Source organism: Rathayibacter tritici (genome assembly GCF_001641005.1).
In the GTDB taxonomy this organism is placed as follows: domain Bacteria; phylum Actinomycetota; class Actinomycetes; order Actinomycetales; family Microbacteriaceae; genus Rathayibacter; species Rathayibacter tritici.
In genome coordinates this window covers 1,135,542-1,192,664 of record NZ_CP015515.1, presented here as the reverse complement: position 1 = coordinate 1,192,664, position 57,123 = coordinate 1,135,542, and the positions used below count along the sequence as shown (strand labels likewise).

Genomic DNA, 57,123 nt, shown 5'->3' with positions numbered 1-57,123 from the left:
TTGCGAGAAGCCGCCGGTCGATGCCCCGACATCGAGAGCATGCACGCCGCGTACCGTCACCGTGGAAAAGGTGTCGAGAGCAGCGATCAGCTTGTGCGCCGCTCGGCTGACGTAGTGGTCGAGCGCCGCGACCGCGACGTCCTGATCCCCGCGGACACGCGTCGACGCCTTAAGCGCTGGTGCGCCGTCCACCGTCACCAGGCCGTCGGCGATCAGGCGGGCCGCGTGAGTACGGGAGCGGGCGATTCCTCGTTCAGCCAGGGCGGAGTCGAGGCGGATGTCGTCGCTCATCGGTCGCGGTCCGCGTTTTCGAGGCGGAGGCGAAGCTGCTCCTGCAGCCGCGTGTATCCGGATGCCCGCTCCGGGAGCGGCGCCTGCTCGATGCGCAGTAGCTCGCGGGACGGTACGGCGTCGTACGTCGCGCCGTCGTCGGCTACTTCGTCGCTGCTCGTCGGCGTCGACTCCGATCGTGAAGGGGCGTTGAACTCGCTCATCGCTGCTCCTTTCTTTCGGAGTCGGGTGACGACGTCCTCGTCGCTTCGGCCGGCCACGGTCTTCTTTGACCATGTTGCGGATCGTTAAACAGCGATGGCCACCCATTTTTGGGTGGCCATCGTGAATGGTGTCCGGCGGTGTCCTACTCTCCCACAGGGTCCCCCCTGCAGTACCATCGGCGCTGAGAGTCTTAGCTTCCGGGTTCGGAATGTGACCGGGCGTTTCCCTCTCGCTATGGCCGCCGTAACCCTGGCGACACACACACCTCGCAGTGCATGGTCAAATCTGGGTTACACGCCGTGCGTGTCTTCAATTGTTCCGCAGCCGCCCCGAAGGACCGCGCGGGGTGCCCGTCTTCTGGGAACCACAAAGTGGACGCAAGCAATCTCTGACCACTCCTACCAGCCTTTACAACGGTATGAGTGTAGTGATTATCAAGTTATCGGCTTATTAGTACCGGTCAGCTCCGACAGTCTTTAGTCCTGTCTTCCACATCCGGCCTATCAACCCAGTCGTCTGGCTGGGAGCCTCTCCCCCGAAGGGATGGAAATCTCATCTCGAAGCCGGCTTCCCGCTTAGATGCTTTCAGCGGTTATCCGTTCCGAACGTAGCTAATCAGCGGTGCTCCTGGCGGAACAACTGACACACCAGAGGTTCGTCCATCCCGGTCCTCTCGTACTAGGGATAGATCTTCTCAAATTTCCTGCGCGCGCAGCGGATAGGGACCGAACTGTCTCACGACGTTCTAAACCCAGCTCGCGTACCGCTTTAATGGGCGAACAGCCCAACCCTTGGGACCTACTCCAGCCCCAGGATGCGACGAGCCGACATCGAGGTGCCAAACCATGCCGTCGATATGGACTCTTGGGCAAGATCAGCCTGTTATCCCCGAGGTACCTTTTATCCGTTGAGCGACAGCGCTTCCACAAGCCACTGCCGGATCACTAGTCCCGACTTTCGTCCCTGCTCGACTTGTCAGTCTCACAGTCAAGCTCCCTTGTGCACTTACACTCGCCACCTGATTGCCAACCAGGTTGAGGGAACCTTTGGGCGCCTCCGTTACTTTTTGGGAGGCAACCGCCCCAGTTAAACTACCCATCAGGCACTGTCCCTGAACCCGATTAGGGTCCGAAGTTAGATATCCAGAGTGACCAGAGTGGTATTTCAACAATGACTCCACGAACACTAGCGTGCCCGCTTCACAGTCTCCCACCTATCCTACACAAGCCACACCGAACACCAATACCAAACTATAGTAAAGGTCACGGGGTCTTTCCGTCCTGCTGCGCGTAACGAGCATCTTTACTCGTAATGCAATTTCGCCGAGTTCGCGGTTGAGACAGCTGGGAAGTCGTTACGCCATTCGTGCAGGTCGGAACTTACCCGACAAGGAATTTCGCTACCTTAGGATGGTTATAGTTACCACCGCCGTTTACTGGGGCTTAAATTCTCAGCTTCGCCGTGAGGCTAACCGTTCCTCTTAACCTTCCAGCACCGGGCAGGCGTCAGTCCGTATACATCGTCTTGCGACTTAGCACGGACCTGTGTTTTTAGTAAACAGTCGCTTCCCACTGGTCTCTGCGGCCATCGAACGCTCCCGGAGCAAGTCCGTTCACGCCTCAGGCCCCCCTTCTCCCGAAGTTACGGGGGCATTTTGCCGAGTTCCTTAACCACGATTCTCTCGATCTCCTTGGTATTCTCTACCTGACCACCTGAGTCGGTTTGGGGTACGGGCAGCTAGAACCTCGCGTCGATGCTTTTCTTGGCAGCATAGGATCACCGATTTCGACTTGCGTCTACCCATCAGATCTCAGGCTACATGAACGACGGATTTGCCTATCGTTCGCCCTACATCCTTAGACCGGGACAACCATCGCCCGGCTCGGCTACCTTCCTGCGTCACACCTGTTAATACGCTAAACGCACCAGCACGGGGTCGTACGCTAGGCCCAACGCTTCACCCCGAAGGGATCCATCACAGGGATTCAGATACTTAGCACTACTGGATTATCTTGGGCGGTTCTTCGCCGGTACGGGAATATCAACCCGTTGTCCATCGACTACGCCTGTCGGCCTCGCCTTAGGTCCCGACTTACCCAGGGAAGATTAGCTTGACCCTGGAACCCTTGGTCTTCCGGAGGACGGGTTTCTCACCCGTCTTTCGCTACTCATGCCTGCATTCTCACTCGTGTGGCGTCCACGGCTGGTTCACACCGCCGCTTCACTCGCCACACGACGCTCTCCTACCCATCAACACGGCTGGACCACGAAGGCCTACCACTAATGTCAATGCCACAACTTCGGTGGCGTGCTTGAGCCCCGTTACATTGTCGGCGCGGAATCACTTGACCAGTGAGCTATTACGCACTCTTTCAAGGGTGGCTGCTTCTAAGCCAACCTCCTGGTTGTCTGTGCAACTCCACATCCTTTCCCACTTAGCACGCGCTTAGGGACCTTAGTTGGTGGTCTGGGTTGTTTCCCTCTCGACTATGAAGCTTATCCCCCACAGTCTCACTGCTGCGCTCTCACTTACCGGCATTCGGAGTTTGGCTGACGTCAGTAAGCTTTTGGGCCCCATCGGCCATCCAGTAGCTCTACCTCCGGCAAGAAACACGCAACGCTGCACCTAAATGCATTTCGGAGAGAACCAGCTATCACGAAGTTTGATTGGCCTTTCACCCCTATCCACAGCTCATCCCCTCCATTTTCAACTGAAGTGGGTTCGGTCCTCCACGACGTCTTACCGTCGCTTCAACCTGGCCATGGATAGATCACTTCGCTTCGGGTCTAGACCCTGCGACTATAAACGCCCTATTCGGACTCGCTTTCGCTACGGCTGCCCCACACGGGTTAACCTCGCCACAGAGCACTAACTCGCAGGCTCATTCTTCAAAAGGCACGCCGTCACCCCAACAAGGAGGCTCCGACGGTTTGTAAGCAAACGGTTTCAGGTACTATTTCACTCCCCTCCCGGGGTACTTTTCACCTTTCCCTCACGGTACTTGTCCGCTATCGGTCATCTGGGAGTATTTAGGCTTATCAGGTGGTCCTGACAGATTCACACGGGATTTCTCGGGCCCCGTGCTACTTGGGATACTCTTCACGCCATAACACCATTTCGACTACGGGGCTCGCACCCACTCCGGCCAGGCATTCAAACCTGTTCGTCTATGATGCGCTGTAACGTTCCGTGCTCGGCAGAACACGACGAAAAGTCCCACAACCCCGACCATGCAACCCCTGCCGGGTATCACACATGACTCGGTTTAGCCTCTTCCGCGTTCGCTCGCCACTACTAACGGAATCACTGTTGTTTTCTCTTCCTGTGGGTACTGAGATGTTTCACTTCCCCACGTTCCCTCTACCCGCCCTATATATTCAGGCGGGAGTCACCAGGTCACCACAAGGGGCCTGGCGGGGTTTCCCCATTCGGAAATCCTCGGATCACAGCTCGTTTATCAGCTCCCCGAGGCTTATCGCAGATTACGACGTCCTTCTTCGGCTCCAGATGCCAAGGCATTCACCGTTTGCTCTTAAAAACTTGAAATCACATGAGTTTAAGAAACCACAAATCAACATGTCGCACACACAACCACCGCCAAGACCACCCGAAGGCACCCCAGCGAGCCCGCCCATCCAAGATTTGAAGTCCCGGATCAGAGCAGCCCGGGATTTGAAGTCCCGAACCTCTGCAGCCCAGGATTTGAAGTCCCGAACCTCTGCAGCCCAGGATTTGAAGTCCCGAACCTCTGCAGCCCAGGATTTGAAGTCCTGAACCTCTGCAGTCCAGGATTTGAAGTCCTGAACCCGAACAATCCAAGATTTGAAGTCCCGGATCAGAGCAGCCCGGGATTTGAAGTCCCGAACCCGTGCAGCCCGAGATTTGAAGTCCCGGACATGTGCGACCGACGATTTATCACCGTCTATTTGTGCGACCCAGGATTTGAAGTCCCGGGTCTGTTCGATCCAGGATTTGAAGTCCTGGATCTATTCGATTCAGGATTTGCAGTCCTGAATCTAAAGATGCTCGCGTCCACTGTGTAGTTCTCAAAATACGGGCGGTATCCCTCCCCCACACACCCAGGCGTGAGAAAAGGATCCAGAGAGTCGACCCCGCCACCCGAAGGCAACCGGCCCGGTCCCTCAGGACCCAACAGCGTGCATGTACCCGACTCCACCACCCCGACGCGTTCCCAACCCGAAGGCTGTACTGACGCGAGACGATCTCGACGAGCACCCAGTTCAATGTTCCACCCATGAGCTACCAGCAAAGACATTCGCTTTGATCTGGCGCCTGGAACACCCTGCGGTGTCCAGATGCTCCTTAGAAAGGAGGTGATCCAGCCGCACCTTCCGGTACGGCTACCTTGTTACGACTTAGTCCTAATCACCGATCCCACCTTCGACAGCTCCCTCCTTGCGGTTAGGCCACTGGCTTCGGGTGTTACCGACTTTCATGACTTGACGGGCGGTGTGTACAAGGCCCGGGAACGTATTCACCGCAGCGTTGCTGATCTGCGATTACTAGCGACTCCGACTTCATGAGGTCGAGTTGCAGACCTCAATCCGAACTGAGACCGGCTTTTTGGGATTCGCTCCACCTTACGGTATCGCAGCCCTTTGTACCGGCCATTGTAGCATGCGTGAAGCCCAAGACATAAGGGGCATGATGATTTGACGTCATCCCCACCTTCCTCCGAGTTGACCCCGGCAGTCTCCTATGAGTTCCCACCATAACGTGCTGGCAACATAGAACGAGGGTTGCGCTCGTTGCGGGACTTAACCCAACATCTCACGACACGAGCTGACGACAACCATGCACCACCTGTATACCGACCTTGCGGGGCGACCATTTCTGGACGTTTCCGGTATATGTCAAGCCTTGGTAAGGTTCTTCGCGTTGCATCGAATTAATCCGCATGCTCCGCCGCTTGTGCGGGCCCCCGTCAATTCCTTTGAGTTTTAGCCTTGCGGCCGTACTCCCCAGGCGGGGAACTTAATGCGTTAGCTGCGACACGGAGACCGTGGAAAGGTCCCCACATCTAGTTCCCAACGTTTACGGCGTGGACTACCAGGGTATCTAATCCTGTTCGCTCCCCACGCTTTCGCTCCTCAGCGTCAGTAACGGCCCAGAGAACTGCCTTCGCCATCGGTGTTCCTCCTGATATCTGCGCATTCCACCGCTACACCAGGAATTCCATTCTCCCCTACCGCACTCTAGTCTGCCCGTACCCACTGCAGGCCCGAGGTTGAGCCTCGGGTTTTCACAGCAGACGCGACAAACCGCCTACGAGCTCTTTACGCCCAATAATTCCGGACAACGCTTGCACCCTACGTATTACCGCGGCTGCTGGCACGTAGTTAGCCGGTGCTTTTTCTGCAGGTACCGTCAAGCCGAAGCCCTTCTTCCCTACTAAAAGAGGTTTACAACCCGAAGGCCGTCATCCCCCACGCGGCGTTGCTGCATCAGGCTTTCGCCCATTGTGCAATATTCCCCACTGCTGCCTCCCGTAGGAGTCTGGGCCGTGTCTCAGTCCCAGTGTGGCCGGTCACCCTCTCAGGCCGGCTACCCGTCGTCGCCTTGGTGAGCCATTACCTCACCAACAAGCTGATAGGCCGCGAGTCCATCCTTGACCGAAAAACTTTCCACCCGCACCCGATGCCGGGGCAGGTCGTATCCGGTATTAGACGCCGTTTCCAGCGCTTATCCCAGAGTCAAGGGCAGGTTACTCACGTGTTACTCACCCGTTCGCCACTAATCCACCCAGCAAGCTGGGCTTCATCGTTCGACTTGCATGTGTTAAGCACGCCGCCAGCGTTCGTCCTGAGCCAGGATCAAACTCTCCGTAAAAAAATTACGACCTCCAACCCCGAAGAGAAGAAGAGTCAAGTTTGACCTCCAGCAAATAAGACATCTCTCCGACCCTGAAGCCGGAAGCTGACATCAATTTCCAAAGGAATCCCAACCCGATCCGAAGACCGAGCCGAGGTATAAAATTGGCATTGAACATAGTGCACGCTGTTGAGTTCTCAAGAATCGGACACACCCCGCCTCCACACCGAAAACGATGCTTCACAACGAGAGTGATCGAAAGATAGTTACGCGACGGCCGGAACCGCTCGATATTTTGCTCGCGTTTGTTATATCTGCCGAGACCGGGTAGACTTATCGGAACGGTGGTTCCGATCGCCTCCGTGGCAACTCGACTAACCTAGCACATCCGCGGGCCGTGTCAAATCCGACTTCAGCGTGGTGTTGACCGTACGGTCAAAGACCGTACCGATGCACCGGCGCGGCCGCGAGGCCGTGCGTCGAAGCCGGGACCGTATCCCGTTGAGGTTCTCCATCTTACGCTCGCGATCCCGCAACCTTCAAGAGACGAATCTCTCACCGGCTGTGGTAGCGAGGGGATGGTCCCCGCTTGAGGTCGGCCAGCTGGTCGTGACGCTCTGCGCCTGACTCTCGCTCGCCGCTCCTTTGGGGTGACGAGGAGTTACATTACGTCGGCCCTCGCCCGTCCAGCAAATCAGCCACGGCCCGGGCGTGTCGCGATTCGGAGTCCGTCCGTCGCGTCCGCGCGGCCACCCGCATGCCGAGGCGGCGAGCCGATCAGCGGACGAAGGCTCCGGCGAAGCTCTTCTTGCCACGGCGGAGTACCGCGATCCCGTTGATCAGCGGCAGCTCACCGAGCGTGATCGACTCGGACGCAAGCGCGACATTGTTCACAGAGAGGCCGCCCTGAGCGAAAGCACGCCGGGCCTCCCCCATGCTGGCGACGAGCCCGGTTTCGATGAACGCCTGCAGAGCCGGTGTCTCCGAGACGGCGTCCATCGAGGGGACCGCCTCGAGCGCACCACGAAGGATGGTCGGATCGATCCCCTCCAGCGAGCCTTTACCGAAGAGCGCGGCGGACGCGTCGATCACCGAGTGCGTCACCTCCGCTCCGTGCACCAGTGACGTGACCTCCCAGGCGAGGGCGCGCTGCGCCTCCCGGCGGAACGGCTCCTCCGCACTCGCCCGCTCGAGCCGCTCGATCTGCGCGCGCGGCAGGAAGGTGAAGATCCGCAGGCGGTCGACGACGTCACGATCGTCGGTGTTGACCCAGAACTGATAGAACGCGTACGGACTGGTCAGCTCGGGGTCGAGCCACACGGCGTTGCCTTCGCTCTTGCCGAACTTGGTGCCGTCGGAGTTCATCACCAGCGGAGTCCCGATAGCGTGCACCGAGACCCCCTCCGTGCGGTGGATCAGATCGGTGCCGCTGGTGAGATTGCCCCACTGGTCGCTGCCACCGGTCTGCAGCACGCATCCGTACTGCCGATACAGCTCGAGGTAGTCGAGCCCCTGCAGGATCTGGTAGCTGAACTCGGTGTAGCTGATCCCCGCGTCCGAGTTCAGCCGCGCGCTGACGGCCTCCTTTTTGAGCATTGTGCCCACGCGGAAGTGCTTGCCGATCTCCCGGAGGAAGTCGATCGCGGAGAGCGGGGCGGTCCAGTCCAGATTGTTGACCAGTCGCATCCCGTTCTCTCCCTCGGCCGGGACGAAGCGGGACACCTGGGCCTGCAAGCGCTGCACCCACTCGATCACCGTCTCGCGGGAGTTCAGCGTCCGCTCCGCGGTCGGCCGCGGATCTCCGATCAGGCCGGTCGAGCCTCCGACGAGTCCGAGCGGACGGTGCCCGGCGAGCTGAAGCCTGCGCATCACGATCAGCTGCACCAGATTGCCGAGGTGGAGACTCGGGGCCGTCGGATCGAATCCGCAGTAGTAGGTGATCGGCTCCCCCGACAGCAGCTCGCGCAGCGCCGCGGGATCGGTCGAGACGTGCACCGATCCCCGCCAGACCAGCTCATCCCACACGGAGTCGAACGCGGGGTCGAGCTGCGGGCTCGTCGCGGAGCCGGGGAGATCCTGGTCGGTCACGATCCCAGGCTACCGCGGCGGAACGGAGCGAGAGGATCGATGATCAAGCGTTCGGGCTTGATCGGGCGGGATCAAGCCTGGATACTTGATTGCGGAGGTGCCATGTTCGTCATCACCGCGGATCAGCGCGACAGCAGACACGACGACGACCGCGTCGAGCAGGCCATCGTCAGCCTCCTCGAGAGAGGTGGAGACTCCTTCGTCCTGCCCCCGGAGCGTACCGCCGGCGACGAGTTCCAGTTCGTGCTCGACCGGGCCGATGTCGTCGTCGCGCTCGTGCTCGATCTGCACCGCAGCGGCCACTGGAGCATCGGCCTCGGGATCGGCCCCGTGACCCGGCCGCTCCCCGCGACCACGAGGGCGGCCCGTGGCGAAGCATACTTCGCGGCGCGCCGAGCGGTCGAGGCGGCGAAGGGCCGGCCGACGCGCTTCTCCCTCGACCCCGATGCGCCCGACGGGGCCGCCCCCGCATCCGCCGACGTGCTGGCGCTCATCGATCCGCTCCTCCTGCTGCGCGACGCGCGTACGGAGGCCGGCTGGCAGATCCTCGACCTGCTTGAGAGCGGCCTCTCGCAGAAGGACGCCGCCGAGCACCTCGCCGTCAGCCCGCAGGCGGTCAGCCTCCGGGTCCGCGCGGCGAGCGCCCGAGTGGACGCGCCGGCCCGCGACGCGCTCGCGCGTCTGCTGACGGTGGTCGACCGTACGCTCGACCCCACCGACGAGAGGACACCCCGATGACGGCCGCCCCCGGCTCCCCTGCGCTACTGCTCGCCTCGGCGCTCCAGTCCGCCTCGTGGACGGGAGTCGTGCTCGTGCTCCTCGCCGGGCTCGCCGGAGCGGTGCTGGCCGTGCGGCTGCGCCGACCCCAGCTGGCGTGGATCGCGCTCGTTGCGGCGGCCGCCGCGTTCCTCCTGACGGCGATCGCCGGACCCTCGGCACCGCCGATCCACTCCATGCTGGTGACGGTCTTCGCCTTCGCCCTGGCGATTGTCGGCGGCGGTCCGGTCGTGCTGCTCACCCTCGACCTGGCCACGGCCGATTCCCGCACCGGCAGCCACGGCGGAATCATGGTGGCCGGAAGCTCTCGTCCGGCGAACGGAGGGGCGCCCTCAGCGATCGGGCAGCCGATCGAGGTGCTCCGCGGCGGGACGACGATCGGCGTCCTCGAGCGGATCGCCGCCGCCGGCGCTGTGATGAGCGGTCTGCCCGAGGGGATCGCGGTCGTCGTGGCGATCAAGGGCGTCGGCCGGTTCAGCGAGCTCGCGTCTCCGGAGGCGCGCGAGCGGTTCATCATCGGCACCCTGGCGAGCCTGGCCTGGTCGGCGGCGCTCGGCGTGCTCTCTCGGCTCTACCTGACGGGCTGACCACGGGCTACCGCAGGTCGGGCCTACCCCGCGGGCCGACGGCGAGGTACCGCCGGGCGGTAAGGCGAGACGGTCGGATCGCCGGGGATGCTGAACCGCCACGGGAACTCCTCGCCACCACCGGACCCCGAGACACCGGTCCGCGGGCCGGTGATCACAGCGGTCGGCGGCTCGCCCGGCAGCAGCTCGAACGCCGTCTCGAGCGGATCGCCCGACTCCGAGAGCTGGACGCCGAGCGCCTTCGCGAGACGAGCGGGCCCTCGGGCGATGTCCCCATGCCGGACCGGGCCACGGCGGAGCAGGGCCAGCTCCTCCCCCAGCACGACCTCGCCCGCGCGGAGCAGCACGGCCGACGCGACCCCCGTCGGGGAACAGACGATGTTGACGCAGGTGTGCATCCCGTAGGTGAAGGAGGCGTAGACCGAGCCGGGCGCACCGAACATCGGCGCCGTCCGCGGAGTCGGGCCGCGATGGGCGTGCGAGCCCGGATCCTCGCCGGTGCCCAGGTATGCCTCCACCTCCGTCAGCCGCACACCGACCACCCCCTCCCGCGTGCGGTGCAGGAGGACCCGACCGAGCAGTTCCGGAGCGACCTCAAGAGCCGAACGCGAGAGATTCGGAAGAGACACGCCTAGAAGAAGCTCTGGCCCGACACCAGCGTAATCACGATCACGGCGACGATGACGACGGCGGCGACGATCACCAGGGTCCGCTGCTGCCAGGGAGGAAGCGGCGGACGGCCGTCATCGCCCGATGCGCCGCGGAGCGTCACGAGCGCTCCCCGCGGAGTGAGCCACGGACGACCCGCACGCGCTCGGTCAGCTGGGCGAGCTGCTCCGCAACCCGGTCGGGAGCCGTACCGCCGACTCCGTCGCGGCTCGCGACCGACCCCTCGATACTGAGCACCGAGCGGACATCGGGGGTGAGCAGCGGGGAGACCGAGGCGAGAGCGTCGTCGTCCAGGTCCTCAAGTCCGAGCCCGCGCGACTCCGCCAGCTTGACCAGCTCGCCGGTGATCTCGTGCGCATCGCGGAAGGGCACGTGCTTTTTCACCAGCCACTCGGCGACGTCGGTCGCGAGCGAGAAGCCCTGCGGCGCCAACTCCGCCATCCGATCGGTGTGGAAGGTGAGGGTCGCGATCATGCCGCTGAAGGCGGGCAGCAGGACCTCGAGGGTCGTCACCGAGTCGAAGACCGGCTCCTTGTCCTCCTGCAGGTCGCGGTTGTAGGCCAGCGGCAGTGCCTTGAGGGTTGCGAGCAGTCCGGTGAGGTTGCCGAGCAGCCGGCCGGATTTGCCGCGGGCGAGCTCAGCGATGTCGGGGTTCTTCTTCTGCGGCATGATCGAGGACCCGGTCGAGTAGCCGTCGTCGAGGGTGACGAACGCGAACTCGCGCGTGTTCCAGAGGATGATCTCCTCCGCGATCCGCGAGACGTCGATCCCGATCATCGCGCTCACGAACGCGAACTCGGCGACCAGGTCGCGGCTGGCGGTACCGTCGATCGAGTTGGGCACGCTCGCTGCGAAGCCGAGATCGCGGGCGACCGCCTCGGCGTCGAGGCCAAGCGTGGATCCGGCGAGTGCTCCCGATCCGTAGGGCGAAACATCGGCCCTGACTGCCCAGTCGCGCAGCCGCTCCAGATCGCGCAGTAGCGCCCAGCCGTGAGCGAGCAGATGATGCGCGAGCAGCACCGGCTGAGCGTGCTGGAGGTGCGTGCGCCCCGGCATGATCGCGGCCGGATGCGCCGAGGCCTGCGCAGCGAGCGCGTCGATGAGTTGCACCACCAACTCCGCGACGACTGCGGCGTGGTCGCGGAGGTACATCCGCACAAAGGTCGCGATCTGGTCGTTGCGCGAGCGGCCAGCGCGCAGCTTGCCACCGAGTTCGGCGCCGGCCTCGAGCATCAGCCCGCGCTCAAGGGCGCCGTGCACGTCCTCATCGGACTCGTCGGCCGTGAAGCTCCCCTCGGCGACGGCTGCATCGAGCCGGTCGAGGGCGCTCAGCATCGCGGGGAGTTCGGCGTCATCGAGGTAGCCCGCCGCGGCCAGGGCGCGGGCGTGGGCGCGGGAGCCGGCCAGGTCGTAGGGGGCGAGCTGCCAGTCGAAGTGCGTCGACTTCGAGAGCGCAGCAAGTTCGGGCGAGGGACCGCCGGCGAATCGGCCGCCCCAGAGCGCTCCGGCCTCGCCCGCGCGGGCGGAGGGTCGTTCCGTCATGGTTCTCCTCGGTTCGGCTGTCGAGTCTACTGAGCGGCGTCGGGGGCGCCCGCGCGCTCCAGGAGCCACACGAGCAAGGCCTTCTGCGCGTGCAGGCGGTTCTCCGCCTCGTCCCAGATCACACTCTGCGGGCCGTCGATCACGTCCGCGGTCACCTCGTAGCCACGATCCGCGGGCAGGCAGTGCAGGAACAGGGCGTCGGGAGCCGCGAGGGCCATCGTTCCCGCATCGACGCGGTAGGCACCGAAGGTGGCGACCCGCGCGGCCTTCTCGTCTTCCTTGCCCATCGAGACCCAGGTGTCGGTGATCACGATGTCGGAGCCCGAAGCGCCCTCGGCCGGGTCGGTCGTGGTGATCGCCGACCCGCCTGTGGTCGCGGCGATGCGCTGCGCATCGGCGAGGACCGTCGGGACGGGGGCGTAGGACTCCGGGGAGACGATGCGCACGTGCATCCCGGCCGTCGCTCCCGCGAGGAGGTAGGAGTGCGCCATGTTGCTCGCGCCGTCGCCGAAGAAAGTGAGGGTGAGACCCGCCAGGCGCCCGCGATGCTCGCGGATGGTCAGCAGATCGGCGAGCAGCTGGCACGGGTGGAACTCGTCCGAAAGCGCGTTGACCACGGGCACGCGGGTGCCACGCGCCATCTGCTCCAAACCGGACTGGGCGTAGGTGCGCCACACGATCGCGGCGACCTGGCGCTCCAGGACGCGCGCGGTGTCCGACGCGGTCTCCTTGCCGCCGAGCTGGCTGCTCGCGGTCGAGATGATCAGCGGGCTGCCACCGAGGTCGGCGATGCCAACGGCGAAGGAGACGCGGGTGCGCGTGGAGGACTTATCGAAGATCACCGCGACGGTCTGTGGTCCGGCGAGGGGCTTGTGGGCGAAGCGGTCGCGCTTGATGTCGAGGGCGAGATCGAGGATCTCGGCCTGCTCGGCGGGAGTGATGTCGTCGTCGCGGAGGAAGTGGCGGGTCACAGTGCTGGTCGCTTTCGGTGGAGGTACGGGGTCAGAGGGTCTGCAGGGCGCGGCCGAGGCGCTCGGTGAACTCAACGACGTCGGCGGCGGTCACCACGAGCGGCGGCGCGAGCCGGATGCTCGAGTCGTTCGCGGCGTTCACGATCAGGCCTGCGTCGAGGCAGGCGGCGGCGAGCTCGGCGGCGACCGGCCGGGTCAGCGCGATGCCGAGGAGCAGGCCGGCTCCGCGGACCCCCGCGATCAGCGGCGAGTCGAGCGCGGACAGCGACTCGACGATCTGCGCGCCGCGCTCCCGGGCGTTGCCGAGCAGGTCGGCGCGCTCGATCTCGGCGAGCACGGCGCCGGCCACCGCGGTCGCCAGCGGATTACCGCCGAAGGTGCTGCCGTGCTGGCCCTTCTGCAGGAGGGAGGACGCCTCGCCGAAGGTCACCAGGGCCCCGATGGGGAATCCGCCGCCGAGCCCCTTCGCCAGGGTGATCGCATCGGGGAGGATCCCCGCCTCCTGGTAGGCGAACCAGCGCCCGGTCCGCCCGACGCCGGTCTGGATCTCGTCGACGATGAGCAGGGCGCCGTGCTCGCGGGTGAGCTCGCGCGCACGCTGCAGGTAGCCGACCGGAAGCGGGATAACGCCTGCCTCCCCCTGGATCGGCTCGACGATCAGCGCGGCGACCGACTCATCGAGCGCGGCCTCCAGGGCCTCGATGCTCGCCTCGAGGTGCTCGACGCCGCCGGGCATCGGCTCGAACGGTGCCCGCATCGCGGCCTTCCCGGTGAGGGCGAGCGAGCCCATCGTCCGGCCGTGGAACGCGTTCTGCAGGGCGAGGATGCGGTGCCGCCCGCCGGCCGCGGTGAGCCGCGCCAGCTTGAAGGCCGCCTCGTTCGCCTCGGTGCCGGAGTTGACGAACGAGACGCGGCCCGCGTCTCCGGCCCCGGTCAGGCGGCGCAGGGTCTCGGCCAGCTCGATCTGCGGGGCGGTCGCGAAGTAGTTCGAGACGTGGGCGAGTGCACCCGCCTGACGGGACACGGCCTCGACGAAGACGGGGTGCGCGTGGCCGAGCGAGTTGACGGCGATGCCGCCGAGGAAATCGAGGTACTCGCGGCCGTCGACATCCCAGACCCGACACCCCTCCCCTCGCTCGAGCACGGCGAGCGGGGGCGCGAAGGTCTGCATCATCGCGCTCGAGTAGCGCTGACGGGCGGCCTCGGTGCGGGACGCGGTCGTGGAGATGGACATGGAAGCCTTTCGATCGGAGCGGTCCGGCCACGAGGGCCGACGGTGCGCCCGCCCGGGACGGGACGGACGCTCGGAGCCGGGGCCGCTGAGGATCAGCGGCCCGACCTTCGCTCCCGGTCGCGGGGATCGAGCGAAGCGACAACCTCGGTGCCGATGCCCTCCGAGGTGAACACCTCGAGCAGGATCGAGTGCGAGATGCGGCCGTCGATGATCGCAGCCTTGGGCACTCCGCCGCGCACGGCGTCGAGGCAGGCGGTCATCTTGGGGATCATGCCCGACTCGAGCGAGGGCAGCAGGGCCGCGAGGTCGTCCGAGCTGATGTGCGAGACGAGCGACTCGCGATCGGGCCAGTCGGCGTACAGACCGGCCACGTCGGTGAGGACGACGAGCTTCTCGGCGCCGAGTGCGACCGCCAACGCGGCGGCAGCGGCATCGGCATTGACGTTGAGGGACTGGGTCGGATCGTCGGAGTCGGGGGCGATCGAGGACACGACCGGAATCCGCCCGGCCTCCACCTGCGCGAGCACGGCGGCAGGGTCCACGGCGATCACGTCGCCGACCAGGCCGAGGTCGTGCTCCTCACCGTCGATGACAACCCCCCGGCGGCGCCCGACGAACAGGCCCGCGTCCTCGCCCGAGATGCCGGCCGCCAGCGGACCGTGCTCGTTGATTCGGCGGACGATGTCGCGGCTGATGCTGCCGGTGAGCACCATCCGCACCACCTCCATCGCCTCCGGGCTCGTGACGCGGTAGCCGCCGCGGAACTCGCTGGCGATGCCGAGCCGGTCCAGCATCCGCGAGATCTGCGGACCGCCGCCGTGCACAACGACGGGGCGGATCCCGGCGTAACGCAGGTAGACCATGTCCTGCGCGAAGGAGCGCTGCAGCTCCTCCGACACCATCGCATTGCCGCCGAACTTGATCACCATCGTGCGGCCATGGAAGCTCTGCAGCCAGGGCAGCGCCTCGATCAGCGTCGCGGCCTTGGCGGGTGCGGCGTCGCGCTCGGCGCGTCTCCTCGCCGTGGTGGGGGTGTCCTCGCTCACGGCCGCCTCAGCTCGAGTACGCGGAGTTCTCGTGCACGTAGTCGTGCGTGAGGTCGTTGGTCCAGATCGTGGCGGTCGCGTCTCCGGCGTGCAGGTCGATGTCGACCGAGACCTGCCGAGGGGCGAGGTCGACCAGGTCACGACTCTCGTGCGGCTCGCCCGCGCGGCAGACCGGCACACCGTTCATCGCGACGTCGATGCCGTACGGGTCGAACTGCGCATCGGTCGTGCCGACGGCGGCGAGGACCCGACCCCAGTTGGGGTCGTTGCCGAAGATCGCGGCCTTGAAGAGGTTGCTCCGCGAGACGGCACGGGCGACCACCAGGGCCTCGTCCTCGGTCGCGGCGTTCAGCACGCGGATCGCGACGTCGTGGGCGGCGCCCTCCGCGTCGGCCTGCAGTTGCAGGGTGAGGTCGCGACAGAGGTCGGTCAGCGCCGCGGTGAACTCGTCCGGATCGGCCGCTCTCCCGCTCGCTCCGCTCGCGAGCAGCGCCACCGTGTCGTTGGTCGACATGCAGCCATCGGAGTCGAGCCGGTCGAAGGTGACTCGGGTCGCGGCGCGCAGGGCGGAGTCGAGAGCGGCGGAGTCGAGCGCCACATCGGTCGTGATCACCACCAGCATCGTGGCCAGTCCCGGCGCGAGCATCCCCGCGCCCTTGGCCATCCCGCCGATGCTCCAGCCGTGCTCGGAGCGCACGACCGCCTGCTTCGGGACCGTGTCGGTGGTCATGATCGCCCGAGCGGCGGACTCCCCCGCGTCCGCGCCCTCGGCGAGCTCGGCCGAGGCGTCGGCCACCCCCGCGGTGAGCTTTCCGAGATCGAGCTGGTCGCCGATCAGCCCCGTGGAGCAGACGAGCACGTCGGCGGCAGAGACCTCGAGACTGTCGCCCACGAGCTCCGCCGTGCGGTGGGTGACCTGGAAGCCCTGCGCACCGGTGTAGCAGTTGGCCCCACCGGAGTTGAGGACGATCGCCGAGACGACGCCGTCGCGCATCACCTGCTCGCTCCAGAGGACCGGGTTCGCCTTGCAGCGGTTGCTCGTGAAGACGGCGGCCGCGCTCTGCAGCGGGCCGAGGTTCTGCACGAGGGCGACATCGCGCGCACCGGTCGATTTCAGCCCCGCGACGACGCCGGCCGCGCGGAACCCTGCTGCTGCGGTGACGCTCACGGCGCGACTCCGTTCACGCTCAGCCCGAGGGACTCGGGGAGCCCCAGGGCGATGTTGCTCGATTGGACGGCCGCGCCCGCGGTGCCCTTGACCAGGTTGTCGATGGCCGAGACCACCACGACGCGGCGCGCGCGCTCATCGACCGCGAGGCCGATCAGCGCCGTGTTCGCGCCGACCACGTCGGCGGTCCGCGGGAATGACCCCTCGGGAAGCAACTGCACGAAGGTCTCGTCGCCGTAGGCGGTCTCCCACGCGGCTCGGACATCCTGCGCGGAGACGCCGGGGGCGAGGCGCGCGGTCGAGGTCGCCAGGATGCCCCGGGACATCGGCACGAGGACCGGGGTGAACGAGATCGAGACCGGACCGGCTCCGGCGAGGAGGAGGTTCTGCCGGATCTCGGGGTTGTGGCGGTGCGCACCGCCGAGGCCGTAGGCGTGCGCGGAGCCGAGCAGCTCGCTGGCCAGGAGGTCCGTGCGCAGGCTCTTGCCCGCTCCGGAGGGGCCGACGGCCAGCACCGAGACAAGGTCGGACGGCTCGATCACGCCGGCATGCAGTCCTGGGGCCAGGCCGAGCGTGATCGCCGTGACGTTGCAGCCGGGGACGGCGATGCGCCGAACTCCGGCGAGCGCCTCGCGCTGCTTGCGCCCGCCACCGCCGATCAGCAGCTCGGGGAGGCCGTAGGGCCAGGCTCCGGCGAAGTCACCGCCGTAGTAGTCGGCCCAGTCCTGCGGGTCGGTCAGCCGGTGGTCGGCCCCGCAGTCCACGACGAGGACGCCCTCGGGAAGGGTCGCGGTGATCTCGCCGGACTTCCCGTGCGGGAGGGCGAGGAAGACGACGTCGTGACCGGCGAGGTTCTCGGTAGTCGTGTCGACGAGGACGAGGTCGCGGAGCGAGCGCAGATGCGGATGCACCGCGGACAGTGGCTGCCCCGCGTTGGCGTGCGCGGTGACGGTGCGCACCTCGAACTCGAGGTGATCGGCGAGCAGACGCAGCAGCTCGCCGCCCGCGTAGCCGCTCGCACCGGCCACCGCCACGGAGAAACTCATGCCCGAGAGCCTAGCCGGTGCGGGCGCGGGGCCCCGCCCGGTGACGCCGGTCGGGACTCCGCCATCACTCGCGCAGGCGAGCGCCGAAACGCTCCGCCGCTACCGCCACGCCACTCTCCTTCGCCACCGTCGCTTCGGCCGCGGTGAGCGTGCGATCCGGCGCGCGGAAGCGCAACGCGAAGGTCAGCGACTTCGTGCCCTCGGCGAGCCCGGTTCCGCGGTAGTCGTCGACCAACCGGATCGCCTCGAGCAGCTCCCCTGCGCCCTCGATGATGGCGGCGCGCACGTCGGCGGCAGCGGTGTCGATCGGCACGACGAGCGAGAGATCCTGGGTCGCGGCGGGAAGCGCCCCGACCGGTCGGGCCACGACGACCGTCCCGGCTCGAGCGATCAGCGGCTCGAGGTCCAGCTCGACCACGGCGACACGGCGCGGCAGGTCCAGCTCCTCGGCCAGCGCCGGCAGCAGCTCCCCCGCGTGGCCGATGACCGCCCCGTCGAGGACGACCTCGGCGGTGCGTCCGGGGTGCAGCGCCGCGTGAGCGCCCTGGCGAAGGACCAGCTCGGTTCCGGTCGCTGCCGCTACCTTGCGGACCACGTCGAGTGCATCCCGCCAGTCGACGTCACGGCCGACGACTCCGGGCTGACGCATGACGGCGGCGCCAGTGAGCAGCGCCGCGAGGTGGCGCGGCTGGGGTGGGATACCCGCGTTCAGTTCCGCCTCCACCTCGGCGGAGGGGCGGGCGCCGCCGACCGGCAACGCCGCCGAGCCGAACGGGCGTCCGGCCGCCGGGAGGAACACGGGGCCGAGCTCGTAGACGGCTAGGTCGACCAGGCCGCGTGAGCGATTGCGGGCCGCGACCTGCACGAGGCCCGGCAGGAGCGAGATCCGCAGCTGGGCGGCGGTCGCGTCGAGCGGATTCGCGAGGGTGATCTGCTCCTGCGGCTCTCCGCTGGCCGATCCGAATCGGTCGTTCATCGAGCGCGACAGGAAGGGAGAGGAGAGGACCTCGGTCAGCCCCGCTGCGGCGAGCGCCTGGGCGAGGGTGCGGCGCAGGCGCTGGCCCGGGGTGAGACCCCGTCCCGGAGGCGCGACCGGGAGGACTGCGGGGATCCGGTCGTACCCGGTGATGCGGGCGACCTCCTCCGCGAGCGTGGCGCGGTCGGTCAGGTCCGGGCGCCAGCTCGGCGGCGTGACCACGAATCCGGAGCCGCCGACCTCGACCGACGCGCCGATCTCGACGAGAGCGCCGCGGATCTCCTCCGGCGTGTACCGCACACCGATCAGCCCGGCGATATAGCCGTCGGGTAGCTCAACGGGCTCGGCCCTGCGCGGGTCGGCGAGGACCGAGCCGAGCTCGTCCACGGTACCCCCGGCGAGCTCCACCAGGAGCTGCACCGCGCGGGCGGCAGCGACGGACGCGACCTGCGGGTCGACGCCGCGCTCGAAGCGCCGCGACGCCTCGCTCGGCAGCTTGTGCCGACGGGCCGTTCGCGCCACCGACACCGGGTCGAAATTCGCGGCCTCGATCAGGACATCGGAGGTGGAGACCGAGATCTCGGTGCGCGCGCCCCCCATCACCCCGGCGAGGCCGATCGCGCCGCCCTCGTCAGCGATCACGAGGTCTTCCGCGTGCAGACGGCGCACCTGCCCGTCGAGCGTCTCGAGGGTCTCGCCGGATGCGGCGCGACGCACGACGATGCCGCCCTTGAGGGTCGCCAGGTCGTAGCCGTGCAGCGGCTGGCCCAGCTCGAACATCACGTAGTTGGTGATGTCGACCACGAGCGAGATCGAGCGCACTCCCGCAAGGCGCAGTCGCGCGAGCATCCACGGTGGGGTCGGACGCGAGGTGTCGATCCCGCGGACGACGCGCGTCACGAACACGCAGGCGCCCGTGCGTCCGCGGATCGGCGCCTCGTCGGCGACCGTCACCGGGAAGACGGGAGCGGCATCCGGGCGCTCCTGCGACGGGACCGCGTGCGCCGGGTCGCGGAAGACGGCTCCGGTGGCGTGCGCGTACTCGCGAGCGATGCCGCGAATGGAGAAGGCGTAGCCGCGGTCGGGCGTCACATTGACCTCGACCGCCGCGTCGTCGAGTCCGAGGAGCGCGATCGCATCGGCGCCCGGCTCCGGGTCGAGCCCGAGGGAGGCGAGCCGGAGGATGCCGTCGTGCTCCTCGCCGAGGCCGAGCTCGCGGCTCGAGGCGATCATCCCGTCGGACACGTGGCCGTAGGTCTTCCGAGCCGAGATCGGGAACGGACCGGGCAGGACCGCGCCCGGGAGCGAGACGACGACCTTGTCGCCGGCCGCGAAGTTGTGCGCGCCGCAGACGATACCGCGGACGTCCTCACCGCCGTCGGCCGCCCGCTGTCCCTCCGGCGCCACGCGCACGTGGCACCAGTTGATCGTCTTACCGTTCTTCTGGGGCTCGGGAGCGAGGTCGAGCACCTCGCCGACGACGACGGGACCGGTCACCTCGAAGCGGTGGACGTCCTCCTCCTCCAGACCGACCGATACCAGGGCCGCGTGCACGGACTCCGTCGTGACGTCGTGCTCGAGGTCGACGTACTCCCCCAGCCAGCTCAGCGGAACGCGCATCAGATCACCATCCCGTACTGCTCGCTGAAGCGGACGTCGCCCTCGACCATGTCGCGCATGTCTTTCACGTCATTGCGGAACATCAGGGTCCGCTCGATTCCCATTCCGAAGGCGAATCCGGAGTACTCCTCCGGGTCGATGCCGGCGGAGCGCAGCACGTTCGGATTGACCATGCCGCAGCCGCCCCACTCGATCCAGCGCGCACCGCCGACGAAGGTGGGGTGCCAGATGTCGAGCTCAGCGCTGGGCTCGGTGAAGGGGAAGTAGTTGGGGCGCAGGCGGATGCGGGCGTCGTCGCCGAAGAGGATGCGGGCGACGTGCTCAAGGGTGCCGCGCAGGTGCGCCATCGTCAGGCCGCGGTCGACGGCAAGGCCCTCGAACTGGGTGAAGACGGGAGTGTGCGTCGCATCCAGCTCATCGGTGCGGTAGACCCGGCCGGGAGCAATGATGTAGAGCGGCAGGGGGCGCTCGAGCATCGAGCGGATCTGCACCGGCGAGGTGTGCGTGCGCAGCACCAGGTGCGTGTCGACGGGATCGACGAAAAAGGTGTCCTGCATGGCGCGAGCCGGGTGATCCTCGTCGAAGTTCAGGGCGTCGAAGTTGAACCACTCGTTCTCGAGCTCCGGGCCCTCGGCGATCTCCCAGCCCATCCCGACGAAGACGTCGGCGATGGACTCCTGGAGCAACGAGAGCGGATGGCGGGCACCTCGGCGCGTGAAGCTCGCACCGGCGGTGACGTCGACGCGCTCGGCCTCGAGTGCGGCCGCGTTCTCGGCCTCGACCAGCTCCGCCTCGCGGGTGGTGTAGGCGTCTCCCACCTGCTTCCGGGCTCCGCCGACGAGCTTGCCGGAGGCGGCCTTGTGCTCGGGTGGGACGGAGCGCATCTGCGCGTTGAGGCGGGCAAGGGTCGAGCCCTCGCCGAGGTGGGCTGCTCGGGCGGACTTCAGCGCTGTGGAGTCGCTTGCCGCGCCGATGGCGGAGAGGGCGGCGGCGACCGCGGCGGAGACGGCCTCATCGGTGATCGGATTACTCTCTGACACGATCCCCCAGTGTAGGCGAGCCCCTCCGCCCCCTCCCGCCGCCGGCCCGCACCCCGCCTCGCCCCCAATGGCGTGCACCCCCCACCAGATACGCCGAGCGATCGCCGGACCCCCGAGGCGAACGGGGGAATCGCGTGCTAGCGATTCCCTCTCGCCGAACGCAGGACGCTCTACGGGACCCCGCCACCTGGAGAAGCCAACCGCGGTGAGGATCGCCCTACGGGCGATCCTCACCATTCACTCCTGCACAGCGATCAGCTGTGTATCCGTCTGGGCGCGGGCTGCCGGGTGTCCCCCGACCGTCCGGCTACCGCGCGCCCCGCGGCCTCCGCTCTTCGTGCGGATCTCTATCCACTTCGCGAGCCCCGAGAGAAGGAGACAGATGCTGATGTAGATGGCACCGATCACGATAGCGGCGGGGATGATCGGACTGTCCAGGCTCGACTGGTTGCCGAGGTAGCGGGCGTAGTAAAGCAGTTCGTTGTAGGTGATGATCGAGCCAAGTGCCGTGTCCTTGAGGGCGACGACGAGCTGCGCAATGATCACCGGCAGCATCGAGCGGATCGCCTGCGGGAACAGGATCAGCCGCATCACGCCGGCCTTGCGCAGGCCGATCGCGTAGCCCGCCTCCTTTTGTCCGCGCGGGAGGGCTTCGATGCCGGCGCGGAAGATCTCGGAGAAGACGGACCCGTTGTAGAGGGTCAGAGCGATGACGACGGCGAGGTAGGGGCTGAGCTTCAGGCCCGCGAACGGCAGGCCGTAGTACATCAGCATCATCAGGATCAGCACGGGGATCGCCCGGAACAGCTCGATGAAGAGTGTGACCGGGAGGCTGATCCACCGATGGTCCGAGAGGCGGCCGATCGCGAGGAGTAGCCCGAGCACGAGACTGGCGACGCCGGCGGTGGCGAAGGCGGCCAGGGTCTGGCCGAGCGCTGCTCCGATGCTCTGCCACACCAGCGGATAACCGAACGCCCGCCACTTCGAGGCACTGAACTGGCCGGACTCGGCGAAGCGCCAGATCACGAAGGCGAGGAGCGCCGCGATCACCAGGACGACGACGACGCCGATGACGCGATTGCGCAGGACGGCGCGGGGGCCGGGGTTGTCGAAGAGGACGGAGCTCATCGGGCGACCCTCCACGTCTTCTCGAGCTGACGTTGGACGAGCGAGAGCAGGGTGACCAGGACCACGAAGGTCAGGGCCACCCAGAGGACGACGATGAGGCTGTTCTCGCCGCGCTCGTTGAGCACGCGGACGATGGTGCCCGCCTCCGCGACCGAGAAGCCGGCGGCGACGGTGGTGTTCTTCAGCAGCGCGATCAGCACGCTCATCAGCGGTGGGATAACGGAGCGGAAGGCCTGCGGAAGGACGACCTGCGTCATCGTGAGGCCGAAGTCGAGACCGATCGCGCGGGCCGCCTCGGCCTGACCGATCGGCACGGTGTTGATGCCCGAGCGCAGAACCTCCGCGACGTAGGTCGCGGTGTACAGGCTGAGGGCGCAGATCGCGAGGTTCGTGTAGTCGACATTCGGCAGGTCGAGCTTGGGATAGCCGAATGCGAAGAAGAACATCACCAGCGTGAGCGGAGTGTTCCGGATGGTGTTCACGTAGACCGTGCCGACCGCGCGCGCGATCGGGATGGGCGAGACGCGCATCGCGCCGACCACCGTACCGATCAGCAGGGCGAATACGAGCGAGACGCTGAAGAGGATCAGGGTGTTGCCAAAAGCCGGGACGTAGACGTCTAGGTTGTTCAACAGGACATCCATGCGGCTGGCCCTTCTGTCGGAGCGGTGGGGTGGTCGAGGAGAGGGGGACCCCCGGGCGACGCTGACGCCGCCCGGGGCACCTCTTAGTAGTCGTTCACCGCCGGCTGGGTGACCGTCGTGCCGGACTGGCCGAGCGTCTCGTCGTAGATGGCGCTCCAGGTGTCGCCGCCGTCGGTGAGCATGCCGTTGACAAAGTGGCGCAGTGCATCGTCACTCTTGGGCAGGCCGATGCCGTACAGCTCGGTGCTGAACGGCTCGCCGACGACCTTGAGCTCGTCGGGCTTCTGCGCCGCGTAGCCGATCAGGATCGCGCCGTCCGTGGTGACCGCGTCGACGGTGCCGTCGGAGAGAGCGTCCACGCACTGCGAATAGGTGTCGAACTCCTCCGTTTTCACCTCGGGGTAGTTGGTGCGGATGTTCTGGATCGGGGTCGAGCCGGTCGCCGAGCACACCGTGGTGTCCGCGCTGAGGCTGTCCGGGCCGGTGATCGTGCTGTTGTCGGCGGCGACGAGCAGCTGCTGTCCGGTCTCGAAGTAGGGTCCGGCGAAGCCGACCTGCTCCTTGCGCTTATCGGTGATCGAGTAGGTACCGACGTAGAAGTCGATGTCGCCGTTCACAATCGACGCCTCCCGGTTGGCCGAGGGGATCGCCGTGAACTCGATCTTGTCGGCCGAGAAGCCGAGGGAGGCAGCGACCCACTTCGCGATCTCGATGTCGAATCCGGAGCGCTGTCCGGTCGCCGCGTCGAGGTAGCCCAGCCCGGGCTGGTCCTCCTTGACGCCGATGGTGACCTTGTCGGCCGCGGTCATCGCGTCGAAGGTCGGGCTGCCCTCGACGGCGACGTCGGAGGCGACCTCGTAGGCAGAGGTTCCTCCCTCCGCTCCGCCACCGGCGGTTCCGGAGTCGCCGGCGCAGCCGGTGAGGGCGAGGGTCGCTGCTGCGAGTCCCGCGGTCATGAACATGAGCTTCGTGCGCATGATCGTCCTTCCTGGGTTCGGCCCGTCGATGCGGGCGATGTCAGATCGGCTCCCGCTGTACAGGGGTCCGACGGGTCTGAATGGCTGCTGGTCGCGCCGCTAGTGCGTGATGAGCTTGGAGAGGAAGTCCTTGGCCCGGTCGCTACGCGGGGCAGTGAAGAACGACTCCGGATCGGTGTCCTCGAGGATCTCGCCGTCGGCCATGAAGACAACGCGGTCGGCGGCCTTGCGGGCAAAGCCCATCTCGTGCGTGACGACGATCATGGTCATCCCCTCCTTGGCGAGCCCGACCATCACGTCGAGCACCTCGTTGATCATCTCGGGGTCCAGCGCCGAAGTGGGCTCGTCGAACAGCATCACCTTGGGCTTCATTGCGAGCGCCCGCGCGATGGCGACGCGCTGCTGCTGCCCGCCCGAGAGCTGAGCAGGAGTCTTCGCGGCCTGGTGGCCGACTCCGACCCGGTCGAGCAACGCCGTGGCCTGCGCCTCCGCGTCCTTGCGGGAGAGCCCCCGCACCTTGATCGGGCCGAGCGTGACGTTCTCGAGGATCGTCTTGTGCGCGAAGAGGTTGAACGACTGGAAGACCATCCCGACGTCGGCGCGGAGGGCGGCGAGGCCCTTGCCCTCCTCCGGCAGCTTCTGACCGTCGATGGTGATGGTGCCGCCGGAAATCGTCTCGAGCCGGTTCACCGTGCGGCACAGCGTCGACTTGCCGGAGCCGGAGGGGCCGAGGACGACGACAACCTCGCCGCGGTGCACCGTCAGATCGATGTCCTTCAGGGCGTGGAAGTCGCCGTAGTGCTTCTGCACTCCGGCGATGACGACAAGGGGTTCACCAACGGGAGCGGCAGCGCGCTCGTCTTGCGGGGCTGTGACCATGCCGCCAGAGAAGCACACGGGGATGGGCCGGTCAAATCATGAGCAATGTTTTAACCCAAGGGTAACAACGCGCACCGTCCTCCACCTCTGTCCGGCCGGGGACCGATTCCCTCAGGAACGCAGGGCGAAAGCGCTCTCGTAGAGGCAGACGGAGGCCGCGGTCGCGAGGTTGAGCGATTCCGCCGCGCCGTAGATCGGTACCGAGATGACGCCGTCCACGAGCGCGAGCGACTCGTCCTCGAGGCCACGGGCCTCGTTGCCGAAGACCCAGACGGTGGGCTGAGCGAGGTCGCCGCGGGCCCGGACCTCAAGCAGGTCCTCGCCCTTCACGTCCGCCGCGACCGAGCGCAGGCCCACGCCGCGCAGGCGCCCGAGGACGTCGGGGAGGTCGGCGCCGACCGCGACCGGCAGGTGGAACAGCGAGCCTGTGGTCGAGCGGACGACCTTGGCGTTGTAGAGGTCGACGGAGCGGCCAGAGAGCACGACGGCGTCGGCTCCGGCGGCGTCGGCCGCGCGGATGATCGTGCCCAGGTTGCCGGGATCCCGGACCTCCTCGAGGACCGCGACCAGGCGCGGCTCCGAGGCGACGACGTCCTTGAGCGACGTGGGGAACTGGCGGCACACCGCGACGAAGCCCTGGGGGGTGACGGTGTCGGCCATCGTGTCCAGGACGTCCTCGGTCACGTACTCGATGTCGACCTCCGCCTCCGCTGCTGCGGCGACGATCTCGGGGTGACGCTCCAGAGCGGTCGGAGTCGCGAATGATTCAACGAGCAGCTCCGGGCGGTAGTGCAGCGCCTCGGACATGGCCTGCGGACCCTCGAGGAGGAAGAGTCCCGTCTCGAGCCGGGCCGGGCGGCGGGTGAGCTTCGCCACAGAGCGGACACGGGGAGAGCGGGGGTTGTCGAGCATGCGGCGAGCCTATCGGCGCGGTGTTCGCGGGCCCGGCAGACACGACGCGCGGCCACCCCCAAGGACGCAAGGGGGCCGCGACCTCTCGATCGCGACCCCCTCCGGAATGCTGTGCCGATTACGCGGCGGCCCTGGGCGCCGAGGTGTCGGCGGGCAGCGCGCTCTTCGCGGTCGCGACGAGCGAGGCGAAGGTGGCGGGCTCCGTGATCGCGAGATCCGCGAGGATGCGGCGGTCGACCTGGACACCGGCCAGGGCGAGGCCCTGGATGAAGCGGTTGTAGGTCAGGCCGTTCGCGCGGGATGCCGCGTTGATGCGCTGGATCCAGAGGCGACGGAACTCGCCCTTCCTGGCGCGGCGGTCGCGGTACGAGTAGACGAGGGAGTGGGTGACCTGCTCCTTCGCCTTGCGGTAAAGGCGCGAACGCTGACCGCGGTAGCCCGAGGCGCGCTCGAGGATAACGCGACGCTTTTTGTGGGCGTTGACGGCCCTCTTCACTCTTGCCATTGCTCTTTCTTCCTATCGATCCGGGCGGTTGAGTAGCAAACTCCGCGGCGCAACGACTGCGCCGGCAGTGAGCTACAGACCGAGAAGCTTCTTGGCGACCTTGGCGTCCTGCGGGGCGAGGACCTGGTCCTGGTTGAGGCGGCGGGTGCGAACGCTGGACTTGGACTCCAGGTTGTGACGCATACCGGCCTGCTGCTTCATGACCTTGCCGGAGCCGGTCACCTTGAAACGCTTCTTGGCACCCGAGTGGGTCTTCATCTTGGGCATGTTCTCTCCTTGTGAACGTCACACCGCGCACGGCGGGGCGAAACCGGTGCCCCATAAGCGGGGCGTCCACCGGCCCCGAGGCCGGGGCGGCGAAGTACTAGACGGACTCGGCCTCGGCCGTGTCCTCGGGGGTATTGGCCTCGCGACGAGCAGCGCGGACCGCATTGGCCTCTGCCTTCGCCTCGGACTTGTTCTTCAACGGGCCGATGACCATCACCATGTTGCGACCGTCGATGGTCGGTGTGGACTCGACCTGGCCGAACTCGGCGACGTCCTCCGCGAAACGCTGGAGCAGACGAACACCCATTTCGGGCCGCGACTGCTCGCGACCTCGGAAGAGGATCATCGCCTTGACCTTGTCGCCGGCCTTGAGGAAGCCTTCGGCGCGCTTGCGCTTGGTCTCGTAGTCGTGCTTGTCGATCTTCAGGCGGAAACGAACCTCCTTGAGGATCGTGTTCGCCTGGTTGCGACGGGCTTCCTTGAGCTTCTGAGCCTGCTCGTACTTGAACTTCCCGTAGTCCATGATCTTCGCTACGGGCGGCTTGGAGTTGGGGGCGACCTCGACCAGGTCCAGGTCTGCGTCCTGTGCGAGTCGCAGGGCGACCTCGATCTTGACGACGCCGACCTGTTCTCCGGCGGGACCCACGAGGCGAACCTCGGGGACGCGGATACGGTCGTTGGTACGGGGATCGCTGATTGCGCTTCTCCTCTGATCTCGGTGAGTGCAGCTGCGCTACCGGAGTCTTCTCCAGCGCACCCGAGAGAGGTGATCGTCCCGTCCACGTCGTGCGTGAGCACGGCGCTCGCACCCTGTGACGCGGTTCCCGAGGCGGACCTCGGGAGCCGCAGCCCTGCCCCCGCTGGTCTGGCGACCATCGGCGGCGGAGTGCTTCTGACCCGGTAACCTTGTGAAGCGGTCAAGCGCGGGTGGGAGAATCTCCACTTTCGAACCGAGGACATGCCTCGGAGCCCGGATAACCATAGCAGAACGACGGCCCACCCGACAGAGCGGATCCGGCCGCCCTCGATCCGGCGCCGCGCCCCGCCCCGCTCCCAGCCCCCGGACGACGAACGAAGGACGCATGGCCCAGGACGACGACGACACCTACAACGACGACTACACCCGACGCTTCGGCGAGGACGGCGGCGCCTCCGACGTGGAGGCCGCCCGCGACATCGCGGAGGTCCCTGCGGTCGAGATCATCACCACCGCGGCGGTGCACCTCATGAGCGCCGCCGCCGTCAAATGCGGGCTCGCCGACGAGCCGGACGGGCAGGTCGACCTCGACGAGGCGCGCAAGCTGATCAACGCGCTCGCGGGGCTCGTCACGGCCGGTGCGCCCGACATCAGCGACATGCACGCCCGGAGCCTGCGCGATGGACTCCGCACCCTTCAGCTCGCATTCCGCGAGGCCTCCCCAATCGCCGACCCGATCGGCAAGGGGCCGGGCGAGAAGTGGACGGGCCCGGTCACCTGATCCGGAGTCAGCGGGCCGCGGCGAGCTGAAGGGTCATCGAGTCGACGCGCCGCGCGACGGTGTCCTCCGCCGCCCACCGGTCGCCCAGACGCGCGATCAGGGCGCTCAGCGCCTCCTGATCGAGACCGGGATGCAGGCTCAGCACGACGACGAGTTCCGGTCCCGCGAGCCGTTGCGCCGGATCGCCCGCGCGAGCCGTCAGCGACGCCACGGCCGGCTCCCCCTCCGCACCCGCGCGCAGAGCGGCGAGGACGTCCGGGTCCGTGTCGGCCGGCCACCACTCGGCACCCTCGGCGATCGCCCACAGCGCCGGACGGCGGACCGCGAACTCCCCCTCGGAGGCGGGGTCGAGGACCATCACCTCGGTTCCCTCCGCCACCGCCGCCAGAGCCGCCCGTCGTCCGTCGACCGGGACGGGACGGGCCGCCGGATCCCAGCGGCGCATGCTGTCCACGCCGCTGAAGACGGGGAGCACCGTGCGGCCGCCGGGGCCGGCGACGGTGACGATCGCCAGCTCCTGCGTCTTATCCGCTCGAAGGCCTCCCACGCCCGCTGCGTCCTCGCCGAGGCGCGCGATCAGCGGGATGAGCAGGCGGGACGAACGAAGCGCGTCCACCACGACCTCCGGGCCGCGAGCGCCGGACGTGAACGACGCGAGCGCGGCGACCAGCGCCGGCGGGGCACTGCCGTCATCCTGCGGAGCGGCGCTCGGCTCGAAGTGCCGGCCGGCCCAGGGGGTGCCCGCGGAGTCGGTCAGATGCGCGGGGAGCGGGCCGGGGTCACTCGGATGCGACATCCAGGGCCTCCGCGAGCGTGAACGCGCCCGCGTACAGCGCCTTACCGACGATCGCGCCCTCGAGGCCCTGGGGCACGAGGTCCCGCAGAGCGGCGATGTCGTCGAGGTTCGAGATCCCGCCCGAGGCGATCACGGGGCGGTGCGTGCGGGCCATGACCTGCTCGAGCAGCTCGAGGTTCGGGCCCTTCAGCGTGCCGTCCTTGGTGACGTCGGTCACGACGTAGCGCGTGCAGCCCGCCTCCTCGAGCCGGTCGAGGACGTGCCAGAGATCGCCGCCCTCCCTGGTCCAGCCGCGGGCGGCGAGGGTCGTTCCGCGCACATCCAGCCCGACGGCGATCTGGTCGCCGTACTGGGCGATGACGCTCGCGGCCCACTCCGGATTTTCGAGCGCCGCGGTACCGAGGTTGATCCGCTTGGCGCCAGCGCTCAGAGCGGACTCGAGACTGCGATCGTCGCGGATCCCTCCGGAGAGCTCGACGTTGACGCTCTTCACCTGCCGAATGACCTTCTTCATGATGGCGTGGTTGTCGCCGCGGCCGAAGGCAGCGTCGAGGTCGACGAGGTGGATCCACGTCGCACCCTGGTCTGCCCAATCGCCGGCAGCGTCGAGGGGATCGCCGTAGTTGGTCTCCGTCCCGGCCTCGCCCTGCGTCAGCCGCACGGCCTTGCCGCCCGCCACGTCGATCGCGGGCAGGAGGACCAGGCCCGGAGCCTTGGTGAACTCGCTCATCGTCATCCTCAGTCTCGGTGCCGGCCCCTCGAGGCGCCGACCACCGGCCGATCCTAGTTCGTGCGGAGGCTGCCCAGCCAATTCGCCAGCAGGCGAAGCCCGGCGGCGCCCGACTTCTCGGGGTGGAACTGGGTCGCCGAGAGCGGACCGTTCTCGACCGCGGCGATGAAGGGACCCCCGTGCTCCGCCCAGGTCACCGCGGGTCGCGGGAACGGCGGCATCACGTCGAGCGACCACTCACGGGCGCCGTAGGAGTGCACGAAATAGAAGCGTTCCTCGGCGATCCCGTCGAAGAGCACCGAGCCCTGGGGAGCGGAGACGGTATTCCAGCCCATGTGCGGAACGACCTCGGCCGGGAGTCGGTCGACCGTGCCCGGCCACTCACCCAGCCCGGCACTCTCGACACCCCGCTCGACCCCGCGCTCGAACAGCACCTGCATCCCGACGCAGATGCCCAGGACGGGGCGACCGCCCGCGAGACGCTTCTCGATGATCTCGCCGCCCCGCGCCCGGCTGAGGGCCGCCATCACCGCGTCGAAGGCGCCGACTCCCGGAACGAGCAGGCCGTCGGCCTCGAGGGCGCGCTGCCGATCGCCGGTCAGCTCGACGTCGGCGCCGGCGAGTTCGAGCGCCTTGACGGCGGAGTGCACATTCCCCGAGCCGTAGTCGTAGACGACGACGGACGGGCGGCCCGACCTCACAGCGCGCCCTTGGTCGAGGGCACGCCCGAGACCAGCGGATCCAGTGCCTTCGCCTGCCGGAAAGCTCGGGCGAAGGCCTTGAATTCGGCTTCGGCGATGTGGTGCGGGTCGCGGCCGCCGAGCACGGTGACATGCACGGTGAGCCCGGCGTTGACGGCGATCGCCTCGAAGACGTGGCGAACCATCGATCCGGTGAAGTGGCCGCCGATCAGGTGCAGCGCGAAGCCTTCCGGCTCGCCGGTGTGCACGAGGTAGGGGCGGCCGGAGATGTCGACGACCGCCTGCACGAGCGCCTCGTCGAGGGGGACGAGCGCGTCACCGAAGCGAGAGATGCCGGCCTTGTCCCCGAGCGCCTGACGAATGGCGGAGCCGAGCACGATGCCGATGTCCTCGGCGGTGTGGTGGATGTCGATCTCGATGTCGCCGTGAGCTCGGACACGCAGGTCGGTCAGCGAGTGCTTGGCGAACGCCGTCAGCAGGTGATCGAAGAAGGGCACGCCGGTCTCGAGATCGGCCGCACCGGTGCCGTCGAGGTCGAGCGAGAGCTCGATACTCGACTCGGTGGTGGTACGGCTGAGGGAGGCGGTGCGCCCGGGTGCGGCGCTCGGGGAGATCATGGCTCCCAGTCTATTCGCGGACGATCACTGCCCCCAGGCGCGCTCTCACTCGCGCGCGAGCGCCACCGCGGGGTCGGCGGAGGGCGCGGAGAGGGAGGCGAGCGCTTCGAGGAACGCGGTCGTCTCCTCCTCGGTGCCGGCGCTCACGCGGAGGTGGCCGGGGATGCCGACATCACGGATGAGGACCCCGCGGGCGAGGAGGCCCTCGAACACGGCGGCCGGATCGTCGACTCCGCCGAAGAGGACGAAGTTGCTGCCCGTCGCCGAGGGACGGTAGCCGAGCGAGCGCAGACCCTCGATCATCCGATCGCGCTGCACGATGATCTCGCCGACCATCGCTAGCATCTCGTCGGCGTGGGCGAGGGCTGCGGTTGCCGCGGCCTGGGTGAGCGCCGAGAGGTGGTAGGGGAGGCGGACGAGGCGGAGCGCGTCGATCACGGCGGGGTCGGCGGCCAGGTAGCCGAGCCGGACGCCGGCGAAGGCGAAGGCCTTGCTCATCGTGCGAGAAACCAGCAGGCGCGGCCGCCCGGGAAGCAGGCTGAGGGCGGTGGGCGCGTCGCGGCCGGCGAATTCGGCGTAGGCCTCGTCGACCACGACTATCCCCTCCGTCGCGTCGTAGACGGCCTCGATCACGGTGAGGTCGAGTGGCGTGCCGGTGGGGTTGTTCGGCGCGCAGAGGACAACGATGTCCGGCTGGGCGCGGCGTACCTGCTCAGCGGCGAAGGCGGCTCCGACCTCGAACTCCGCCTCGCGCGGGGCCGGGATCCATGTGGTCCCGCTTCCCGAGGCGAGGATCGAGTACATCGAATAGGTGGGGGCGAAGCCCAGCAGAGAGCGTCCGGGGCCACCGAAGGCCTGGAGGACGTGCTGCAGCACCTCGTTGGAGCCATTCGCCGCCCAGACTCCGTCGGCGGTGAGGCCGTGCCCGAGATAGCCGGCAAGTGACTCGCGCAGTTCGCGGAACTCTCGATCGGGGTACCGATTGACGGTTTGCAGGGCCTCGGACACGCGGCCGACGATGTCGGCGATCACGTCGTCCGGGACCGGATGGGTGTTCTCGTTGACGTTGAGCGCCACGGGGACGACGTCCTGCGGCGCACCGTAGGGGTGCTTGCCTCGGAGATCGTCGCGGAGGGGGAGGTCGTCGAGAGTCGTCACCAGAGAATGGTAGCGAGGCGTCCGACCCGGCCTCAGTGCGCGGTGTCGTATTCGGCCGGGATCGCCAGGCGCTGGCCGGGCTCGACACCCGCGCTGGAGAGCTGGTTGAGCGAGAGGATGTCGTCGACCACATCGCGCGGGTCGGACCGGGGCGCGAGCTCCTCCGCGAGCGACCAGAGCGACTCCCCCGCGTGGACCGTGACGTACCGGAACTCGACGGCTGCCGTATCGCTCGACGCCGCCGCCCCACCGCCGTTGAGACCGAACGCGAAGGCACCGGCGACGATCGGCAGCGCACCGAGTGCGGCGACCACGGCGCGGCCCCGGCGGGTGAGGCGCAGGTGGGTGCGGATGATGCGCGCCCGGGCAGGAGCGCCCTGCTGCTCAGGAACGGACTCCAGGGCCGCGGACTGCGGCTCCGACACGGGCTGCGGCCCCGACACGGACTGAGCCGCGTGCGAGTGTGCCAGCGAGCGGGAGGTGAGCTGTGCGGTCATGAGATCGCTCCTTTCAACAGGGATTCGGGGAGGCCCTCGGCCGGGAGGGCCACCCCGAACGCCTGTACCGAACATATCTTCGAACATCCCGCGGGTCAAGCGACCCGGGCGGCCGACCCGCAGCGGAACGTGCACGCGACACACTCGAACGAATGTTCCGCACGCGGACTCCCGGCGGATACAGTTTCGAGAGCCTGGTCGTAGTACAGCAGCGACCACCGACATTCGACGGATGGTCGCGACCGGGCACGCGCGCACGCGGCGTGCGCGCCGGGATAGAGGGAGCATCGTGAGCGACGCGCGAACGGCCGGCACGTCGGCCGCCAAGACGAAGGCCGCCGCCGGTCGGCGCCGGAAGAGCCTGAGCGCGAAACAACTCGCGATCATGGACGCGATCCAGCGCTCGGTATCGAGTCGTGGTTACCCGCCGAGCATGCGCGAGATCGGCGACGCCGTCGGGCTCGCCTCACTCTCCAGCGTCACCCACCAGTTGAACCAGCTCGAGCTCAGCGGCTACCTGCGGCGCGACCCCAACCGCCCTCGCGCGCTCGAAATCCTCATCGACGTGCCCAGCTCCACGGAGGACGACGGCTCGTTCGAATCGAGTGCCACGGTCGGCGACGCGGCAATGGTCCCCCTGGTCGGCCGGATCGCGGCGGGCGTGCCGATCATGGCCGACCAGCAGATCGACGAAGTCTTCCCGCTGCCGCGACAGCTCGTCGGCAAGGGCGAGCTGTTCATGCTCAAGGTCGTCGGCGAGTCGATGATCGACGCCGCGATCTGCGACGGCGACTGGGTGGTCGTCCGCTCTCAGCGCACCGCCGAGAACGGCGAGATCGTGGCGGCGATGCTCGACGGCGAGGCCACCGTCAAGGTGCTTCGCCAGCGCGACGGTCACACCTGGCTGCTCCCGCGCAACTCCAACTTCGAGCCGATCCTGGGCGACGAGGCCGAGGTGCTCGGGAAGATCGTCGCGGTCCTCCGCTCGGTCTGAGGCGGCCGCGCAGGAGGGGCCCGGACCGGCGCGCAGCCGACCGGGCCCCTCCTGTGCGCAGAGCGCCTCCGTGTGCAGAGCGCCCGCGTGTGCCGATCGCTCAGACGGCGGCGAGCGTGGCGCGAGCCTTGGTCGCGGCCGCCACGAGCGCGCGGAGGGAGGCCAGCGTCTCGTCGTATCCGCGCGTCTTCAGCCCGCAGTCCGGGTTGATCCAGAGCTGGCGCACCGGGATCGAGTCGAGCGCGATCCGGACGAGTTCACCGAGTTCGTCGTCGCCCGGCACGCGCGGCGAGTGGATGTCCCAGACCCCGGGTCCAATCCCCCGCGCGAAACCCGAGCGCTCGATGTCGGCTACCACCTCCATCCGCGAACGCGCTGCCTCGATGCTGGTCACGTCCGCGTCGAGCAAGTCGATTGCGTCGATGACGACTCCGAACTCGGAATAACAGAGGTGCGTGTGGATCTGGGTCGCCGTCGCCGCTGCACCCGTCGCGAGCCGGAAGGCGCCGACCGACCACTCCAGATAGGCGGGTTGGGCCGCGGCCTCGAGCGGCAGGAGTTCCCGTAGCGCCGGCTCATCCACCTGCACGATGCGGATCCCGGCGCGCTCCAGGTCGGCGATCTCGTCGCGGAGTGCGAGTGCGACCTGATCGGCCGTCTCGGCGAGCGGCTGGTCGTCACGGACGAAGGACCAGGCGAGGATCGTCACCGGTCCGGTCAGCATCCCCTTCACCGGCCGGTCGGTGAGCGACTGGGTGAAGCCCGACCACTCGACCGTGATCGGCGCCGGACGCGACACATCACCCCACAGCAGCGAGGGCCGCGTGCAGCGGCTGCCGTAGGACTGCACCCAGCCGTTCTGCGTCACCGCGAAGCCGTCGAGGTGCTCGGCGAAGTACTGCACCATGTCGTTGCGCTCAGGTTCGCCGTGCACCAGCACGTCGAGGCCGAGATCCTCCTGGAGGCGCACCACCCGCTCGATCTCCTCCCGCATCCGCTCGCTGTACTGCTCGGCCGAGAGGTCGCCCCGACGAAGGGCAGCGCGAGCCGTGCGGATCTCGCGCGTCTGCGGGAACGAGCCGATCGTCGTCGTGGGCAGCAGCGGCAGGGCGAGCGCCTCGTGCTGGGCAGCGAGGCGCTCCGCGGCGGGCGCCCGGTGCCGGTCCTCGGGGCGGAGCGACGCGGCGCGGGTGCGCACGGCGCCGTCACGCACTCCCGGTGCCGTGCGGCGGTCCTCCCACGCGGTGGTCGCTGCCTCGAGCTCCGCGCTGACGGACGCCCGGCCCTCCCGCAGACCCCGCGCGAGTACGGCGACCTGCTCGACCTTCTGGTCGGCGAAGGCGAGCCACGACGCCAAACGCGGATCGAGATCCGGCTCGTCGGCGACATCGTGGGGCAGGTGGAAGAGCGAGGTGGAGCTGGAGACCGCGACGCTCGCGGCGAGCGGGCGCAGTGCCTCCGCCTTCTCCAGGGCGGCCGAGAGGTCACCGCGCCAGACGTTGTGCCCGTCGACGACGCCGGCCACGATCACGGTGCGCTCCAGTGCGGGCACCGCGGCCGGAGCGGCGCCCTTCACGAGGTCGACGCCGACGGCCTCGACGCCCGCCTGAACGAGGACCGGCAGGGCGTCGCCGAGGGTGCCGTACGGCGCTGCGACGAACAGCGCGGGCCGCTCCTGCGCGGCGACGAGCTGCTGGTAGGCCGCCGCAACGGCCGCGAGGACGCGGTCCCTCGGGACGCCCAGCGACTCCGACACCAGAGCCGGCTCGTCGAGTTGCACCCACTCGGCCCCGGCCTCGCGCAGGCGGGCCAGCAGCTCGGCGTAGACCGGGACGAGGTCGTCGAGGCGCGCAAGCGGCTCGAAGCCCTCCGGTGCCGTCGCGTCGGGCTTGGCGAGCAGGAGGTACGCCACCGGCCCGACCAGGACCGGCCGAGTGGTGAAGCCCGCTTCGCGCGCCTCCGCCACCTCGCGCACGCGACGGGTGTCGGCGAGCGAGAAGACGGTGTCCGGACCGATCTCGGGCACGAGATAGTGGTAGTTGGAGTCGAACCACTTGGTCATCTCCAACGGCGCCCGATCGCCGTCGCCGCGGGCCAGCGTGAAGGATCCTGCAAGGTCCACCGCTCCGTCGACAACGAGATCCGCGAAGCGCTCCGGGATCGCGCCGACCGCGAGCGTGGTGTCGAGCACCTGGTCGTAGAAGGAGTGCGCCTCGGGAATCGACGAGTCGTCGCGGCCGAGGCCGAGGGCGAGCAGGCGCTCACGGGTGGCGGTGCGCAGTGCGGCCCCCTCCTCTTCCACCTGATCGGCAGTGACGGCGCCGGACCAGAACGACTCGACGGCCTTCTTCAGCTCGCGGCGGCGCCCGATGCGGGGGTAGCCGAGGACGGTTCCAGTCGGGAAGGCGGGTGTAGTGCTCATGCGGTTGGCTCCTGAGGGGACGGGGTGGACAGGACGGCGGCGGTCGGGAGGGGCGGCACGGATCCGGGCGGCAGCAGCCCGGTCTCGGCCAGCACGGCCAGCACCGCCTCGTCGCGGTTGAAGGCGTAGAGATGGACGGCGGGGGCGCCCCCGTCGACGACGGTGCGAATCAGTCTCGCGGCGTACTCGACGCCGATCCGCAGCCGAGCCTCGTCGTCCGGCTCGACGTCGAGGGCGATCGCGAGATCGGCGGGCAGGTCCTCGCCGCTGAGTTCCAGCATCCGCCTCAGCCGCGCGGGGCTGGTGACGGGCATGACACCCGGGACGATCGGCATCCGCAGTCCTGCCGCGCGGGCGCGGTCGACGAAGCGCAGGTAGTCCTCGGCGTGGAAGAAGAGCTGGGTGAGGGCGAACGAGGCTCCCGCCGCCTCCTTCGCCAGCAGGACGTCGATGTCCTGCGTCCGCGAGCGCGAGCGGGGGTGCCCGTTCGGGAAGGCTGCGACGGCGACCTCCGCGTGCGGCCGCGCCGCCACGTCCACGCGCTGCGCGTTCGGCAGACCCGGCACCGGCACGGCTCCGTACGGCTCGCGCTCGGCCTGCACGCGGTGGATCAGCTGCACCAGTTCCGCGGCGCTGGCGAGCTCGCCGAGGCACGCCGCCTCCTCCGGTGTTCCGGTCGGCCGGTCACCACGCAGCGCGAGGAAGCGGGTGACCCCGGCCTCGAGGAACTCGCGGACGAGGCGGCTCGCTTCCTCGTGCGTCGACCCGATGCAGGTGAGGTGTGCGAGGGCCGGAGTCGCTGTCCGCTCGAGCAGGTAGCGCAGAATCCCGAGCGACGCGCTCCGCGAGGACCCTTGCGCCCCATAGGTCACCGAGACGAAGGAGGGACCCGCGGCCGTGAGCCGGTCGACCGTCCGCAGGAGCGCGAGCGAGCCGGCGGCGGTGCGCGGCGGGTAAACCTCGAAGGAGAACGGGACGCGCGGACAGGCGGGCTCCGACTCCGATCGCTGCTCCGACACCGCAGTGCCCTCCGTTCCTCGTTCGACCCCGGAAGGTCGGCTGGGTTCGGGCGGGTGCCGGGCTCGGCTGTCGCTCCACGCGCCGGTCGGCGCCTCGCGGATCAGGGTAGGAACGACGAACGCCGGAGTCCATTCGCGTGACGCTGGATGAACGGATGTGACGCTGTATGTCGTCGCCGCTACACGAAACGCCCACCTCCCAGGGAGGGAGGCGGGCGCTTCAGTGCCGAGATCAGGCCTGCACGGCCGCCCCGGGCACCTGGAACTCGGCGAGCGAGCCCGCGAGGTCAGCGTGGACCAGAGCGATCACGCGCGTGCCGCCCTCGACGTACTGCGTCGACAGGATCCGGCCGCTGCGGTGCAGGTGCGAGATCACATCGCCGCGGTCGTACGGTACGAGCAGGTCGATCTGAACGTCGGGCTCGGGCAGGATCTCGGCGATCCGCGCCTCCAGCTCATCGATGCCCTCACCGCTGCGCGCCGACACGAAAACAGCGTCGGGGGCGAGACCGCGCAGTACCAGCCGCGTTCCCTCATCGACCAGATCCGCCTTGTTGAACGCGATGATCTCGGGGATGCCGCGCGCACCCACCTCGCCGATCACGTCGCGCACCGTGGCGATCTGCCCGGCGGGATCGGGGTGGGAGGCATCGACGACGTGGACGATCACGTCGGAATCAGCCACCTCTTCCAGCGTGGACCGGAACGCCTCGACCAACTGGTGCGGAAGCGCTCGGACGAATCCCACCGTGTCGGCAAGCGTGTAGACGCGGCCATCGCTGGTCTGCGCCTTCCGGACGGTCGCGTCCAGGGTCGCGAACAGCGCGTTCTCGACCAGGACACCCGCATGAGTCATCCGGTTGAGCAGGCTCGACTTGCCGGCGTTGGTGTAGCCCGCGATCGCCACCGAGGGGACGGCGTTGCGCTTGCGGTTCGCGCGCTTGGCCTCACGAGCCGGCTTCATCGCGGTGATCTGCTTGCGCAGTCGTGCCATCCTCGTGTGGATCCGGCGACGGTCGAGTTCGATCTTGGTCTCACCCGGTCCGCGCGAGCCCATTCCGGCTCCCGCACCGACCTGGCCTCCGGCCTGCCGGGACATCGACTCGCCCCAACCGCGGAGTCTCGGCAGCAGGTACTCGAGCTGCGCGAGTTCGACCTGCGCCTTGCCCTCCCGGCTCGTGGCGTGCTGGCTGAAGATGTCAAGGATCACCGCGGTGCGGTCGATCACCTTCACCTTCACCACGTCCTCCAGCGCTCGGCGCTGGCTCGGTGCGAGTTCGGTGTCGGCGACGACCGTGTCGGCGCCGACGGCAGCGACGAGCCCCGCGAGCTCCTGAGCCTTGCCCTTGCCCAGGTAGGTGCTCGGGTCGGGGTGCGGGCGACGCTGCAGCAGGCCGTCGAGCACGGTCGCGCCCGCGGTCTCCGCAAGCGCAGCGAGCTCGTGCAGCGAATTCTCCGCGTCGTCCAGAGAATTCTGCGAGTAGACGCCGATCAGCACGACGTTCTCCAGGCGCACCTGGCGGTACTCGACCTCCGTGACGTCCTCGAGCTCGGTCGACAGCCCGGCGACGCGGCGCAGCGCCTGCCGGTCGTCGCGGTCGAACTGTTCGCCGTCACTGTTCTCGCCGTGGCTGTTCTCGCCCGCGTGGCCGGCGCTCTGCAACGCCTGGGCGCCACCCGCGACGAATCGCGAGTACCCTGTCGAGCGCGACTGCGCGTTCGCCAGGACCCTCGAGACCACGTCCACGGCCTCGGTCGTGTCGGTCTCGTTCAGGTCTTCCGTCATCCGGATAACACTAACTCCTCAGGTGTTGATAGGTTCACTTCTCATGGCCGCCGAGCACTACTTCTCGAGTACTCCCGACGGCACCCTCCGGCCCCGCAGGATCCCGGTCCGCCTGGCCGGGCGTGACCTCGAGGTCACCACGGCAGGAGGGGTGTTCAGCCCCGGCCACGTCGATCTCGGCACGCGCGTCCTGCTGGACGCTGTGCCGGACGCCCCCGCCTACGGAGACCTGCTGGACCTCGGCTGCGGCTGGGGTCCGATCGCCCTCGCGCTCGCCCTCGCCTCCCCCGACGCCCGAGTGTGGGCGGTCGACGTCAACCAGCGGGCGCTCGAGCTGGTCCGTCGCAATTGCGAGGAACTCGGCGTCCATAACGTCAACGCTGTGCTGCCCGAGGATGTTCCCGCTGACGTGCGCTTCCGCACCGTGTGGTCGAACCCGCCGATCCGGATCGGCAAGGAGGAGCTGCACCTGCTCCTGGAGCGTTGGCTACCCAGGCTCGAGGTGGGCGCGGACGCCTGGCTCGTCGTGCAGCGCAACCTCGGCTCCGACTCGCTGCAGAGCTGGCTCACCGACGCCTTCGCCGGTCGGCTCGGGGTCGAGCGGGTCAGCTCCGCCAAGGGTTTCCGGGTGCTGCGCACGACCCGCTCGGCCTGAACCGACAGGTCAGTCGAGCCGGATGGTGCCGGTGAAGACCAGATCGGCCGGGCCGGAGAGGCCGACGTGCTCGCCCTCCTCCGCGGCGAACATGGTGACGCCGAGCGTGCCCCCCGGGACCTCGACGCGCCACGACTGCGGGGCGCGGGGTCCCGCCCAGTGCCGGACCGCCAGTGCCGCCGCGGCCGCGCCGGTGCCGCAGCTGAGGGTCTCGCCGCTGCCACGCTCGTGCACGCGCATCCGGATCCGGCCGATACCGTCGTGAACGAGGGGCTCGCCGGGTACGACGAACTCGATGTTCGCTCCGGCGGCAGGCTCAGGGTCGAGGTGAGGGATGTAGGAGAGGTCGGCGGAGTCGAGCTCCTCGTCATTGCTGAGGGCAACGACGACGTGCGGATTGCCGAGGTCGAGTCCGAGTCCGGGCCGCGCGACGCTCAGCTCCTTCGCCCGCACCAGAGGCTCGCCGCCCGCCAGCTCCCAGCGGCCGAGGTCGACCTGGAAGCCTGCACCGCTGCGCGTCACGTCGCGCACTCCCGCGCGGGTGCCGATCGGGAGGGTGTCGCCCGGCTCGAGGGCGGCCAGTCCGGCAGCGAGCAGGAACGCCGCGTAGACGCGGACGCCGTTGCCGCACATCTCCGCGATCGAGCCGTCAGCATTGCGGTAGTCCATGAACCACTCCGCCTCGCTCTCTTCGGCGAGGGAGGCCGCACCCTCCGGGATCGCCCTGGAGCGGACCGCTCGGATGACACCGTCGGCACCGACGCCGAAGTGCCGGTCGCAGATCATCGCGACCTGCGCGGGCGAGAGGTCCACCTCACCGTCCGGGTCGCTGTAGAGCACGAAGTCGTTGCCCGTGCCCTGGCCCTTGGTGAAGTGCAGCTCGATCGTCATGGCGCACAGCCTATCGAGGCCCCGGCGCCGCGACCTGGGTGGCGGCGCGCGCACGAGCCACCAGATCGGGCGCGTCGTACGGGAGCCGGTGCGCCCCTGCGTAACGGCGAAACCAGCTGTTCTGCCGACGGGCGTAGCGGCGGGTGAGCGATTGGGTGGCCGCGATCGCCTCCCGCTGCGTCAGAGTGCCCGCGCGCTGGGCGAGAGCCTGGTCGTAACCGATGGCGCGTCGCGCGGTGACGCCCTGCTCGAGACCCAGAGGGATCAGGCGCTCGACCTCGTCGAGCATCCCGCCCGCCCACATGAGCTCGGTCCGCCGGTCGAGCCACTGCACCAGCTCCTCCCGCGGCGCCTCGAGGAAGAGGGTCGAGGCGGCACACCAGGCGACGGGCTCATCGGGCATCAGTGCGCTGTGCGTCCGCCCACCGGTGAGTTCGGCGATCTCGAGCGCGCGGATGATCCGCCGAGCGTTGTGCGGACCGATCCGCTCTGCGACAGCGTCGTCGATCGCGCGCAGCCGCTCGACGAGGACGCCGAGGCCATCGCGCGCAGCCGTCTCCTCGAGCCGGCGCCGCACCTCCGGGTCGGTCCCCGCGAAGGAGAACTCGAAGAGAACGCTCGACACGTAGAGACCGGACCCGCCCACGAGGATCGGTGTCGCGCCGCGGGCCTGAACCTCCTCGATCGCCCGCCGGGCCTCGGTCTGGTACCGCGCGACCGAGGCCTCCTCGGTCAGGTCGAGGACGTCGAAGAGGTGGTGCGGGATGCCGCGGCGCTCCTCGACGGAAAGCTTCGCGGTGCCGATGTCCATCCCACGGTAGAGCTGGGTCGCGTCCGAATTGATGATTTCGGCAGAACCTCCCTCGCTCCGGATCGTCTCGGCGAGATCGAGCGAGAGGGCGGTCTTGCCGGTGCCGGTCGCGCCGACGATCGCGATCAGTGCGGGCGCGGAGGCCCTGCGCTCAGCGCTCGCCATCGGCGGCGTGGTAGATCGGCGTGGTCAGGGTGCTGCTGCTCTGCGCTCGCAGGGAGGGCAGTCCGAGTGGCACCCGCGGCGCTCCTGTGCCACCGGGGGGTGAGGGCACGCCGCAGGACTCGGACTGGGCCCGGTCCCACGCGTCTCCGGCGCGGGTGCGGCGGATGCGCAGCGGCGCTCCGTCCGGCGAATCGGCGAGAAGGTAGAACGGGGCGGCCCGAGTGACCAGCACCGAGACCACGTCGCCGGGGCGCGGCTGCTCGGAGCCTGCGGGAACGTCAAAGTGCACCAGACGGCTGTCTTCCGCGCGGCCGCTCAGCCGGTGGGTCTCGGCGTCACGTCGGCCCTCTCCCGTCGCCACCAGCACCTCGACCTCGCGGCCGACGATCGTGCGGTTCTCCTGCTCGCTGATGGCATCCTGCAGGGCGCCGAGGCGCTCGTAGCGCTCTTGCACCACAGCCTTGGGGATCTGATCGGGCAACGTCGCCGCGGGGGTGCCTGGCCGGATGGAGTACTGGAAGGTGAAGGCGGACGCGAAGCGCGCTTGCTCGACAACCCGCAGGGTTTCCTGGAAATCGGCCTCGGTCTCGCCGGGGAATCCGACGATGATGTCGGTGGTGATCGCCGCGTGCGGGATGCGGTCGCGCACACGGTCGAGGATGCCGAGGAACTTCTCGGAGCGGTACGAGCGGCGCATCGCCTTGAGGATACGGTCCGACCCGGACTGCAACGGCATGTGCAGCTGCGGCATGACCGCCGGCGTTTCGGCCATCGAGTCGATCACGTCGTCGGTGAACGCGGCGGGGTGGGGGCTGGTGAAGCGGATGCGCTCGAGGCCCTCCAGTGTGCCGGCGGCGCGGAGGAGTTTCGAGAACGCTTGCCGATCGCCGAATTCGACCCCGTAGGAGTTGACGTTCTGCCCGAGCAACGTGACCTCGATCGCGCCATCGTCGACCAGCGCCTGGATCTCGGCGAGCACATCGCCGGGGCGGCGGTCCTTCTCCTTGCCGCGGAGCGAGGGCACGATGCAGAAGGTGCAGGTGTTGTTGCAGCCGACCGAGATCGAGACCCAGCCGCTCGAGGTCGACTCGCGCTTGGTAGGGAGAGTGGAGGGGAAGACCTCGAGCGACTCGAGAATCTCGAGTTGCGCTTCGTCGTTGTGGCGGGCGCGCTCGAGCAGGCTCGGGAGGGAGCCCATGTTGTGCGTGCCGAAGACCACATCGACCCAGGGGGCGCGATCGAGGATGACGCTCTTGTCCTTCTGGGCGAGACATCCGCCGACCGCGATCTGCATGCCCTCGTGGCGGCGCTTGACCGAGGCGAGGTGACCGAGGTTGCCGTAGAGCTTGTTGTCGGCGTTCTCACGGACGGCGCAGGTGTTGATCACGACCACGTCGGCTTCGCCTTCACCGGCCGGTACGTAGCCCGCCGCTTCGAGCGAGCCGCTCAGCCGCTCGGAGTCGTGCACGTTCATCTGGCACCCGAACGTGCGGACCTCGTAGGTTCTGGGCCGGGACTTAGCGGCGGGCGACGGGGCGGTACCGAGCGTGCTCATGGTGTGCGATTCTACGCGCCGGACCAACCGCTTCATGTCCGCCGTCTCAGCGGAAGCGGACGCTCGATCCGGGCTGACGGATCGTCTCGCGGACGACGCGCTGCACGAGTCCGCCGGCATATCCGCGACGGGCGAGGAAACCCGTGAGACGTCGCTCGGCGACCTCGTCCGAGAGCGAGCGCAGGCTCGGCAGGCGCTTGCGCGCAAGTTCGAGCGCCGTGCGGTACTCGTCGTCGCCGTCGAGCTCGTCCAGCGCGGAGGCGATGGCATCGGGGTCGAGCTTGCGGGCGCGCAACTCCTGCTGGAGGGAGGAGCGGCCCAACTTCTTGCGGTCGCGCAGCGACACGACCAGTTGCTCCGCCATCTTGAGGTCGTCGAGGTAGCCGAACCGAGTGAAGCGCTCGACAATCTCGAAAGCGTCCTTCTCTGCCACCCCCTCGGTGTAGAGCCGCGCCTCCACCTCGGCGACCGACAGGCTCTTGCGAGAGAGTCCCCGCACGATCCAGTCGGCGACCTGCTCGGGGTCGACCTCCCGGGGCCCCTCGACCGCTTCCTCGTCGTCTGCGTCCTCGATGAAGGCCGGTGCACGCCTGGCGATATGGGCAGAGAGCTCGGCGATCCGCTCGGACCCACCGGAGCCGACAGCGGACCCGCCTGCGCCCCGGTTCGTGGACTTCGGTTCATTCGCACCCGGAGCCTCAGACTCCCGCGACTGCGCTGAGGCGCCAGGACGCTCGGTGTCCGGCGCCGCGGGCGCCCACCCCTCGTCTTCCGCCGCGCTCCGGTCGACCCAGGGCAGGAAGGCCACCGGACGTCCCCTGGCGCCCTCCGCGGCCTTCTCCGCCACGAGCTAGGCGCCCTTGCGGACGGGCTGCTTGGTCTCGATCGCTACGGGAGCGGCCTCGACGGCAGCATTCGGGTCTGCGACCACGCCGAGCTTGACCAGGATGCGCTTCTCGATCTCGGCGGCCACATCGGGGTTGTCGATCAGGAACTGCCGCGCCTTCTCCTTGCCCTGCCCAAGCTGGTCGCCGTCGTAGGTGTACCAGGCGCCGGACTTGCGGACGATCTCGTGCTCGACGCCGAAGTCGATGAGGCTTCCCTCGCGGGAGATCCCGATGCCGTAGAGGATGTCGAACTCGGCCTGCTTGAAGGGCGGGGCCATCTTGTTCTTCACGACCTTGACGCGGGTGCGGTTACCGACCGCCTCGGTGCCGTCCTTCAGTGTCTCGATGCGGCGGATGTCGAGGCGGACCGACGCGTAGAACTTGAGAGCCTTGCCTCCGGCGGTGGTTTCGGGGCTTCCGAAGAAGACGCCGATTTTCTCGCGCAGCTGGTTGATGAAAATCATCGTGGTGTTGGTGGTGTTCAGCCCACCCGTGAGCTTGCGAAGGGCCTGCGACATGAGGCGGGCCTGGAGGCCGACGTGGGAGTCGCCCATCTCGCCCTCGATCTCCGCACGCGGCACGAGCGCGGCCACGGAGTCGATCACGATGAGGTCGATCGAGCCGGAGCGCACGAGCATGTCGGCGATCTCGAGGGCCTGCTCTCCCGTGTCGGGCTGGGACACGAGGAGCGAGTCGATGTCGACTCCGAGCTTCTTGGCGTATTCGGGGTCGAGTGCGTGCTCCGCGTCGATAAAGGCGGCGATGCCGCCGTTGCGCTGCGCGTTGGCGATCGCGTGCAGTGTGAGCGTGGTCTTGCCGGAGGACTCGGGACCGTAGATCTCGACAATACGGCCGCGGGGCAGCCCGCCGATCCCGAGAGCGACGTCGAGAGCGATGGAACCGGTCTGGATCACCTCGACGGGAGCGCGCTCATCGCTGCCGAGGCGCATGACCGCGCCTTTGCCGAATTGGCGGTCGATCTGGGCGAGTGCGGTCTCGAGGGACTTCTCGCGGTCGGAGGAACTGGGCATGGCCGTCTCGCTCTCATTTCGTCGTGGTGTCGCCTACAGGCTGTCGCGACATGCCGGAGGCTGTCGGAGTGACAGTGCCGGCCGGCTGCGACAAGGCGGTGAAGCAGATCCGTTCAGGTGTCTCCGACGGTACGCCCGACCACCGACACCGGTGCCGAGCGAGAGCGACTCCGTGGATACGGGGCCGTTTCTGCTTCTGTGGAGGAGCTTAGACCCGTTCGAACACGGATTCGAGCAGAGGATGCCGGCGTGTCGAACACGGCTTCGGCAGGCGATGACTTACCGGCGGCGCTTGCCCGAGTCCACGCCGTGCCAGCGCGCCTGCGGAACATCGCTGGCTCGACACAGGGCGAGCCACACATCCCGGGGCTCCGCGCCGTTCGCGAGCGCTTGCTCTGCGGTCTGCCCGCTCAGCTCGGTGAGCACGAGATCCGAGACCAGCACACGCGCATACCCTGCGCCGAACTCGTCGTCGACCAGCTGGCGGAACTCGCTCAAGCGCATGACTCCACGCTAGCCGCTCCCGCCCACCACTCCCCCGGGAACGCCGAAGGGCGCCCGGCCGGAGCCTGGACGCCCTTCGCGTGGAACGGGGTGCGGTGGGTGGGAGGGGACGGGAGCCGACTACTGCGCGACGAGATCCGCGTCGAAGCCGGCGACCATATCGGCCGGGATGGTGTCGGGGATGGTGTCGATGCCCTCGATGACGGCGAGACGATCGCCAACCTCGCGCATGATCACCGAGATGGGGGTGTCGAGAGCGTCCGCGACAGAGGCGAGGATCTCCGAGGAGGCCTCCTTCTGACCACGTTCGACCTCGCTCAGGTAGCCGAGCGCTACGCTCGCCTTGCTCGCTACCTGACGGAGCGTACGACCTTTCTGCAGGCGAAAGTCCCTGAGGACATCGCCGATCTCCTGACGAACTAGAACCACTGGACCCTCCTTCTCCACATCAACCGCATGTCGCACACCTGCTCCGGGAGTACGGGCGCCGGGATGTTCCGGAGCGCGTGATCGGGGGGCTGGGACGAGAGAACCGGGTAGCTGTTCACTACCCGGTTCGTATGGTAACGACTCTAATACCGGATGACTGGACTTTGCGTGTGAGCGATATCAGATGTAACCGGGCTGCACTGCGGGGCATTCCGAACCCCGGCTCCCGGCCGGGGATCCGCCTCACGCCCGGCGGGCGAGCATCTCTGCGCCGACCGCGAGGGCGGCCACGACGGAAGCGGAGCGGATCGCCGCTCTATCCCCGGCGAAGCGGTGCTCGCGAACGAGCTCATCGCCCCCGAGCACGGCGGCCACAAAGACCGTGCCGACCGCCGCACCTCCCTGAGGTTCAGGGCCCGCCACGCCCGTGGTCGCCAGGCCCAGCGTGGACCGCTCGTCCGCCGCCAGACGCGACGCCGCTCCGCGGGCCATCTGCACGGCGACTCCGGGATCAACCGGTCCGCGCGCCTCGAGCACACGGGCATCAACTCCGAGGAGGCGGTGCTTGAGCTCGGTGGCATAGCTGACGACTCCCCCACGGAAGACAGCGGAGGCTCCAGGGACGTCCACCAGCGCCGAACTGAGCGCGCCGCCTGTGAGCGATTCCGCGACAGCGAGATCGACGCCTCGGCGGCGGAGCTCCGCAATGAGGTCCGCGGGCGTCACGGCTTCGGCCGCGATGCTCGGCTCTGACGGGCCGCATCGGCGAGGTAGTCGATACCGGTCAGGACCGTGAGCACCACGGCGGCGGTCATCGTGACCCCGTTCAGCCAGTGCACCCACTCTCCCAGCACCGCCCAGAGGGGAAGGAGAGCGAGGGAGATCGCGACCGACTGCACGATCGTCTTGAGCTTGCCGCCGCGAGAGGCCGGGATCACCCGGTCGGAGAGCACGGCCATCCGGAACACCGTGATGCCGATCTCGCGCACCAGGATGACGACCGTGACCCACCACGGCAACTCCGCGAGGATGGAGAGGCCGACGAGCGCCGCTCCGGTGAGCACCTTGTCCGCGATGGGGTCGAGGAGCTTACCGAGATCGGTCACCAGACCGCGGCTGCGGGCGATGTGGCCGTCGATGCCGTCCGTCGCGATGGCGACGATGAACAGCAGCGCCGCGGCGATGCGGAGCCCGCCGTCCTGCCCGCCGTCGGCCAGGAGCAGCCAGAGGAAGATCGGCGCCAGCAGGATGCGGACGACCGTGATCGCGTTGGGTAGGTTCCAGTTCCCGGACCGGGCCGAAGCGGGTGCCGTGGGAGTGCTCATCGTGCTCCGCCGTTCGTTCTCGGGCGAGCGACCGCGGGGATCACTCGCGTCCCGTCAGCGCCCAAGCGTCCTCGCCGGACCCCTCGTCGTCGTCGTGGTAGTCGGTAGCAACCGGGCCGGTCGGCTCGGCCAGCGGGTCCGCGGACGGGCCCGTCGCGACCGAAAGCGGCGGGGCGGTCCCCTCGCCCGGCTCCTCGCCGCGCATCCGCGCGAGGACTCCCGCCAGCTGCTCCGAGGTGACCAGCACGTCGCGGGCTTTGGACCCCTCGGACGGGCCGACGACCTCGCGCGACTCCAGGAGGTCCATCAGACGTCCGGCCTTGGCAAAGCCGACGCGCAGTTTGCGCTGAAGCATCGAAGTCGAGCCGAACTGCGTACTGACCACGAGTTCGGCCGCGGCCATGAGCAGCTCGAGGTCGTCGCCGATATCGGAGTCGATCTCCTTGCGCTGCGCCTGGACAGTAATGTCCTGGCGGTACTCGGGCTGGGCCTGCCGCGTGACATGCTCGACGACCTTCGCGATCTCGTCCTCGCGCACCCAGGCGCCCTGCACGCGCATGGGCTTGTTGGTGCCCATCGGAAGGAACAGACCGTCGCCCTGCCCGATCAGCTTGTCGGCTCCGGGCTGGTCGAGGATGACCCGCGAGTCGGTCACGCTCGTCACCGCGAAGGCGAGCCGGCTCGGTACGTTCGCCTTGATCAGGCCGGTCACGACATCGACGCTGGGGCGCTGCGTGGCCAGCACGAGGTGGATCCCCGAGGCGCGCGCCAGCTGGGTGATGCGCACGATCGAGTCCTCGACATCGCGGGGGGCGACCATCATCAGGTCGGCGAGCTCGTCGACCACCACCAGCAGATACGGGTACGGCTTGAGCACACGGTTACTTCCGGCCGGGAGCTTGATCTCGTCGCCGCGGACCGCTGCGTTGAAGTCGTCGATGTGACGGAAGCCGAACGAGGCGAGGTCGTCGTAGCGCATATCCATCTCCTTCACGACCCACTGCAACGCCTCGGCGGCCTTCTTGGGGTTCGTGATGATCGGAGTGATCAGGTGCGGTACACCGCCGTAGATCGTGAGCTCGACGCGCTTGGGGTCGATCAGCACCATGCGCACGTCCTGCGGCCGCGCGCGCATCAGCAGGCTCGTGATCATCGAATTGATGAAGCTGGACTTGCCGGAGCCGGTCGAGCCGGCAACCAGGAGGTGCGGCATCTTGGCGAGATTGGCGACGACGTATCCGCCCTCCACGTCTTTTCCGACGCCGATCGTCATCGGGTGCGTGGAAGTCGTCGACGCCGGCGAGCGCAAGACATCACCGAGCGAGACGATCTCGCGGTCGGTGTTCGGGATCTCGACACCAATCGCACTCTTACCCGGGATCGGGGACAGGATCCGGACCTCGTTGCTGGCGACCGCGTAGGAGAGGTTCTTGCTCAGCGCAGTGACGCGCTCGACCTTCACGCCCGGGCCGAGCTCGATCTCGTAGCGGGTCACGGTCGGACCGCGTGAGAAGCCGGTGACGCTCGCGTCCACGGCGAACTGTTGCAGCACTTCGGTGATGGCGCGGACCATCTCGTCGTTCGCGGCCGACCGCGCCTTCGAAGGAGTTCCTGTCGAGAGAGCGGCCGCCGACGGGAGCCGGTAGGGGGCGTTGTCCTCGAAGGACGAGTCGAACCCGGCGGTCGGGTCCTCCTCGCTCAGCGGTGCGATCGGGCCCGTCTCGATGACGGGCGGGACGGGGACGGCGGGCGCCACATCGAGTCGATCGAGCCGGATGACGTCGGTCGCGTCGTCGTCGACCACTCCCGTCACTGCACGGAGCGCGCCGCCCTGCTCGACGCGCGCGAGCGCCGCCTCCGCGGTCTCGGCGTCGGCCAGCACCTCGGTGGCGTAGGAACGCGTGGGCGGTTGCGCCTCGTCGTCGCGCTCCTCGAGTGCGGTGTCGAACCCCTTCGCCCGGCTCCGGGCGGGCGCCGTGCCCTCGATGACCTCGGTGAAGGAGTCGATAGGAAGCTCGGGCTGCACGGTCGGCTCGTCCTCGCGACCGGACTCGGTGCGCCGCCACCAGGGCAGCTCTCCGCCGTCCTGATGGGAGTCCTCCTCCTCCTGCTCCGCCTCCGCCTTCGCTGCGGCCTTCGCGGCCGCGCGCTCGGCTTTCAGCCGCGAGCGCTCCTCGTCGTCGAGCACCGGGGCTCCGAAGAGGTAGCCGTAGAGCTCGCGCGACCGCGCTCCGATCCGATTCGGCGGGGTCTTGGTAATGATGAAGAGCGAGAGCAGGATCACGACCGACAGCAGCACAGTGGCACCGGGGACCGTCGCGATCGCCGCGAGCGGAGCACCCACGAGCCAGCCCAGGACTCCGCCCGCTGCCGCCATCGTCTCGATGCCCTGACCGGGCTGGGGCAGGCCAAGATGCGCATGGCAGAGGCCCGCCGAGGCGACGAGCAGCGTGATCACGCCGACGCCGATCCGCCCGTTGTCGTCGACGGAACGGGGGTGGCGGAACAACCAGAGGGAGAACAGCAGCAGCACGACCGGGAGGACGTACGCGACGCGGCCGAAGAAACCGCCGAAGCTCCAGGCGTCGAGGACGAGGGCGACCGGGTCGGTCGCGAGGAACCACTCGACCACTGCGCCGGCGACCGCGAGCAGCAGCAACAGGAAGGGAACGCCGTCGCGGCGCTCCTCCTTCGCCAGCCGCTCGGGACCGAGCGCACGGGCTGCGCCGCCTGCCAGGTGGGCCAGCACCATCCAGACCCGCACCGCGGGGTTCGTGCGGGGCGCGGACTCGAAGGCCACTGTCTTCGTCTCGGCGGCCGCCTTGCCCGAACCTCGGCCGGATCGCGGCGCGCCGGAGCGGGGAGTCGCGCTGCCGCGCCCGCGCGAGGTCGTCTTGGTACTGGTCGCCATGAGGCCACCGTACCCGGCACCTCCGTCAGCTCCGGTGACCCGCGCCGCGGGCGGACATCCGGGACGCCGATCGGTCCTGTGGAGGAGCCTCAGGCCTCGATGACCAGCGGCACGATCATCGGACGGCGACGGTACGACGTGTTGACCCATCGACCAACAACGCGACGGACGGCCTGCGAGAGCGCGTGCTGATCGCTCGCTCCGTTCTGCACTGCCTCCTCGAGTGCCGCCGCGATGCGCGGCTTCACCTCGTCGAAGACACTGTCGTCCTCCGCGAATCCCTTCGCATGGATCTCGGGGCCGACCACGACCCGGCCCGTCCCGGCCTCGACGACCACAATGATGGAGATGAAGCCCTCCTCGCCGAGGATCCGACGGTCCTTGAGGTCCGCGTCCGTGATCTCGCCGACCGACGACCCGTCGACGTAGACGAAACCCAGGTCGAGTTGACCGACGACGGTCGCCTTCCCGTCGAGCAGGTCGATCACCGTGCCGTCCTCGGCGATGATCGTGTTCTCCTCCGCGATCCCGGTCTCGCGCGCGAGCTTCGCGTTCGCGACCAGGTGCCGGTACTCGCCGTGCACCGGCATGACATTCAGCGGCGCGAGGATGTTGTAGCAGTAGATCAGCTCGCCGGCGGCCGCGTGCCCGGAGACATGCACCTTCGCGTTGCCCTTGTGCACGACCGTCGCGCCGAGCCTGGTGAGCCCGTTGATCACGCGGTAAACCGCGTTCTCATTGCCCGGGATGAGGCTGGAGGCGAGGATCACGGTGTCGCCCTCGCCCGGCTCGATCTGGTGATCGAGGTTCGCCATGCGGCTGAGCACAGCCATCGGCTCGCCCTGCGATCCGGTCGACATATAGACGATCCGGTTCTCTGGCACGTCGCCCGCCTTCTTCATGTCGACCAGCACCCCCGGCGGGACCCTGAGGTAGCCGAGGTCGGCCGCGATCCCCATGTTGCGCACCATCGAGCGGCCGAGCAGCGCCACCCGACGGCCGTTCGCGTGCGCTGCGTCGAGCACCTGCTGCACCCGGTGCACATGGCTGGAGAAGCTCGCGACGATGACGCGGCGGGTCGCCTTCGCCATGACGCTCTCGATGACCGGGCCGATGTCGCGCTCGTTCGGCGTGAATCCGGGGACGTCGGCATTGGTCGAGTCGACCAGGAACAGGTCGATGCCCTCCTCGCCGAGGCGGGCGAAGGCGCGGAGGTCGGTGATGCGGCCATCCAGCGGGAGCTGGTCCATCTTGAAGTCGCCAGTGTGCAGCACGGAGCCGGCGTCGGTGAGGATCGCGACGGCCAGCGCGTCCGGGATCGAGTGGTTCACGGCGATGAACTCGAGCTCGAAGGGACCGAGGTTCTCGACATCGCCCTCCTTCACCGTCAACGTGTAGGGCTTGATCCGGTGCTCCTTGAGCTTGGCCTCGACCAGGGCGAGCGTGAGCGTGGAGCCGATCAGCGGGATGTCTCGCTTGAGCCGGAGCAGGTACGGGACGGCGCCGATGTGGTCCTCGTGGCCGTGGGTGAGCACCACTGCGACGATGTCGTCGAGCCGATCCTTGATCGGCGTGAAGTCCGGCAGGATCAGGTCGACGCCCGGCTGGTTCTCCTCCGGGAAGAGCACGCCGCAATCGACCACCAGGAGCTTGCCGTTGATCTCGAACACGGTCATATTGCGACCGATTTCGCCGAGGCCGCCGAGGGGGATGATCCGCAGGGTGCCCGGCGCGAGGGGCGCGGGAGTGATCACGGGACTGGGCATGCGCCCTCCTCTTTCTCTGCGAGTACCTTCTCGGGAGCCGCCGCTCGGACTCAGCGGGTGGTGCCGGCGACCTTCGGGAGGGCGCCGCCGGCCGCCGCGTTGCGATCGGGCCGGAAGTTGCGGAAGTCGACGCCCGGGATGTCGCGCACCAGTCCGAGCTCGTCCTCGATGAGGGCCGCCTCCGACTCCTCAGGGCCCACCAGCGGCAGTCGCACACGGGGCGACGAGATGCGGCCGAGGCCGTGCAGGATGTACTTCGCGGCGACCGTGCCGGGTACATGCGTCATCAAGGCGCGCACGAGCGGCTCGAGCTGCTGGTGCGCGCGGGTCGCGGCGCGCAGGTCGCCGGCGTTCACCGAGTCGACGATGGTGCGGTACGGTGCAGCGGCGATGTTCGCGGTGACGCCGATCAGCCCGGTGGCGCCGATGGCGAGCTCGGGGAGCACGTTCGCGTCGTCGCCGCAGAAGTACATCAGATCGGTCTGGTTGAGCACGCGGCTGACCTCGGAGAGATCCCCCTTCGCGTCCTTCACGGCGAGGATGTTCGGATGCTTCGCCGCGCGCAGGATCGTCTCGTAGCGGATGGGGACGCCAGTGCGACCCGGGATGTCGTAGAGGATGACCGGCAGGTCGGTCGCATCGGCGATCATTCGGAAGTGGGTGAGCACACCGGCCTGCGTCGGCTTGTTGTAATACGGAGTGACGATCATGTTGCCGTCGGCGCCGGCCTTCTCGCTCTGACGGGCGAGCTGCATCGCGTGGGCGGTCTCGTTCGAGCCGCCGCCGGTGATGATCTTCGCGCGGCCGTCAGCGACCGAGCGGCCGACCTCGACCAGGCGGATCTTCTCCGGGTCGGTGAGAGTGCTGGTCTCGCCCGTGGTGCCGGTGACCACGATGCCGTCGGCGCCCGCCGCGATGCAGTCGTCGATGTGCTTCTCGACCCCGGGCCAGTCGACCTCGCCGTCGGCGGTGAACGGGGTGACCAGGGCGACCAGGACCTGGCCGAAGGGATTCTCCGGAGTTGACACGGAGCCAGGGTAGCGGGGTCGGCGCCGCGCCGCCGCGGACGGCGTGGTGGGGGTGCCGTCGTCGGCGGGTGGGGGCGATGGCGACGTGCAGGACACGGTGCGGTTCGCAGGACACAGTGCGGTTCGCAGGACACAGTGCGATATGCAGGACACAGTGCGATTCGCAGGACACAGTGCGATGTGCAGGGGGTCCCAGCACTTCGGGCAGTTCCACCGCGTGATTCGGATCGGGCCGTCGGGATCCCCTGCACATGGCACGGGCGTGACGGCACGAGAAGCTTCCGGAGGAGCGGGCAGAGTGACGTCGGAGGTCATCCAGCGCAGAAAGGGTCAAGCGCGGAGGAGGTCAAGCGCGGAGATGGTCGCCGCGCGAGAGCGCAGCGACGATATCCGCCTCGACCGTGTCCCAGTGGCGGAGGACGGCCGAGCTTCGGAAGTGGTGGATGCGATATCCGAGGCGGCCGAGTTCGATGTCGCGGCGGTTGTCCTGATCGGCCTCATGAAAGGCCACTCCGTCGACCTCGAGGACGAGTGCCTCGCCGAGGAGGAAGTCGACGCGGCGAGCGCCGATCCGCACCTGCTGCCGGAAGCGGATACCGAGGCGGTGCAGACGGAACGCGACCATCGATTCGAGGCCGCTCTCGGAGAGGCGACCCGCAGGACGCAACAACCTTCGGATCCTTGGCGGGAGCCTTTCCAGCAGCCGCTGCTTAGCTGAATCGCCGAGGAGCCGGAGCCTGAGAGCGGACTCGAGGAGGACGAAGGCGAACTCGGCTCCCTGGCATCGGGCGGCAATGACAATGCAGTCCTCGATGCTCTGCACCAGCGTGCAGGGTGACGGAGCCGTCTCCGACCAGTGCACGACGACGTCCGCGGCATGCGCGAGCCGCCGGTGGTACTCCTCGCGATCGCGCAGCCGCGACGCCCGATCCACGACGGCCACGTGGAGTCCACGGAAGTGCGGGACCCAGAGCCCGTGCACAGCAGCCGCATCGGCGCAGGCGAGGACCCCTCCTACGCGAAAGGCCTGCTCGATGGAGGGAGCGAGACCGGGACGGGCGTACCAGCCCTTCCGAATGCGCACGAGGGAGCCAGCGACGACGGCGCGGGTCAGCTCTCGCTGAGTCGTCCCCTCGCGCAGGAATTGAGCTGTTTTGACGACGCCTCCGGCACGAAGGAGGGCTGAGGTGGAGGAGCGCATGCGTCGAGAGTGACGGGGACCACGACCTCGCGGGCGGCGGCAGTGCCGATCAGTGGACAGCGCCGAGAATCGGGTGCTGTGGAGGAGGAGCTGCGGTTCGATATGCAGGGGATGCGCGCTCTCGCCGCCGCCGCAGAGGGAAGAGAGCGCTCTCGATCACGATGCGCCTGCGAATCGCACCATCTCCTGCACATCGGACGGGGGCCGGCAGAACGGACGGGGCCGGCAGAACGGACGGGGCGGCAAAACGGACCAGGGGCACGTGGTCGCGCGCGCTGGGGACCGCGCGGGCCGCTAGGGGGCGACACGGCCGTTCGCGGTGAAGGCGGCGGCCGTGAGGGGCATCAGCTCCTGGAAGTGCGTCTCCATCTGCTCGGCGGCCATTTCGATCTCGCGCTGCGGGAAAGAGGGGAACGTCGAGTCCTCGCGCTTGGTGCGCAAGGAGAGGAAGTTCATCAGCGAGCGGGCGTTGAGCGTGACGTACATCGAGGAATAGATGGTCAGCGGGAGCACGATCCGGGCGACCTCGCGGGCGACACCCGCGCCGAGCATCCGTTGGTACGACTCGTACGCCTGTGTGCTGACGCGGCGGGTCTCCTCGGCGACGAGTTCGGCCTGCTCGGGGGTGCCCGGCTCGAATGAGTAGGCGCCGGGCTTGCCGATCTGCACGAGGTTGCGCTCGGGGCCGGGCACGTAGAAGACCGGGCGGAGCTCGCGGTAGCGGCCCGACTCCTCGTTGTAGGAGGCGATGCGGTGCCGCATGAACTCGCGGAAGACGAAGATCGGCGCCTGAACATAGAAGGTCATCGAATTGTGCTCGAACGGTGAGCCGTGCCGATCGCGCATCAGGTAATTAATCAGGCCGCGGTCGCGCTTGCGCTGTAGCTCGGCGTCCGCTTCCTCACCGTCGAGCGCCTCGGCGAGCGTCTTCTCGCCCTGCGTCGAGACGCGGGCGGCGAAGAGCACGTCGGAGTCGTGGGCGCTCGATCGGACGAGCTCGACGACGACATCGCTCCGGAACACAGGAGCCTGATCATCGGGGCGGGGGGTGCTCAGTTCAGTCACGGCTTCGAACCTAGACCAGACCCGGTGCACACCCGGGCGTCACGGCGCGTCATGAGGTTCCTGCAAGCATGCACGCGACGTAGCCTTCCCGCATGGACCCCGTCACGATCACCGCCGCCCTCGCGGGTCTGATCGCGATCGGCACGGCCCTCGGTCTCCTGCACCGGCGTCTCACGGGACGCGTCGCACGCAGCGCCGACCGCGGTGGAGGCACGATCGATCCCGGCGCGATCGATCCCGGCGCGCTGCTCCCGGGCGCCGTTCTCGGCGAGCAGGCCACCGTCGTCCAGTTCTCGAGCGAGGTCTGCACGCGCTGCCCCGCGGTCCGGCGGATGCTGGGCGAGCTTGTCCGGCAGCGGCCCGGGGTGGCGTACCTCGACGTCGACCTGACACACCGCGCCGACCTCGCCGTGCGGTTGCGTGTCCGGCAGACGCCCACCCTCTTCCTCCTCGACTCCGCGGGCACCCTGCGGAGCCGCATCGGCGGCGCACCGACCCGCGCCGCCCTGACCACCGAGCTCGACCGACTCCTGGAGACCCGATGAGCACACACCCGTCGCCCACGACCGCCCCTCCCCCACCCGGCGCTGTCGACCCCCGTGGTCCGCGGGTCGCCGCCGCGGTGACCGCTGCGCTCCTCCTCACCACCGTGGGCCTCGGTCTCGCGGTCCCCGTCGGAGCCGATCTGGTCGCCCGTCTCGCGCAACCCGGATTCCTCCTGCTCCTGGTGCTGGCCGCGCTCTTCGCCTGGTCCGCCGGGCGCGGCGTCGGCTCCGGCCCCTGGGCCGTCCTGTTCCGCCGACTCATCCGCCCGCATCTCGCCCCGCCGCAGGAGTGGGAGGACGCGCGGCCCCTGCGCTTCGCCCAGCTGATCGGCCTGGCCGTCACCGGCGCGGGTGTTCTCCTGCATCTCGCCGGAGTGCCGGGAGCCGTCCCCGTCGCCGCGGCCGTCGCCTTCCTCGCCGCGTTCCTGAACGCCGCGTTCGGCCTCTGTCTGGGCTGCGAGCTCTACCTGCTGCTCGCGCGGGCAGGCCTCGTCGGACGATCGGCGGGCTCTTGAGCGTGAGGCTCTAGGCTGGATCAACTACGCGGGCGGCCCGCGACCGGCTCCGGGAGGCACCATGAGCGACTCATCCGCACGGCACTCCGATCACGACGGGTCGAACGGCACGGGTTCGCCGCGACGCGCGGCGCGCACTCCCCGCGAGCACGTCTCGACACCGTCCGAGCAGCTCTCGCCCCGGCGAGAAGGTTCGACGTCTCGACTCCGCGTCCTGATCTCGGGGGCCAGCGGGATGATCGGATCCGAGCTGACCCGTCAACTGAGCGCCGAGGGGCACCAGATCCTTCGCCTGGTGCGCCACGCACCGACGAGCCCGGATCAGTTCCACTGGGCGCCCACCTCACACATGCTCGACTTCAGCGTCCTCGATCGAGTCGACGCCGTGATCAATCTTTCCGGCGCCTCGATCAGCCGCCTGCCGTGGACCTCCTCGTACAAGCGCGAGATCCTCGACTCGCGGATCCAGTCGACGCAGACGCTCACCGACGCGATGCGGATGTCCTCGAGTCCTCCCGCAACGCTGATCAACGCCTCGGCTGTCGGCTACTACGGTGACCGGCCGGGCGAGGAGCTCACCGAGCGGTCCTCGCGCGGCACCGGCTTCCTCGCCGATGTGGTGGACCGCTGGGAGAAGGCGGCTCACCTCGCGCCCGAGGCAACCCGGGTCGTCACCGCCCGCACCGGGCTCGTCCTCGGCGACGGAGGCGCTCTCAAGCCGCTCCTGCCCCTCACGAAGCTCGGCCTGAGCGGGCCGCTCGGCGGCGGCGGCCAGGCCTGGCCGTGGATCAGCCTCTACGACGAGGCCGCCGCACTCCGCCACCTGCTCACGTCCGAGCTCTCCGGTCCGGTGAACCTGGCCGGGCCGGTCCCCGCCACCGCGAACGATGTCATGCGCACACTCGCCGAGCTGCTGCATCGTCCCTTCAGGCTGCCCGTGCCCGAGAAGGTCATCGAGCTCGCGCTGCGCGATGCCGGTCACGAGCTCCTGCTGTCGAGCCAGCGCCTGGTCCCCCAGCGTCTGCTCGACGACGGCTTCGAGTTCCGGCACCGCACGGTCAGCGAGGCGCTGGAGTGGGTACTGGCCTAAGCCTCCCGCGCTCGGTGACGACGAGTCCCGGCGACGGCGATCGGGAGCGGCCTGGCCGGAGCCGGAGCCGGAGCCGTCAGGCCGGAGCGGCGTGCTCCAACGCGATCGCACGGCGGATCGCTCCCCGCGCACGCTTGCGGTCGCCGC

General features: G+C 68.4%; 53 protein-coding genes and 3 rRNA genes (2 of these 56 running past the window's edge). 8 read left to right on the top strand and 48 right to left on the bottom strand.

Features of this window, described 5'->3' with window-relative positions; genetic code table 11:
* From A6122_RS05370 to tyrS, 6 genes are all read right to left on the bottom strand, one after another.
* Nucleotides 1-291, bottom strand: partial view of a TlyA family RNA methyltransferase gene (locus A6122_RS05370; RefSeq protein WP_068252457.1) — the beginning only. 516 nt of this gene lie to the left of the window's left edge; the window shows 291 of its 807 coding nt (coding positions 1-291); it begins with the start codon at nt 289-291; the stop codon falls past the left edge of the window.
* Nucleotides 288-494 (bottom strand): hypothetical protein, encoded by a 207-nt coding sequence (locus tag A6122_RS05365; RefSeq protein ID WP_068252454.1) that lies wholly within the window; start codon nt 492-494, stop codon nt 288-290. The genes A6122_RS05370 and A6122_RS05365 overlap by 4 nt, the downstream gene beginning before the upstream one ends.
* A 130-nt stretch (nt 495-624) precedes the next feature.
* A 5S ribosomal RNA gene (gene rrf / locus A6122_RS05360) occupies nt 625-741 on the bottom strand.
* A gap of 184 nt (nt 742-925) precedes the next feature.
* Nucleotides 926-4,042, bottom strand: a 23S ribosomal RNA gene (locus A6122_RS05355).
* Nucleotides 4,043-4,823: 781 nt separating this feature from the next.
* Nucleotides 4,824-6,346: ribosomal RNA gene (locus A6122_RS05350) — 16S ribosomal RNA — on the bottom strand.
* The 16S, 23S and 5S rRNA genes sit together here, the layout of an rRNA operon.
* 759 nt (nt 6,347-7,105) lie before the next feature.
* A complete protein-coding gene (tyrS, locus tag A6122_RS05345; RefSeq protein ID WP_068252448.1) occupies nt 7,106-8,416 on the bottom strand; it encodes a tyrosine--tRNA ligase in 1,311 nt (436 codons plus the stop codon).
* Nucleotides 8,417-8,518: 102 nt separating this feature from the next.
* On the opposite strand from tyrS, the gene A6122_RS05340 reads away from it, so the two are divergent.
* Together A6122_RS05340 and A6122_RS05335 are read left to right on the top strand one after the other, a co-directional pair.
* Nucleotides 8,519-9,154: a hypothetical protein gene (locus tag A6122_RS05340; protein WP_068252445.1), complete on the top strand. Its 636-nt coding sequence runs from the start codon at nt 8,519-8,521 to the stop codon at nt 9,152-9,154.
* Nucleotides 9,151-9,780 carry a hypothetical protein gene (locus tag A6122_RS05335; RefSeq protein WP_068252443.1) on the top strand — a complete coding sequence of 210 codons (630 nt, stop codon included), beginning with the start codon at nt 9,151-9,153 and terminating at the stop codon, nt 9,778-9,780. Before A6122_RS05340 ends, A6122_RS05335 begins: the two co-directional genes overlap by 4 nt.
* Before the next feature lie 23 nt (nt 9,781-9,803).
* Here the strand turns inward: A6122_RS05335 and A6122_RS05330 are convergent, their stop codons facing one another.
* From A6122_RS05330 to infC, 18 genes are all read right to left on the bottom strand, one after another.
* Entirely contained in the window at nt 9,804-10,409 is a 606-nt protein-coding gene (locus tag A6122_RS05330; protein ID WP_068252440.1) for a DNA-3-methyladenine glycosylase, read from the bottom strand.
* 2 nt (nt 10,410-10,411) lie between these two features.
* Nucleotides 10,412-10,552 (bottom strand): hypothetical protein, encoded by a 141-nt coding sequence (locus A6122_RS16425; RefSeq protein ID WP_157593786.1) that lies wholly within the window; start codon nt 10,550-10,552, stop codon nt 10,412-10,414.
* Nucleotides 10,549-11,991 (bottom strand): argininosuccinate lyase, encoded by a 1,443-nt coding sequence (argH, locus tag A6122_RS05325; RefSeq protein ID WP_068252438.1) that lies wholly within the window; start codon nt 11,989-11,991, stop codon nt 10,549-10,551. The genes A6122_RS16425 and argH overlap by 4 nt, the downstream gene beginning before the upstream one ends.
* 26 nt (nt 11,992-12,017) lie before the next feature.
* Nucleotides 12,018-12,962 carry an ornithine carbamoyltransferase gene (gene argF / locus A6122_RS05320; protein WP_068252436.1) on the bottom strand — a complete coding sequence of 315 codons (945 nt, stop codon included), beginning with the start codon at nt 12,960-12,962 and terminating at the stop codon, nt 12,018-12,020.
* Between the two features lie 31 nt (nt 12,963-12,993).
* Nucleotides 12,994-14,196: an acetylornithine transaminase gene (locus A6122_RS05315; RefSeq protein ID WP_084415834.1), complete on the bottom strand. Its 1,203-nt coding sequence runs from the start codon at nt 14,194-14,196 to the stop codon at nt 12,994-12,996.
* Nucleotides 14,197-14,288: 92 nt separating this feature from the next.
* The gene (gene argB / locus A6122_RS05310; RefSeq protein ID WP_068252433.1) at nt 14,289-15,242 is read right to left on the bottom strand and encodes an acetylglutamate kinase; all 954 of its coding nucleotides are present in this window, start codon (nt 15,240-15,242) and stop codon (nt 14,289-14,291) included.
* A 7-nt stretch (nt 15,243-15,249) separates the two neighbouring features.
* The gene (gene argJ / locus A6122_RS05305) at nt 15,250-16,410 is read right to left on the bottom strand and encodes a bifunctional glutamate N-acetyltransferase/amino-acid acetyltransferase ArgJ (RefSeq protein ID WP_068252431.1); all 1,161 of its coding nucleotides are present in this window, start codon (nt 16,408-16,410) and stop codon (nt 15,250-15,252) included.
* Nucleotides 16,407-17,456 (bottom strand): N-acetyl-gamma-glutamyl-phosphate reductase, encoded by a 1,050-nt coding sequence (gene argC / locus A6122_RS05300; protein WP_068252429.1) that lies wholly within the window; start codon nt 17,454-17,456, stop codon nt 16,407-16,409. The genes argJ and argC overlap by 4 nt, the downstream gene beginning before the upstream one ends.
* Nucleotides 17,457-17,520: 64 nt before the next feature.
* A complete protein-coding gene (gene pheT / locus A6122_RS05295) occupies nt 17,521-20,052 on the bottom strand; it encodes a phenylalanine--tRNA ligase subunit beta (protein ID WP_068252426.1) in 2,532 nt (843 codons plus the stop codon).
* Nucleotides 20,052-21,092: a phenylalanine--tRNA ligase subunit alpha gene (gene pheS, locus A6122_RS05290; protein WP_068252423.1), complete on the bottom strand. Its 1,041-nt coding sequence runs from the start codon at nt 21,090-21,092 to the stop codon at nt 20,052-20,054. Before pheS ends, pheT begins: the two co-directional genes overlap by 1 nt.
* A 237-nt stretch (nt 21,093-21,329) precedes the next feature.
* Nucleotides 21,330-22,220: an amino acid ABC transporter permease gene (locus A6122_RS05285; RefSeq protein ID WP_068257100.1), complete on the bottom strand. Its 891-nt coding sequence runs from the start codon at nt 22,218-22,220 to the stop codon at nt 21,330-21,332.
* Complete coding sequence (locus tag A6122_RS05280) at nt 22,217-22,864, bottom strand: amino acid ABC transporter permease (RefSeq protein WP_068252421.1); 648 nt, start codon at nt 22,862-22,864, stop codon at nt 22,217-22,219. Before A6122_RS05280 ends, A6122_RS05285 begins: the two co-directional genes overlap by 4 nt.
* A gap of 83 nt (nt 22,865-22,947) precedes the next feature.
* Nucleotides 22,948-23,841 carry a glutamate ABC transporter substrate-binding protein gene (locus tag A6122_RS05275; RefSeq protein ID WP_181026397.1) on the bottom strand — a complete coding sequence of 298 codons (894 nt, stop codon included), beginning with the start codon at nt 23,839-23,841 and terminating at the stop codon, nt 22,948-22,950.
* Between the two features lie 99 nt (nt 23,842-23,940).
* Entirely contained in the window at nt 23,941-24,720 is a 780-nt protein-coding gene (locus A6122_RS05270) for an amino acid ABC transporter ATP-binding protein (protein WP_068252413.1), read from the bottom strand.
* Between the two features lie 111 nt (nt 24,721-24,831).
* Nucleotides 24,832-25,632 (bottom strand): TrmH family RNA methyltransferase, encoded by an 801-nt coding sequence (locus A6122_RS05265; protein ID WP_068252410.1) that lies wholly within the window; start codon nt 25,630-25,632, stop codon nt 24,832-24,834.
* A gap of 118 nt (nt 25,633-25,750) precedes the next feature.
* Nucleotides 25,751-26,137, bottom strand: coding sequence for a 50S ribosomal protein L20 (rplT, locus tag A6122_RS05260; RefSeq protein ID WP_068252408.1), 387 nt, complete (start codon nt 26,135-26,137; stop codon nt 25,751-25,753).
* 72 nt (nt 26,138-26,209) lie between these two features.
* The gene (gene rpmI, locus A6122_RS05255) at nt 26,210-26,404 is read right to left on the bottom strand and encodes a 50S ribosomal protein L35 (RefSeq protein ID WP_055793295.1); all 195 of its coding nucleotides are present in this window, start codon (nt 26,402-26,404) and stop codon (nt 26,210-26,212) included.
* Nucleotides 26,405-26,501: 97 nt separating this feature from the next.
* Nucleotides 26,502-27,101, bottom strand: a complete 600-nt coding sequence (gene infC, locus A6122_RS05250; RefSeq protein WP_084415833.1) for a translation initiation factor IF-3 — start codon at nt 27,099-27,101, stop codon at nt 26,502-26,504.
* Nucleotides 27,102-27,486: 385 nt separating this feature from the next.
* On the opposite strand from infC, the gene A6122_RS05245 reads away from it, so the two are divergent.
* Nucleotides 27,487-27,882 (top strand): DUF1844 domain-containing protein, encoded by a 396-nt coding sequence (locus tag A6122_RS05245; protein WP_068252405.1) that lies wholly within the window; start codon nt 27,487-27,489, stop codon nt 27,880-27,882.
* 7 nt (nt 27,883-27,889) lie between these two features.
* On the opposite strand, the gene A6122_RS05240 is transcribed toward A6122_RS05245, so the two are convergent.
* The 6 genes from A6122_RS05240 to A6122_RS05215 are packed head-to-tail and all read right to left on the bottom strand — an operon-like array spanning nt 27,890 to nt 32,381.
* Complete coding sequence (locus A6122_RS05240) at nt 27,890-28,678, bottom strand: SseB family protein (RefSeq protein ID WP_068252404.1); 789 nt, start codon at nt 28,676-28,678, stop codon at nt 27,890-27,892.
* Nucleotides 28,662-29,408, bottom strand: a complete 747-nt coding sequence (gene priA, locus A6122_RS05235; RefSeq protein WP_068257097.1) for a bifunctional 1-(5-phosphoribosyl)-5-((5-phosphoribosylamino)methylideneamino)imidazole-4-carboxamide isomerase/phosphoribosylanthranilate isomerase PriA — start codon at nt 29,406-29,408, stop codon at nt 28,662-28,664. Before priA ends, A6122_RS05240 begins: the two co-directional genes overlap by 17 nt.
* A 53-nt stretch (nt 29,409-29,461) precedes the next feature.
* Nucleotides 29,462-30,109: an imidazole glycerol phosphate synthase subunit HisH gene (gene hisH, locus A6122_RS05230; protein WP_068252403.1), complete on the bottom strand. Its 648-nt coding sequence runs from the start codon at nt 30,107-30,109 to the stop codon at nt 29,462-29,464.
* Complete coding sequence (gene hisB / locus A6122_RS05225) at nt 30,106-30,726, bottom strand: imidazoleglycerol-phosphate dehydratase HisB (protein ID WP_068252401.1); 621 nt, start codon at nt 30,724-30,726, stop codon at nt 30,106-30,108. Before hisB ends, hisH begins: the two co-directional genes overlap by 4 nt.
* 45 nt (nt 30,727-30,771) lie before the next feature.
* Nucleotides 30,772-31,887: a histidinol-phosphate transaminase gene (locus A6122_RS05220; RefSeq protein ID WP_104261909.1), complete on the bottom strand. Its 1,116-nt coding sequence runs from the start codon at nt 31,885-31,887 to the stop codon at nt 30,772-30,774.
* 29 nt (nt 31,888-31,916) lie between these two features.
* A complete protein-coding gene (locus A6122_RS05215; protein ID WP_084415832.1) occupies nt 31,917-32,381 on the bottom strand; it encodes a LysM peptidoglycan-binding domain-containing protein in 465 nt (154 codons plus the stop codon).
* A gap of 289 nt (nt 32,382-32,670) precedes the next feature.
* Between A6122_RS05215 and lexA the strand changes: the two genes are divergently transcribed.
* On the top strand, nt 32,671-33,375 hold the full coding sequence (gene lexA, locus A6122_RS05210) for a transcriptional repressor LexA (RefSeq protein ID WP_068252394.1): 705 nt from the start codon (nt 32,671-32,673) through the stop codon (nt 33,373-33,375).
* Nucleotides 33,376-33,475: 100 nt separating this feature from the next.
* On the opposite strand, the gene metE is transcribed toward lexA, so the two are convergent.
* The 3 genes from metE to hflX form a co-directional block, all read right to left on the bottom strand.
* Complete coding sequence (gene metE, locus A6122_RS05205) at nt 33,476-35,797, bottom strand: 5-methyltetrahydropteroyltriglutamate--homocysteine S-methyltransferase (RefSeq protein ID WP_068252391.1); 2,322 nt, start codon at nt 35,795-35,797, stop codon at nt 33,476-33,478.
* A complete protein-coding gene (locus A6122_RS05200; protein WP_068252390.1) occupies nt 35,794-36,816 on the bottom strand; it encodes a methylenetetrahydrofolate reductase in 1,023 nt (340 codons plus the stop codon). Before A6122_RS05200 ends, metE begins: the two co-directional genes overlap by 4 nt.
* 232 nt (nt 36,817-37,048) lie before the next feature.
* A complete protein-coding gene (gene hflX, locus A6122_RS05195) occupies nt 37,049-38,602 on the bottom strand; it encodes a GTPase HflX (protein WP_068252389.1) in 1,554 nt (517 codons plus the stop codon).
* A gap of 43 nt (nt 38,603-38,645) precedes the next feature.
* Here hflX and A6122_RS05190 point away from each other — a divergent pair, with 43 nt between their 5' ends.
* A complete protein-coding gene (locus tag A6122_RS05190; protein WP_068252385.1) occupies nt 38,646-39,257 on the top strand; it encodes a class I SAM-dependent methyltransferase in 612 nt (203 codons plus the stop codon).
* Nucleotides 39,258-39,266: 9 nt separating this feature from the next.
* Here A6122_RS05190 and dapF read toward each other — a convergent pair whose 3' ends face one another.
* The 14 genes from dapF to thyX all read right to left on the bottom strand — a co-directional run bounded on the left by dapF (nt 39,267) and on the right by thyX (nt 54,826).
* Complete coding sequence (gene dapF, locus A6122_RS05185; RefSeq protein WP_068252382.1) at nt 39,267-40,148, bottom strand: diaminopimelate epimerase; 882 nt, start codon at nt 40,146-40,148, stop codon at nt 39,267-39,269.
* 10 nt (nt 40,149-40,158) lie between these two features.
* Nucleotides 40,159-41,124: a tRNA (adenosine(37)-N6)-dimethylallyltransferase MiaA gene (gene miaA, locus A6122_RS05180; protein WP_068252379.1), complete on the bottom strand. Its 966-nt coding sequence runs from the start codon at nt 41,122-41,124 to the stop codon at nt 40,159-40,161.
* Nucleotides 41,111-42,679: a tRNA (N6-isopentenyl adenosine(37)-C2)-methylthiotransferase MiaB gene (gene miaB / locus A6122_RS05175; protein ID WP_068252376.1), complete on the bottom strand. Its 1,569-nt coding sequence runs from the start codon at nt 42,677-42,679 to the stop codon at nt 41,111-41,113. Before miaB ends, miaA begins: the two co-directional genes overlap by 14 nt.
* A 46-nt stretch (nt 42,680-42,725) precedes the next feature.
* On the bottom strand, nt 42,726-43,487 hold the full coding sequence (locus tag A6122_RS05170) for a regulatory protein RecX (RefSeq protein ID WP_167542348.1): 762 nt from the start codon (nt 43,485-43,487) through the stop codon (nt 42,726-42,728).
* Nucleotides 43,488-43,529: 42 nt separating this feature from the next.
* A complete protein-coding gene (gene recA, locus A6122_RS05165) occupies nt 43,530-44,597 on the bottom strand; it encodes a recombinase RecA (protein WP_068252372.1) in 1,068 nt (355 codons plus the stop codon).
* 279 nt (nt 44,598-44,876) lie between these two features.
* Entirely contained in the window at nt 44,877-45,101 is a 225-nt protein-coding gene (locus tag A6122_RS05160) for a DUF3046 domain-containing protein (protein WP_068252370.1), read from the bottom strand.
* A gap of 120 nt (nt 45,102-45,221) precedes the next feature.
* Nucleotides 45,222-45,530, bottom strand: coding sequence for a helix-turn-helix domain-containing protein (locus A6122_RS05155; RefSeq protein ID WP_068252363.1), 309 nt, complete (start codon nt 45,528-45,530; stop codon nt 45,222-45,224).
* A gap of 243 nt (nt 45,531-45,773) precedes the next feature.
* On the bottom strand, nt 45,774-46,256 hold the full coding sequence (locus A6122_RS05150; RefSeq protein WP_208855050.1) for a CinA family protein: 483 nt from the start codon (nt 46,254-46,256) through the stop codon (nt 45,774-45,776).
* A complete protein-coding gene (gene pgsA, locus A6122_RS05145) occupies nt 46,253-46,855 on the bottom strand; it encodes a CDP-diacylglycerol--glycerol-3-phosphate 3-phosphatidyltransferase (protein ID WP_068252360.1) in 603 nt (200 codons plus the stop codon). The genes A6122_RS05150 and pgsA overlap by 4 nt, the downstream gene beginning before the upstream one ends.
* A gap of 40 nt (nt 46,856-46,895) precedes the next feature.
* Nucleotides 46,896-49,766 carry an FtsK/SpoIIIE family DNA translocase gene (locus A6122_RS05140; protein WP_068252357.1) on the bottom strand — a complete coding sequence of 957 codons (2,871 nt, stop codon included), beginning with the start codon at nt 49,764-49,766 and terminating at the stop codon, nt 46,896-46,898.
* An 89-nt stretch (nt 49,767-49,855) separates the two neighbouring features.
* Nucleotides 49,856-51,532, bottom strand: coding sequence for a ribonuclease J (locus A6122_RS05135; protein WP_068252354.1), 1,677 nt, complete (start codon nt 51,530-51,532; stop codon nt 49,856-49,858).
* 50 nt (nt 51,533-51,582) lie between these two features.
* A complete protein-coding gene (gene dapA / locus A6122_RS05130; RefSeq protein ID WP_068252353.1) occupies nt 51,583-52,560 on the bottom strand; it encodes a 4-hydroxy-tetrahydrodipicolinate synthase in 978 nt (325 codons plus the stop codon).
* 346 nt (nt 52,561-52,906) lie between these two features.
* The gene (locus tag A6122_RS05125; RefSeq protein ID WP_068252352.1) at nt 52,907-53,761 is read right to left on the bottom strand and encodes a DUF559 domain-containing protein; all 855 of its coding nucleotides are present in this window, start codon (nt 53,759-53,761) and stop codon (nt 52,907-52,909) included.
* A 294-nt stretch (nt 53,762-54,055) separates the two neighbouring features.
* The gene (gene thyX / locus A6122_RS05120) at nt 54,056-54,826 is read right to left on the bottom strand and encodes an FAD-dependent thymidylate synthase (RefSeq protein WP_181026395.1); all 771 of its coding nucleotides are present in this window, start codon (nt 54,824-54,826) and stop codon (nt 54,056-54,058) included.
* Nucleotides 54,827-54,918: 92 nt separating this feature from the next.
* Here thyX and A6122_RS05115 point away from each other — a divergent pair, with 92 nt between their 5' ends.
* The 3 genes from A6122_RS05115 to A6122_RS05105 all read left to right on the top strand — a co-directional run bounded on the left by A6122_RS05115 (nt 54,919) and on the right by A6122_RS05105 (nt 56,976).
* The gene (locus A6122_RS05115; protein WP_068252348.1) at nt 54,919-55,371 is read left to right on the top strand and encodes a TlpA family protein disulfide reductase; all 453 of its coding nucleotides are present in this window, start codon (nt 54,919-54,921) and stop codon (nt 55,369-55,371) included.
* Complete coding sequence (locus A6122_RS05110; protein ID WP_068252346.1) at nt 55,368-55,886, top strand: DUF4395 family protein; 519 nt, start codon at nt 55,368-55,370, stop codon at nt 55,884-55,886. Before A6122_RS05115 ends, A6122_RS05110 begins: the two co-directional genes overlap by 4 nt.
* Nucleotides 55,887-55,947: 61 nt before the next feature.
* Entirely contained in the window at nt 55,948-56,976 is a 1,029-nt protein-coding gene (locus A6122_RS05105) for a TIGR01777 family oxidoreductase (RefSeq protein ID WP_084415830.1), read from the top strand.
* Between the two features lie 76 nt (nt 56,977-57,052).
* On the opposite strand, the gene A6122_RS05100 is transcribed toward A6122_RS05105, so the two are convergent.
* Nucleotides 57,053-57,123, bottom strand: the end of a protein-coding gene (locus A6122_RS05100; protein ID WP_068252344.1) for a hypothetical protein. The gene runs 376 nt beyond the window's last position; the window shows 71 of its 447 coding nt (coding positions 377-447); the start codon falls outside the window, past its right edge; its stop codon occupies nt 57,053-57,055.

Excerpts from the sequence above, each read along its gene's own strand:
- A6122_RS05365 (WP_068252454.1), bottom strand. The coding sequence starts at position 494 with ATGAGCGAGTTCAACGCCCCTTCACGATCGGAGTCGACGCCGACGAGC.
- A6122_RS05340 (WP_068252445.1), top strand. The coding sequence starts at position 8,519 with ATGTTCGTCATCACCGCGGATCAGCGCGACAGCAGACACGACGACGAC.
- A6122_RS05335 (WP_068252443.1), top strand. The coding sequence starts at position 9,151 with ATGACGGCCGCCCCCGGCTCCCCTGCGCTACTGCTCGCCTCGGCGCTC.
- argH (WP_068252438.1), bottom strand. The coding sequence starts at position 11,991 with ATGACGGAACGACCCTCCGCCCGCGCGGGCGAGGCCGGAGCGCTCTGG.
- A6122_RS05315 (WP_084415834.1), bottom strand. The coding sequence starts at position 14,196 with ATGTCCATCTCCACGACCGCGTCCCGCACCGAGGCCGCCCGTCAGCGC.
- argC (WP_068252429.1), bottom strand. The coding sequence starts at position 17,456 with ATGAGTTTCTCCGTGGCGGTGGCCGGTGCGAGCGGCTACGCGGGCGGC.
- pheT (WP_068252426.1), bottom strand. The coding sequence starts at position 20,052 with ATGCGCGTTCCGCTGAGCTGGCTGGGGGAGTACGTCGACCTCGAGCAC.
- A6122_RS05285 (WP_068257100.1), bottom strand. The coding sequence starts at position 22,220 with ATGAGCTCCGTCCTCTTCGACAACCCCGGCCCCCGCGCCGTCCTGCGC.
- A6122_RS05280 (WP_068252421.1), bottom strand. The coding sequence starts at position 22,864 with ATGGATGTCCTGTTGAACAACCTAGACGTCTACGTCCCGGCTTTTGGC.
- A6122_RS05275 (WP_181026397.1), bottom strand. The coding sequence starts at position 23,841 with ATGCGCACGAAGCTCATGTTCATGACCGCGGGACTCGCAGCAGCGACC.
- A6122_RS05270 (WP_068252413.1), bottom strand. The coding sequence starts at position 24,720 with ATGGTCACAGCCCCGCAAGACGAGCGCGCTGCCGCTCCCGTTGGTGAA.
- A6122_RS05265 (WP_068252410.1), bottom strand. The coding sequence starts at position 25,632 with ATGCTCGACAACCCCCGCTCTCCCCGTGTCCGCTCTGTGGCGAAGCTC.
- rplT (WP_068252408.1), bottom strand. The coding sequence starts at position 26,137 with ATGGCAAGAGTGAAGAGGGCCGTCAACGCCCACAAAAAGCGTCGCGTT.
- rpmI (WP_055793295.1), bottom strand. The coding sequence starts at position 26,404 with ATGCCCAAGATGAAGACCCACTCGGGTGCCAAGAAGCGTTTCAAGGTG.
- A6122_RS05245 (WP_068252405.1), top strand. The coding sequence starts at position 27,487 with ATGGCCCAGGACGACGACGACACCTACAACGACGACTACACCCGACGC.
- A6122_RS05240 (WP_068252404.1), bottom strand. The coding sequence starts at position 28,678 with ATGTCGCATCCGAGTGACCCCGGCCCGCTCCCCGCGCATCTGACCGAC.
- priA (WP_068257097.1), bottom strand. The coding sequence starts at position 29,408 with ATGAGCGAGTTCACCAAGGCTCCGGGCCTGGTCCTCCTGCCCGCGATC.
- hisB (WP_068252401.1), bottom strand. The coding sequence starts at position 30,726 with ATGATCTCCCCGAGCGCCGCACCCGGGCGCACCGCCTCCCTCAGCCGT.
- A6122_RS05215 (WP_084415832.1), bottom strand. The coding sequence starts at position 32,381 with ATGACCGCACAGCTCACCTCCCGCTCGCTGGCACACTCGCACGCGGCT.
- metE (WP_068252391.1), bottom strand. The coding sequence starts at position 35,797 with ATGAGCACTACACCCGCCTTCCCGACTGGAACCGTCCTCGGCTACCCC.
- hflX (WP_068252389.1), bottom strand. The coding sequence starts at position 38,602 with ATGACGGAAGACCTGAACGAGACCGACACGACCGAGGCCGTGGACGTG.
- A6122_RS05190 (WP_068252385.1), top strand. The coding sequence starts at position 38,646 with ATGGCCGCCGAGCACTACTTCTCGAGTACTCCCGACGGCACCCTCCGG.
- dapF (WP_068252382.1), bottom strand. The coding sequence starts at position 40,148 with ATGACGATCGAGCTGCACTTCACCAAGGGCCAGGGCACGGGCAACGAC.
- miaA (WP_068252379.1), bottom strand. The coding sequence starts at position 41,124 with ATGGCGAGCGCTGAGCGCAGGGCCTCCGCGCCCGCACTGATCGCGATC.
- miaB (WP_068252376.1), bottom strand. The coding sequence starts at position 42,679 with ATGAGCACGCTCGGTACCGCCCCGTCGCCCGCCGCTAAGTCCCGGCCC.
- recA (WP_068252372.1), bottom strand. The coding sequence starts at position 44,597 with ATGCCCAGTTCCTCCGACCGCGAGAAGTCCCTCGAGACCGCACTCGCC.
- A6122_RS05160 (WP_068252370.1), bottom strand. The coding sequence starts at position 45,101 with ATGCGCTTGAGCGAGTTCCGCCAGCTGGTCGACGACGAGTTCGGCGCA.
- pgsA (WP_068252360.1), bottom strand. The coding sequence starts at position 46,855 with ATGAGCACTCCCACGGCACCCGCTTCGGCCCGGTCCGGGAACTGGAAC.
- A6122_RS05140 (WP_068252357.1), bottom strand. The coding sequence starts at position 49,766 with ATGGCGACCAGTACCAAGACGACCTCGCGCGGGCGCGGCAGCGCGACT.
- A6122_RS05135 (WP_068252354.1), bottom strand. The coding sequence starts at position 51,532 with ATGCCCAGTCCCGTGATCACTCCCGCGCCCCTCGCGCCGGGCACCCTG.
- A6122_RS05125 (WP_068252352.1), bottom strand. The coding sequence starts at position 53,761 with ATGCGCTCCTCCACCTCAGCCCTCCTTCGTGCCGGAGGCGTCGTCAAA.
- A6122_RS05115 (WP_068252348.1), top strand. The coding sequence starts at position 54,919 with ATGGACCCCGTCACGATCACCGCCGCCCTCGCGGGTCTGATCGCGATC.
- A6122_RS05110 (WP_068252346.1), top strand. The coding sequence starts at position 55,368 with ATGAGCACACACCCGTCGCCCACGACCGCCCCTCCCCCACCCGGCGCT.
- A6122_RS05105 (WP_084415830.1), top strand. The coding sequence starts at position 55,948 with ATGAGCGACTCATCCGCACGGCACTCCGATCACGACGGGTCGAACGGC.